This is a genomic window from Photorhabdus sp. S10-54 (assembly GCF_963878145.1).
In the GTDB taxonomy this organism is placed as follows: domain Bacteria; phylum Pseudomonadota; class Gammaproteobacteria; order Enterobacterales; family Enterobacteriaceae; genus Photorhabdus; species Photorhabdus kayaii.
Window position 1 is genome coordinate 1 of sequence record NZ_CAWNXG010000012.1, and the last position, 57671, is coordinate 57671.

A 57671-nucleotide genomic window follows, 5' to 3' on the forward strand; every position below is an offset into this window, starting at 1 on the left:
TAACCTGAGGTTTGCTTAAGAAGGGAACTAAGTGCCTGAGGCACGATCAAAGTTTTTGTCAAAGAAAACAAAATCGTGGAGATCCTCAGGCATGTTTAATTTAGAAGAACTTTACTGCTGCGTCGATGACTTTTGCCAAAAATTTATTCCTCTCTGGCATCAACAGTTAATTGAAAATGGTTTGCTCAAACGTCGCCGCGAAGCTTCCCTTTCTCTCAGTGAAGTCATGACGATACTCATTTTATTCCACATGAGCCATTATCGTGATTTTAAAACGTTTTATATTCAGCATGTTAAACACTATCTTCAGGCCGATTTTCCCCAGTTGGTCAGCTACACCCGGATGTTAACCTTGAAGCAAAGGGCGCTCATTCCTCTCAGTGCTTTTCTTTCGTCACGCAAGGCCCAAACCCAGGGGATCGCTTTTATTGATTCAACCAAAATTGCCGTTTGCCACAATCTCCGTATTCCCCGTCATCGCGTATTTCAGGGCGTCGCACAGCGAGGGAAAACCAGTACCGGCTGGTTTTATGGCTTTAAACTTCATCTGGTTATCAATGATTGTGGTGAACTTCTGGCAGTGAAGTTGACCTCAGGAAATAAGGATGATCGCCATCCCGTCAAAGCGCTGGTACAAGGGTTAACCGGATGTTTATATGGCGATAAAGGGTATTTGTCGCAGGCTTTGTGCGATGAACTGGAAGCAGAAGGAATAACGTTAATCACTCATGTCCGTCATAACATGAAGGCAAAAGAATTATCTCTCTGGGATAAGCTGATGTTAAGAAGGCGATTTTTGATAGAAAGTGTGCCGCAGGCATACAAACTAGCCGCATAGGGAATGCAGCCAGTATGTAGCATAAGCTCAGGAGGAGAGGGTGGTAGGCCCACCGAAGTCCGCTGTCGGAAGCTGGCTTCAAACCCCCTCAAGCGGCTGCCGTAAAGAGCGGAGGTCGTGAGCGTTGAGGTTAAAGCGCGAACAATAGTTCAGCAGGTAGGGTACAAAGAGACGAGTAAAACCGAACCTATGTGGACGCGTCGTAAAGAAGAGATTTGACATCAAAACCGGGGGCGTTTCTATCTTCCGGGATAAATCTGTGAGTGGATCCGAATGCTGCGCAGGTGGTGTCCGGCGTAGAGTGGGCGTGACTTTGTATCGGGCTCTTTCTGGGAACTGCGGGAACCTGTCATCACGATGTCAAGGGAGAAATGCAAGTCACTAAATTGACAAGTATGAGAGTACCGATGGGTGATACGGGGGCGGAGTGACTCGTAGTAGTGAGGAAATATTTGTAATGAATGTGGAGCGAAGGGGTCACGTCAGGCAGCCTTACCCGGTATCCAACTGTCAGGCAGGAGGAGATACAGAGGTTAAGGCAAAACCGTTTGTCATTGAGAAAAGGGAAGTGTACCGTGCCTGGTTATGGGTTAAAGCCAATCAAGGTGCGGCAGGCGTGGAGGGTCAAACCCTCGCGGATTTTGAATCCAATCTGAAAGACAATCTGTACAAACTCTGGAACCGCTTATCATCGGGCAGTTATTATCCGCCTCCGGTGAAAGGTGTCGCTATCCCTAAGAAGTCGGGAGGTGAACGTCTGCTGGGGATCCCCACGGTTGCGGATCGTGTGGCACAAATGGTGGTCAGGCTTCATTTCGAACCCCTTGTTGAACCTCATTTTTTGCCGGATTCTTATGGCTACCGACCGAATAAGTCGGCGATTGATGCCATCAGAGTCACAAGGCAGCGATGCTGGCAGCAAGATTGGGTATTGGAGTTCGATATCAAAGGGTTGTTTGACAATATTCCTCATGATTTACTCATGAAAGCCGTGAGGAAACACACAAATAGCCCGTGGCTCTGCCTGTACATCGAACGCTGGCTAACGGCCCCGATGAAATGCCATAGTGAGATGTTATTCCGGGAGAAAGGGACACCGCAAGGCGGTGTGATTAGCCCGATACTGGCCAATTTATTTCTGCACTACGTTTTCGACAAGTGGATGCAGAAATATCATCCCCGGATGAAATGGTGTCGCTATGCGGATGATGGACTGGTTCATTGCCAGAGTGAAGCTCAGGCCAGAGAAATCAGGCAAAGGTTGGAACACCGTTTCAGGGAATGTGGATTGGCACTGCATCCGGACAAAACCCGGATTGCTTACTGTAAAGATGTAGAACGAAAGGGAAAATATGAACATACCTGTTTTGATTTTCTTGGATATACGTTCAGACCAAGGTGGGTCAAGAACCGTAAAAGAAACAGTTTGTTTGTGAGTTTTACACCGGCAGTCAGCAAAGCGGCCCAAAAAGCCATGAGATTCAAAATCCGTAAGTTGAAGATCCGAATGCGGACAGAACTGAACCTGATACAACTGGCAAACTGGCTAAACCCCATAATCAATGGCTGGCTGAATTATTATGGGCAATTTTGCCGGTCGGAACTGTATAAGGTCTTCAGGCAACTCAACAAAGCGCTGGTGCGCTGGGCCAGGCGAAAGTTCAAGGCACTGAGCAGACACAAAACTCAAGCCTCAAAACTGCTTCAAAGGATCGCAAAGCAGCATAAGGGGCTGTTTGCCCATTGGCGGGCAGGAATGACAGGCGTGTTTGCCTGATGGGAGCGGTATGAGTCGAGAGGCTCACGTACCGTTCTGCGAGAGGCTGCGGGGGTAGTTCCCGTGGTCTACTCAACCGGTCATGGATCAGCTTAAAAATATTTCTCAGATAGAGCATTCAAGACACCGCAGTCAGCTCGGTTTTTTATTGGAAATCGTCGCTGGCCTAATTGCTTATACATTCCAACCTAAAAAACCGAGCTTGAATTTACGGGATTGTGATATCGCTATTTTTAAACGAAGCTGAGGTTATTTAAGTCATTAGTTAATGGAGGGAAATATGTCACGTCCTATTATTTTGGTCGGTGATTCGACTTCGCATGGCGGCAAGGTTTTAGCAGGTGATCAAGGCTTTGATGTGTTAGGGAAGAAAGCGGCTCGGGTTGGAGATGTTGTATCTTGTCCAAAATGTGGTGGTAATCAAACCATTGTTGAAGGAACTCCTAAAATAGTCAGCTCCAATGGACAAATGTACGCACTGGAGGGAATGAAAACCTCTTGTGGCGCAACATTGATTGCTTCGCAAAGCCTATTTCAAGCATAAGATGGCGATAAAAGGCCATATTCTGCCTGAAATAGGGCTAGTTGATTCAAGTACGGATGCTCAGTGCTTCATTATCTTTTTACAAACTACCCGGTTGACGTGGTGGATTACGGCCTGATCTATTTGTTGTCGTGCTGCGAATATCCCGACCAATAACATCAATACTCGCTTGAAATGGTGGGAATGGCAGAGTAATGCCGTGTTCGCGGAATCCTTGCAAAATAAGCTGATGGACTTCATGACGAACAGGCATGCGATGCCCCATTTCAGCGGCATAAATACGTAATTCAAATATCTGAATACCATGTTGAAGATCAACCAGATAGGCTTCCGGCGCCGGGTTATCAAGGATCAGAGCGCTGCGTTTAGCGGCGGTTAATAGGATTTGGGTGACTTCTTCACAACTAGCTTCTGCCGGCGCAGGAATTGTCAGTACAACACGAGTGATAGTGTCAGATAATGACCAGTTAATAAACTGCTCAGTAATAAATGCCTTGTTGGGAACAATTATCTCTTTTCTGTCCCAATCCGACAGGGTTGTTGCTCGTGTATTGATCTTGGTGATGCTACCGGTCAGATTGCGAATAGTCACGGTATCACCGATACGGATCGGTTTTTCGAACAAGATCATCAGGCCGGAAACGATGTTGGCGAAGATCTCCTGTAAGCCAAAACCTAATCCAACTCCCAATGCAGCAACAAGCCATTGCAATTTTGACCATTCGATACCAATCAGAGAGAAACCGACCAGACCACCAATCAAAGTAATGGTGTATTTGGTGAGTGTGGTGATGGCAAAGCCGGTACCTGGTGTGAGTTCCAAATGCTGTAGTAAGGCCAACTCAAGCAGCGCGGGCAGGTTACGCACCAGTTGAGTGGTGATAATAATCACCAAGATAGCAATCAAGACAGAACCTACGGTGATGGGTTGAACAGTTTCTACATTGTTTATTGTGGTGGTGACATCCCACAGTCGGATATTTTCTAGAAATGAGAAAGCGGAATGAAGTTCAGACCAGAGCCAAATGAGTGAAACCAAGGCAAGCAGAGTCAGAATTGAACGGATTAATCCCAGTGACTGGGCGCTGATTGCATCCAGATCAATAATGGGTTCCTCAACTTCAATGGCGCCTTCGATACTGCTTGAACCTGTTGAGTCGTCTTCTCCTTTGGCGCGTTGGGCCAGAATTTCTGCCCGTCGCTGTTTTGCCCGGTCAAAGGCGATCCGGCGTCGCTGAATCAGCATCCAACGACGGATAATATGGTAAATAACCAGTAGGAAGAACCAGATAGCAACGGAAGTCTCTAAACGCCCTAGCAATGCTTGTGATGTGCTGAAATACCCGAGTATGGAAGCTAGCGCTGCGACTATCGGCGCAGAGAGTAAAATCCACCAGAGAGCAATATTGATAACATTTTCGCCGTAGCCATTTTTATCCAGATAGAGCGGGACTTTTGCCCGTTTCAAGCTGTTAGTGATCAGGCTTAAGGAGACGCACAGGACGAGGAAGCAGAGCCTACCGAGTGTGGAAGAAAATTCTCGATCACTGTAATGTTCAAACGTTATCAATGCCATGACCAACGGCACAATAGCAAAGATAGATAGTTGGTAGAATCGTAAAGCCCGTTTAACACGTTCTTCCGGCCAACGAAAATGGGCAATGAATAACCCATTGGGATGGGCGAAAGTGGCACTTAGTATGAAGATCCATAATACGGGCGTCGTAGCACTGACACCATAACCAATAGCTGTCGCCATAGGATACTGCCAAGCGCTTTGCAGCCCATAGCCAATGGCGGACCAGAGCATAGGCAAAGGTAACGCGACCACAACCGACCAGAATACGGTACGTAAAGTGAGAGAAAAGTGATCATAGGTGACTTTGCCGATACGGTTACTCGCGCGTTCAAGGAATGCATGATAATGGCGGAGAGAACCGACGCTGAATATAACCAGGAATAGGGTTCCAAGCAGATACAGCAGCGTATCCTGAGTGGTCAGCATGACTATTAGAGCGCCGCTTAACTGAGAGAAGGTATCCAGTGATAATAGACGGGTCAGATCCTGCACAACACTGATTGGGTAATTGAGCGAAATGGGGTTAACATCCGCGACCCAGAATAGATAACGGTGTGTGGCCTCTTTAACTTCGGTTAGCGCATCATTTAGCTGACTGGTAGCGACTTTCAGTTTGGTCAATTCAAGGATTTCACTGTCGTAACCAGATAATAATGAATTAAGTAATTCTTTGCGGGTGCGGGTAAGAGAATCATAAATCCGCTCTTGTTCAGCAGTTAACGCAACGTTGCTTTTTTGTACGGGGTTTGTGTCTTTTTGTAACTGCTCCAGCATGTCTTCGTATTTCAGCCGATCGACTCTGAATTTGACAATATTCCGATCAAGTTGCTGGGGTTTAGACATGTCAGGCAAACGGGCAAGCTGAGTTTGGAGCGCTTCTCCGAGCGTTGTGGAGCCACCGAGCCATTGTGCCTGTTCACGAATAGTATTCAATGCTTGCCGGACCTGAATAATATCACTGGCGGCTTGGCGTTGCTTTGAGCCGATGACATTCATTCGTTGTGCTTGTTGATTTAATTCCTGAGATAAATTCCGGTTCAGTTGTAATTCATCAAGCAGAAATTTTGGTAGCTGATCACTTTGTTCCGCCAGCATCTCGGTATGTTCTAGGGCTAATTCTGCTTTTTGCTGGCGTTGTACATTAAGTTGGCTACGGAGTTGTTGCAGTTCAAGATCAAGTCGATGATATCGCTTTTTGAACAGTTCAACCCGCATACGGGAAATTTCCTGTCGATTATTCGCAGAAAGTTGAGCTATTTCGAGTTCATTGACTGTCGCTTTGTGGGCATTGACTTCGGCTTGAGCTAAGGCAAATTGAGCCTCTCCTAATGGGGTGGAGGGTGTTCCTAATGATTGTAGGCGAGAAGATGCTTCAGTTAGCAAGCGTCGTGCTTCTGATTGTTGTTGCGGTAATAGTACGAGAGAGTCACTGATTTCCCGTCCTTTGTCCTGTTCTTGCTGTAATTGCCCCCCTTGTTCTAGCAACCGACTGCTGATTTGAATGATCTGTTGCTCAATGCTTGCTATGGGTTGGTTAGCAGGAATTGGGCGGGGAGTATCACTTTCAGTAAGTAATTTTTGACGAAGTTCTTTCGTTATTTTAGGAAAATCATCAATGGCGGTCTGATACTTTTGTGTTCTGTCGTTAGCTGATTTAGTATCGGCAATCCAATTGAGAGCGCCTTGCAACGCCTGAGTAACTTCTGCATCCTGCGGGTTTTTGCTGGATTCGATTTGTTTCAGTTCTTGTTTGAGCTGGTTCTCATCAAGTGGAATCGCAGCAAGAACCGGATTAATAATGATCAGGCTAAACAGTAAGCTGATAATCAGGCGCACGATAAAGGGCTCTCCTTGGCAAGGGATTAGCTTATGTTGTCAGTGGGTTCGTCAGGCATGATAGCTTGGGCTAACAGTTCACCCATGCGGGTTGTTGAGCCACTGCTTAAATGCCCGGCTAACTGTATCTGATTTTGTGCAAACAGGTTAATGACGGTAGAACCCAATTTGAAACGCCCCATTTCTTCACCTTTCTTTAAAGAAATTGCGCCAGTTGCACCGGCTTCGGGGTAAGTCCAGCGTTTGATAATACCTTCCCGTGGTGGTGTAACCGTACCACACCAAGCCATTTCAATACTGCCGACGATAGTTGCACCAACCAGAATCTGTATCATGGGCCCAAATTGAGTCTCAAACAGACAGATGACTCTTTCATTACGAGCGAACAGATTTGGCACGTTGGCAGCAGTCAATGGATTGACAGAGAATAGATCGCCTAGGACATAGATCATCTCTTTCAGTAATCCATCGCAAGGCATATGTACACGGTGATAATCTTTAGGTGATAAGTAAGTCGTTACAAACTGCCCATCACAGAATATCTCTGCCAATTGGTGATTGCCGGCGAGTAGAGCTTCAAGTGTGTAGTGATGTCCTTTGGCTTGAAGGAGCTGGTATGTTCGGATATTGCCTAACTGACTGATAGTACCATCAGCAGGTAGCGCTAATTGGTGTTCATTGCTGACAACTGGGCGAATATCATCTTTTAATGGGCGGATAAAAAACTCATTGAATGTGGTGTATGCTGAAAACTCAGGCGCTTTCGCTTCATTCATATCCACTTTATAAACACGGGCAAACGCCTTGATTGCCAGTTGAGTTAACCAGCCAGCTTTTTTGTTGGCAAACCAGCCTGCTAGATGAGTTATTCCCTGTTTAGGCAGTAAATAGTGCAACCTGATTTTAATGTTATCCAGCACGTCAACCTCTTGGATTCTATTGGCAAAATTAGACAAAAGGGGGTTATTGTACCCGTCCTTTCATTTGATGTCAGTTAGAGCTATCGTTATCTGTAAAAGTCTTGCGTGGCTTAATTTGATCCATGCTATCGAGAATACGGTGATAATTCTCAAAACGTTCTTGAGTTATTTCATTGTCTTCCACTGCCTTGCGTAACGCACACGCTGGATCGTCCCGATGTTTACAATCACGGAATTTACAACTGCCCAGATAATCACGGAATTCGATAAAACCCTGAGTTATCTGCTCCGGTGTTAAATGCCACAGGCCAAACTCTCGAACACCAGGAGAATCAATAACATCACCGCCATGAGGAAAATGATAAAGACGGGATGCTGTTGTGGTGTGTTGACCTAAACCGGAAACATCTGAAACCTGATTGACCAAGATTTCTGCTTCACTTTCCGGCAAGAGTGTATTGAGTAAACTTGATTTACCCACACCAGATTGACCGGCAAAAATAGTGATTCGACCTGCGAGCATCTTCGTTAATTCTTCCATACCTTCACCCGTATGGCTTGAGAGTTTCAATACTCTGTAACCAATGTTGTGGTATGTGGACATGATTTCGTTGACCCATTTACGGCTTTCTTCGTCCAACAGATCAATTTTATTCAATACAATCAGCGGTTCAATGCCCAATGTTTCACAGGCAACAAGGTAGCGATCAATAATATTGAGTGACAGTTCAGGAAGAATGGCTGACACAATCACTATCTGGTCAATATTGGCGGCGATAGGTTTAATACCATCATAATAATCAGGCCGCGTGAGTACGGAAGTCCGTTCGTGAACGGCTTCAACAATACCATTCACTTTAACATCTACTTGGGTTTGCAGCGAAGGACGCCATACCACTCGATCGCCGGTTACCAATGAGCGGATAGTTCTGCGAATATTACAACGTTGTATAGAACCGTCTTCTGCCTCGACATCAGCATGTTGGCCGAAACGGCTGATAACTAGCCCTTCCTGAGGTTCACCTAACTGATTATCATCCATTTCAGGTTTATTATCCTGTTTTTTCAGCCTGCGCTGATGATTTTCCTGTACCCGCCGTTGCTGGCCTTTGGATAGTTTATGCTTAGCCACCGAACCTCACTTGTTTCACATTTATCGCTGTTATTGCTTAAAAGCGCTATGATACACCATTAATAATAACTCTCTCTCCAATCTAGGATATAACATGTCAAAAAGTGAGCACAATCTTATCTGGATAGATCTAGAAATGACGGGCTTAGATCCAGAGCGGGATCGCATTATTGAAATTGCGACAATTGTCACCGATGCAAATCTGAATATCCTGGCTGAAGGGCCTGTCATTGCGGTTCATCAGTCTGATGAACAACTTGCTCTGATGGATGAATGGAATGTGCGCACCCATACGGGCAGTGGGTTGGTTGAACGTGTTAAAGCCAGTAAAATTGATGATTGTGAGGCAGAGAAGGCGACGATTGAATTTTTGGAAAAATGGGTTCCGGCAGGTGCTTCTCCCATTTGTGGTAACAGTGTGAGTCAGGATCGGCGTTTCTTGTTCCGCTATATGCCAGAATTGGAAGCTTACTTTCATTACCGCTATCTGGATGTCAGTACACTTAAAGAATTAGCTCGTCGCTGGAAGCCGGAAATCCTTGCTGGGTTTAAGAAACAGAATACTCATCAGGCGCTGGATGATATCCGTGAATCAGTTGCTGAATTAGCCTATTATCGGGAACATTTTATTCAACTGTGAGTTAAAGAGTTTTATTTTCTGTTGGTATGGTAACGTAAGCTTGGTGTGACGATTAATTAACCTGCCTTGGTGTTTAAATCGTCATTTGACCGGAAAGTTTGTTTTTTTGCGTTGAAAAGCTTGCGGGCGCAACGATTTTTCGTATAATGCGCTCCCCATACCGATGAAGAATTTCATAAGGTATGGATGGCATACTAAAAGATATGCGGGAATAGCTCAGTTGGTAGAGCACGACCTTGCCAAGGTCGGGGTCGCGAGTTCGAGTCTCGTTTCCCGCTCCAAATTTAGATTTGGAATCAGTATGTTATTTTTGGTTATCATTAGCCAGTCAGTGACGCGGGAATAGCTCAGTTGGTAGAGCACAACCTTGCCAAGGTTGGGGTCGCGAGTTCGAGTCTCGTTTCCCGCTCCAAATTCAAACTTGAAATTGATATCTTAAGATTAATATATTGTTTCAGGTTACCACCAGCCAGCCAGTAATGCGGGAATAGCTCAGTTGGTAGAGCACGACCTTGCCAAGGTCGGGGTCGCGAGTTCGAGTCTCGTTTCCCGCTCCAAGTCTTCCTTAATCATGCCGATAACCTAAGAAGCTCCCCTTAATAAATCTATTTTCATCAATAACCTGTCGCTCGGTGTTTTAAACATCGTCTGGGCTGTTTAAACTCTTGTCTTTAACTTTATGAGTTCAATATGCACTGGTCGGTACCATGCGGATTGAATAAATTGTTTGATAATGTGATATATGCAGAGAAAATCTAACCACTCAGCAACCGGCGCATAAGCAGGGCTTGCATATCTCGCCGACCATCGGCAATCACAAAAATCACCACTTGTTGACCAATGAGCTGATAAATGAACCGGTAAGATTTAAAAAATGTTTGGCGAAAATCGCGGATCCCTAGCTCCTGCAACTCCTTGGGATAATTGCCTTTTTCAGGAAAGTTAGCCAAGTTGTTTGCTGTTTTCAGCAACTGATCCAATGCATAATCGGCTTTCCCTGAACTGTCATTTTCGACAATGTAATCGTAGATATCCTCTAAATCCGCCTCGGCATCTTTGGTCAGTACCACCTGATATGGCATTAGGAAAACTTTCTTTTATTCTTTAAACGTTGAACCACATCCTTTACCGGAGTGATTTCGCCTGCTTTAACCTGCTGTTGTCCTAAAGCCAAAATCTTTAACAACGCCATAGTTTCCTGAATCTGTTCATAAGAAGCAATATCTTGAATCACCGCTTTTGCCTCGCCATTTTGTGTAATAATCATCGGTGAGCGGGACTCAGTGAGTGTCGTCATCACCGTAGCTGCATTGGCTTTAAGGTAGCTAATGGGCTTAATCTGTTCTGAATAACGCATAGAATTCCTCATATCAAAAAGGACTAAATATAGACTATAAAAAGTCAATGGATTGATTGTAAAATGACCTTGCCAATTAAGCAAATGCCGATTTTGGAAAAGAGGCCACCAATATTAGGTAGCTTTTTTTATGTTTACATCTTGTAAACATAAAATGATGGCACTATATTGTTTACATGATGTAAACGGAGTGAGTGACATGCACGTTATTTCCAAGGATCCATTTGAGAAAGCTGCACACGATTTCCCAAATGATGAGGATGCGATTATTGCAACGTATAAACAGTTAAAAGAAAAAGATTTTGAGAACCCTGAAGAATTACGAAACCAGTTCCCCAGTCTCGATAATTTCAAGTATAGAAATAAGTGGTGGGTGATAGACATCGGCGGGCGAAACTTACGAATGATTGCCTATATAAATTTCGTTAATAAACGCTTATACGTCAAACATATAGCCACTCACGCAGAGTATGACAAATTAACTAAACAGTATCGGGAGACGAAAGAATGATTGCAGAACCTACCGAAGCACTTGAAGCCACAAAGCTACTGGTAGCTGCTGTTCCTTTCTTAGGGAGCAGCACTTCCGAGGATGCTTATAATGACGCTTTGGCAATGGTGGATTACCTCATCGAACACGATGATGAAAACCCGCTGATTGACTTTCTGTCTGCTAAAATTGCTGACTATGAAAACAGCAATGAGCGTTTTGCAGCATTTAATAAAGCTGTAGATGATATGCCTACCGGTGTTGCAGCGCTGCGCGTGTTGATGGATCAACACGGTCTTTCTTACTCAGATCTGAAAGAGGAGATCGGCTCTAAATCTCTTATCAGCCAGATTTTTTCTGGTACACGCTCATTGACGATTGCGCACATTAAAGCGCTTTCTAAGCGTTTCAACGTAAGGCCAGATCTGTTTCTCTAATGATTTAGAATAATTAATGTCATTGTGGCTGCATCATGAAAGTGATGCGGCTTTTTATCATTTTCATTCGTTATTATTTTTTTGCTTGTTAGAGATGGTTTGTGAGTTGAATTTCTCCGCTCCAATTTTTGATATACAAATATCTATTGAAGTTTCTTACATTCATGGTTTTTAGGTCTAAAAATCAGGCTTGCTATTAGGTTTCTGTAAGATCGACGCTTTTGTTCTGTACCAAAGCGTCGATAGGATGAAATTTCTGGCTTATCTCCTGTAATGCTTTGCTCTTACTATATGGTTGATCCCAGATTTAGGTTCTGGTGGAATACGTTTTTTACCGATAGATCTCTTGTTGCAGATCAGAATACCTCCGATTACGAGCGCACCGCCGATGAACATTGGGAATGTTAATCTCTCATCTAATAGTACTGCGCCAAGCAATACAGCGGTCAAAGGGTTAAGCGCGATGAATACGCCAGAGCGAGTGGAGCCAATTTTTTGGATTCCGTCGTAATACCAGATGTAGGCTACTGCTGAACCAACTGCGCCGAGATAAAGTAAGCTGTAGAGATCAGTTATGGGCAATGTATCTATTGCAGATAAACTCATTTGCCCGGTGGAAATGGCCGTTGCTGTCAGCATGATAGCGCCTGCCAGAATGGAGTATGTAACGGTGTGTAGCGGGCCGATTTGGTTCACAATGTTCTTGCAGAAAACGCTATAAGCAACCCAGCTTAAAATGCAGCCAAAGATCAGCGCATCACCCAACCAGTTACCCTCTTCTCCCACTGTCAGTTGCGGTGTTTTGCTAAAAATCACGATCATTGCACCAAGTAGACAAAAAATAATTCCCAGTATTTTCAATGGCGATTGTCTTTCCTTATAAAAGAGATATGAAAAAATCGCCATTACTGCTGGATTCAGTGCCACGATAAGTGAAGCTCTGGATGCGGTTGTGTGATGCAGACCATAAAAGAAGAACAGGTTGTAGGTGTATATTCCGCAGAGGCCAAGTCCAGTGATTTTCAATAACTGAGATAGGCTAATCTTGACGAACATCTTTCCTGATAAAATGAGGAAGATAATTAACGTCATGCCCGCAAGAATGAATCTGAGGCTTGCTGATAGCAAGGGCGGTGTCTCGACAGAAATGTATCGACCTGCAACAAATGTTCCTCCCCAGATGATAGCCACAAGAGACAGCTTGATATAGGTTGAGTAGTTGTTGACCGACTGCGTTGATGCGTGGTTGCTTTTCATATTTGTCAATATCGCAATTTATAGGGTGGAAGATGCTTTCAAGGCGGCGTATTCCATAGTCTGTTCCAATATTTCACGTTGAGCACGGCTACCTCCCAATAATGGCCATTTCTCATAGCTGAGACGGAGTTTGCTTAAGCACTCTTCGTAGTGTCTAGATGTGAATAGTAAGATTGCTTTAAGGACGTCTATCCCTGTGGAATGTGTGTCTGGTTCGATGCCAAATCCATCGCTTTCCGCAATCAGCTTTTCAATAAGAAAAGACTGATTTGTTGCAGAAAAAGCAAGTGCTGCATGTATCTTGTGGAAGTAAGAGGTGGATGAGCTGATGCTGCCTGTCCAAAGGACGGCAAGACGCTCCCATATTGGTTGGAACTTAGCGTCGGCAGATTTGAGCCTAAGCTGCCACAAGAATTCTACGGCGTCCAAATCTTGTTTAGCAAATGGATTGTCTTTTAGCGCATATAATTCATCAAAAGCTTGCAATGCCAGCGTGATTTCATCTGATCGTTCATACGCAATGGCGAGATGCCAGTATACATGCATTCCCATTCCGGCGTTGGTTATCCAATGTTCTTTGCAATTGGTCAGGAAGTGGCAAAGTTCTTTCCATCGACCTAGCTCATGCAAGGCATGTGCGACAGCATGAATGCCATAGATATTGTCCGGCATTAATTTAACAGACTTAAAACCAACCGCTAAGGCATCATCAAAACATTGAGCTTCACAAAGGACGAATGATTTTATGGAAAGATAATATGGATAGAGGTAGTGAGTGCTAGGAATGTGTTCGTCACAATAAAGTAGAAGAGACCTTAGGTTGGTTGTTTTGCCAGTGCAGAAATCAAGCATGTGAATGAAGAAGAGCGCGACAATATCCGATGGGTATGCTCGAATATGTTGGGTCAGAAGCGATCTCGCGTTTTCGTAATCAAATTTTACCCATGCGCTGAATGCCTTATGGATAAGACAAAGCTCAGGGAGAGAGAGGTCGTGCTCGTTCATTTGAGTTAATGTGATTTTGAATTTATAAAGCTCTTTCATCTCGCAAGAGGTGATGGCATCAAATCCCATCAGGAGTTTTTTGTAGGTTCGCTGAGTGTCATTCATGGGAATAAATTCGTCTGAAAATCCACGGAGGGATAAGAACATGCTGTTTATCTCCGGCCATATGGAAGATGAGCCATCTGAAGGCCATTGGTAACTCATAAAATCCCCTTTTTTAATTAATTATGGTTTGGAAACTCGGTTGAGCGCTCGGCGAGCATGCTTCGCCTATTGTTTTATATCCGCATTGCATATACTTATTCAGATGTATGATCATGCGGAAATGAGTGATTACTCAAGGGGGAGATAATGACTTTAACCCAGCTCGAAATTTTTGCTGTTGTTGCTGAACGGAAGGGCTTTACCTTAGCTGCGGCCCAGCTCAAGATCTCTCAGTCTGGGGTTTCCCATGCCATCAGACTCCTTGAACAGGAGCTTGGCGTAGAGCTATTGCATCGGCATCAAGGAGCTGTCGAACTGACAGATATAGGAGAAAGTCTGCTACAAAAAGCCCAGGCCATTCTTGGTCTGGCTGAGACTATGCGGCAAGAGGCCGCGGATGCTCGGGGAATGAAACGAGGTACGTTGCGAATTGGATCGTTTGGACCGACTTCATCCTTGTGGCTGTTGCCAACGGTACTGGCCGATTATCGCAGACTTTACCCCGGCATTGAGGTCCATATTGATGAGGGGCCAGATAGACAGGTAGTGCAATGGCTTATGGATAGGCGCGTGGATGTGGGATTTGTGACCTTGCCGGAAGATCAATTCGACACTTATCCGATTCTTGAAGACCAGATGGTGGCTTTGTTGCCGGTAGATCATCCTTTGGTATTGCAGGATACGGTGACGTTGAAAGATCTGTGTGTTGGACCATTCGCATTGACAGAAGCCGGATCGGCTGAATTGGTTTCCAGGCTTTTTTTATCGGCAAGATTGCAACCTAATATTCGCTATCGGACGTCTCAATTGTTAAGTACTTTGGCTACGGTTGAACGTGGGGATGCGGTGACGATTGTTGCCGAGTCATCTCTGCCGCCGGCTCGTGATGTTCACTATGTCAAGAAAGCGCTGAATCCAAAGGTGAAACGACATGTCGGGTTGGCTGTGCTTGATGAACGTCAATCGTCACCAGCCACTAAAGCATTTATCGCATTGGCGACTAAAAAATTTCGCATGGTGAGTTCGGCTGTCTCCCTGGCTTCCAGGGAACTCGTTAGTGAATGATCTCAGCTTTATAGCATGCTACGTCCTTCCATTAGCACATATTGTGCTTAAAACGTGAAAGAATTGTCTAAAGTAACTTTCCTATCAATGACCTGAGGCCATGAGGCTTCAGGTCGGATTGCTTAATACTGATAATCAACTTTGATCATATTGTAATGGGACGGGTAAACGGGGTAAGTACCTCCGTTGAGAATCCCGCTAATTCTAAAGGAACCTTTGGCATCATGGCCGCTAAAGGCATTTGTGGTGCTATTTAGGGCACCGGAGACATCCAGGCATTGCGATGGGCTGGATGAATATCGTGGGGTATAACAAACGCTGAAAGTCTGAGTTGTCGCACCATTGCTATATAAACCGATATTCCAAGATACTGTCGTAATAGTTGCCCTTGTCGGTACCGAAGAGGGCGTGGTAAAGAAATTTGAGTTGGTGTAACCGGCAGCATAAACATTTGGGGCACGGCTCGTTTGTGACCACATGCTGGTAGCGGCAAAGGAGAGCTGAGCCGTGGTTAACGCTAGAAAACCTACTGCAATTTTGGTAAATCTTTTCATTCTTTAATCCTCATTGCTAGTGAGTTATCTTACTGTTATCTGCATGCAATAGCTGTGCGATATCCAATATGGCTGGCGCACATGAAAATTGCTTGCTTATTGATTTGATTCCTATGGTTGTTCAAATCTTCCTTGATCGAATAAAAAGAATCTCACTGCAATAACAGTGGATCAAGTGAAGGCTTTGGCTGAATGTCTGAATCTGTGCGCTGGCTTGATCGATGTTGTGTGATGTTTATGCCTAAAGGGGTATTGTTTGGTTGTAGATTCTTTGTCTTTTTCGACATCGGTAGCCAGCTTTATATTCCGATTGTGCTCAGTTCAGCGGGTGGTATTTATAGGGGTGAAGAAAGTATTATCCTTATAATTGCAAAATATTTTTTCAACTTCTGCTTGCCAAACTTTTTGAGGTAGTACATAATGCACTCCTTTCGTCAATGAGGTATGGGTAAAATCTCTTTTGAATCAATGAATTAGCTGATATTCGAAGGATTTACTTCCCGCTCTAAGTTTCTTCCTCAATGGTTGTACTCACTTACTTTGATTTGATTTTTAGGTTATATCCTCGCAGTACAGATTTCTATTTTTTATCCACAGCCCGGAAGTTGGTTTCCCGGTAAATAAGTTCGATGCTTTAAAATTATCACACAGACTTATCCACAGGCTGTTGCATTTGAATTTTTCTGACTTTGAATGTTACAAAATGAGTATTTATTTTGTAACTTATTGATAATTTTTCGGAATGATCCTTTGTTAAGAAATATCACATTGATCACTTGCGCTTTTTTTGAGCATTGATCAACAAGGGGTTTTTATTTTATTCACAGGAAAATTATCTGAATCTTTTTATACGTCATAAAGATGGCTAATAATTAAGCATCTCTGGGCAAGCCCTTGGTTATCGCTGTGACGGCTCCCCGCCGTAAAAAACGGCAAGGCTTCCCACTTCTCAGGCCGCACCCGTCTTTATGACGGATTTACGCTGGCCTCCGTGGGCAGAAACGACGAGTCCCGCTGCCTGTAATGCTGTTGTGCCCTTGCGCTGGATGTTGATCGCCGCATTGATATCGCGGTCATGTTCGACATGACAAACTGGGCATTGCCAGATCCGCTTATTTAGCGGCAGTTCTGGCATTTTGTGACCGCAGCAATGACAGGTTTTCGAGCTGGCGAACCACTGATCCAGTTTGACCCCCGCCGCTGCGGCTTTGTATTCCAGTTTCATGAGGAAGCCATGCCAGCCCGCATCCCTGATAGCGCGGGCAAGGTGGCGATTCTTCATCATGTTGGCCGATTTCAGCGTCTCAACAATGACCGCCTGGTTTTCGTCAACCCTTGTTCGAGAGAGTTTGTGTTGAAAATCGGCGCGAGCATTGGCTACCCGCTCATGGACTGCCGCCAGACGTAATCGGGCCTTGCCGCGGTTAGCACTGCCCTTTTGTTTGTGGGACAGCGATTTCTGTTTGCGACGCAGGTTACGGGTGGCGTTGATAAGGTGACGCGGGTTATTGACCTTCTCCTCGGTCGACTCGATAAGATAGTGGGACAAACCCATATCACATCCTGTCACGCGGGTGATAACGCCCGGCTTTTCCGGTGCATCTTTGCCATCGTCGCACAGGATAGGTTTTTGCTAATAACTCTCAAAGTCCCTGGAAAAAGTTCATCCGGGCGAGCACGCATCATGCCATGGCGTTTCATCCATGCCATCTCCCCGTGATACTGTTTATCCAGTCATTCCTGAAGTTTTGGCTCTTCCACGGATAAATCGGTATCGCAAATGCCAACTTGTTGGAAACCAAGAGAAAGACCCCATTGTTTGATGTTGACGGCTAAAAGATTAAGATCGAGAGGCGTTGTCATGGTGGAAATCGGCTTATACTGCAAGGTGTTGCAGTGTAGCATAATTTGTTTCAGCCCAAAAATAGTGGGTTTGATAATGAAACTGAGCAGAAGATGTTAAATGTTGATAATAGAAGTGTGTTAGGGTTATCGTTTTAGCTGATGAATTAATAAAACAACAGATATTATTCGATGAAAGAACTTATTTTATCACTTAAAGATGAAGATGCGACAGTTTCTCTTGGAAGCGCGGTTGCTGCTGCCTGTAATAGTGGTAGTGTAATTTATTTATATGGTGATTTGGGTGCCGGTAAGACTACGTTTAGCCGTGGTTTTTTGCAGTCCCTGGGTCATAAAGGGCATGTAAAAAGCCCAACTTATACTTTGGTTGAGCCTTATGCTTTAACACCGAGGTCGGTTTACCATTTCGATCTTTACCGATTGGCAGATCCGGAAGAGCTGGAATTTATGGGAATACGTGATTATTTCCATCAAGATGCCATTTGTCTGGTGGAATGGCCTCAGCAAGGAGAAGGCGTATTACCGGATGCAGATATTGAATTACATTTGAGTTACCAGTCCGAAGGGAGACAGGCACATTTTATTGCTTTGTCTAAATATGGTGAGAGCTTGTTAGATAATTTGAAATATTTATAAGGGATCACCCGACCATGATGTGTCCTTTAGTCGCAAAAATGATAAAGAAATGGCAGATCAGTTTTATGATAATGTGCTGGTTGTTTATTATGATGAGCAGTTTAGTGGTAACAACCGCCACCGCGGCGACTTTATCCAATATTCACGTCAGTAACAGCATAAATGAATCTAAAGTGACGATGGTTTTTTCCGGTGGTCGCCCTAATTACAGTTTTTTTCCATTGCATTCGCCAGAGCGTTTAGTGGTAGATATCCATCAAACAGAAAAAATTGTTGGTTTACCTATGAATCTACCGGGGCAGGATTTAGTGAGGAAAATCCGTTCCAGCCAGGCACCTGATCGACAAAAAAAACGCATTGTATTTGAACTAAATAATAAAGTTAAAGTCAACTCTATAGTGCAGCAATCGGATAGTGAATATCGGGTGATTTTTACCCTGCGGGCCTCTGGGGTATCTACTGGCAAGTCTATTTTTAGAGAGAGTTCACAAGCTGCTACAGGTAAGCTATCACTTACTAACAGCAAATTGCAGACGACAAAACAGGCTGCTTTGCAAGCAACTTCTAAGGGCGGTCAGCGGGTAGTTGTCGCTATTGATGCAGGACATGGTGGTCAAGACCCCGGTGCGATTGGGCAACGTGGATTGAAAGAGAAAAATGTGACTATCAGTGTAGCGCGCAAACTTGAAGCATTGTTACGCAATGATCCTATGTTCAAACCCGTTTTGACCCGTAATGGAGACTATTTTATTTCTGTTGCTGGTCGTTCTGAGGTTGCACGTAAACATAGCGCAAATATGCTGATTTCTATTCATGCGGATGCCGCTCCTAATCGCAGTGCGCGTGGTGCTTCTGTCTGGGTGCTGTCAAACAAGCGTGCAAACAGTGAATTGGGTAATTGGCTTGAACAGCATGAGAAACAGTCTGAGTTACTGGGTGGTGCAGGTAATGCCTTGGCAAATGGTGCTGATCCTTATCTAAGCCAGGCGGTGCTGGATTTGCAATTCGGCCACTCCCAGCGGGTGGGCTATAATGTTGCAGTACAGGTTTTGAGTGAATTGCGCAAGGTCGGTTTATTACATAAACGTTCGCCAGAACATGCTAGCTTAGGTGTGTTACGTTCACCAGATATTCCTTCAATTTTGGTGGAAACAGGATTTATCAGTAACTCGGCTGAAGAAACATTACTGGGTTCCAATGATTTTCAGGATAAGCTAGCAAGTGCTATCCATCGGGGGTTGCGCAACTATTTTCTAGCAAATCCATTACAGGCTGTACCTGAAACAGCCAAGAAGTAAAGGTTAAATATGGCGATCAAGATCTTACCTCCTCAATTAGCAAACCAAATTGCGGCTGGCGAAGTCGTAGAACGCCCTGCATCAGTAGTAAAAGAGTTGGTGGAGAATAGCCTTGATGCTGGCGCTAGCCGTATTGATATTGAAATTGAGCGCGGTGGAGTAAAACTTATTCGTGTCCGTGATAATGGCTGTGGCATCAACCATCAGGATCTTGCGCTAGCGTTGGCTCGTCATGCTACCAGTAAGATTGCTACCCTTGATGATTTGGAAGCCATTATCAGTATGGGATTCCGTGGAGAGGCGCTGGCTAGTATCAGCTCAGTTTCGCGTCTGACATTAACTTCCCGTACTGAAGAACAGCATGAAGCCTGGCAAGCTTACGCGGAAGGGCGGGATATGGCAGTGACCGTAAAGCCGGCAGCACATCCAGTAGGCAGTACTGTTGAAGTATTGGATCTCTTTTATAACACCCCCGCGCGGCGCAAGTTTCTGCGAACAGAAAAAACGGAATTTGGTCATATTGATGAAGTCGTTAGACGCATTGCGTTGGCGCGTTTGGATGTATTAATCAATTTGCATCATAACGGTAAATTGGTGCGCCAATACCGGCCGGCAAAAGATGAATCGCAGTATGAGCGGCGGTTGGCCTCCATTTGTGGTACCGCTTTTATGCAACGGGCACTTTCTCTTTCCTGGCAGCACGACGATTTATCGATTAAAGGATGGGTTGTTGACCCGATGAATACTGAGGCGAGTGGCGATATTCAATATTGTTATGTAAACGGGCGTATGATGCGTGATCGCTTAATTAATCATGCTATCCGTCAGGCTTATCAAGATTTGCTTCGAGGAGAACAACAGCCTGCTTATGTTTTATATTTGGAGGTTGATCCACATCAAGTGGATGTGAATGTGCATCCTGCGAAGCATGAAGTTCGCTTCCATCAAGCCCGTTTGGTACATGATTTTATCTATCAGGGTGTAACAGCCGTATTGAAACAGCGCGGAAGCGGTGCCGAACTGGATATGGCTTGCTGTGAACCTGCGCCAGCCTGGGAGCCGGAAAACCGGCCATCAGCAGGGGGAAATCATTTTTCTCGGCAAAACAATGCGACATCTGTGGCAACATCATCACCAAAAGAGGTTTTGTCAAGTAAAGGGAATATGGGGGGCTCTCGCGGTGGTGAAAATCGCCAATATCATGGAGATCATTATCAGAAACGTCAGGGTGAGGTATATCAGAAACTGATGCAGTCTGAACCTGAAGAAAAAAGAGAGCTGTTTCCAGCAAGAACCGCTCCGGTTATGGCAGAAAAGGTCACTTCTGCTCTTGTTCAGGTTAAAAATAGCAATCATAGTTTTGGTAAGGTATTGAGCATATATTCACCATGTTATGCTCTGATTGAATCTCCATTGGGAATTGGGTTGTTATCTTTGCCGGTAGCTGAGCGCTGGTTAAGACAAGCACAGTTAACACCAACAGAGCAAGGGCTGAAATCACAGCCATTGTTGATACCGCTGAAACTATCTCTTAGTAAAGAGGAAGCTGATGCTTTAAATCGTTATAGTGACTTATTGGGCTCTTTTGGTATTGAAGCATCTGTATCTCATGGAAAAGCGATACTATGTGCGGTATCGTTACCATTACGTCAACAAAATCTGCCTAAATTAATTCCTGAGTTGCTAGGTTATTTAGCACAACAGCCATCAGCATCGGCAGAACAGGTTGTAACCTGGCTTGCTCGTCATATCGGCAGTGAGTATGGAACGTGGAACGTTGCTCAGGCGGTGCAATTATTAGCTGATGTTGAGCGTCTTTGCCCACAACTGGTAAAATCTCCACCAGATGGGTTATTACAATTAATTGATTTACAAGCAGTGGTGGTATCTCTTACTCATGAGTGATCAGAAAACTCAACATCTACCAACGGCAATTTTTGTTATGGGTCCGACGGCCTCAGGCAAAACAGCTTTATCTGTTGCTTTACGCCAGCATCTTCCTGTGGAGCTGATCAGCGTTGATTCTGCGCTAATTTATCGTGGAATGGATATTGGTACCGCCAAACCAACAACCGAAGAGCAAGCGTTGGCGCCTCATCGTTTAATCAATATTCTGGACCCCTCTCAACCTTATTCTGCTGCTGATTTTTGTCACGATGCATTGAAGGAGATGGCAGAAATTACTGCTTCTGGTCGTATTCCTCTGCTGGTGGGAGGAACGATGCTCTATTTCAAGGCGTTACTTGAAGGTTTGTCGCCTTTACCTTCTGCTAATCCGGTTATTCGGGCACAAATAGAACAACAGGCGGCAAAGCAAGGATGGGATGCATTGCATCAGCAACTACAGAAGATTGATCCTGTGGCGGCGTTAAGAATTCATCCTAATGATCCACAGAGACTTTCTCGGGCACTGGAAGTTTTTCTTATTTCAGGTAAAACTCTCACTGAACTGACTAAATTGTCAGGAGAATCGCTGCCTTATCGTGTTCATCAATTTGCTATTGCACCGGCAAAACGTGAACTCCTTCATCAACGCATTGAAGCGCGTTTTCATCAAATGCTTGAATCAGGGTTTGAAGAGGAAGTTAAAGCACTTTATGCTCGTCGTGATTTGCATGTGGATTTACCTTCTATTCGTTGTGTCGGTTATCGTCAGATGTGGTCTTATCTTTCCGGCGAAATTGACTACGATGAAATGATTTATCGCGGTATTTGTGCGACGCGCCAGTTGGCAAAGCGTCAGGTAACTTGGCTCAGAGGTTGGAAGTCGGTTCATTGGTTGGATAGTTCTCAACCAGAGCAAGCTTTAAGCACAGTTATGCAGGTTGTTAGTGCATAGGTTTATTGATTGTGTACAATTGATGAGTACCAAAGCGCAATTTTTGAGTAGTTCATTTTTTCGAACCTTTAGGTTCTTAGTTAAAAACAACAAAATAAGGAAAATATAGAATGGCTAAGGGGCAATCTTTGCAAGATCCGTTCCTGAACGCATTGCGGCGTGAAAGGGTCCCGGTTTCTATTTATTTGGTCAACGGCATCAAATTGCAGGGTCAGATTGAATCTTTTGACCAGTTTGTCATTTTACTGAAAAATACGGTTAGCCAGATGGTTTATAAACATGCCATCTCTACTGTTGTACCTTCCCGCCCAGTTTCTCATCACAGTAGCAATACGAGTGTAGGGGCGAGCGTAGGTAATTATCATTCTGGTGGTGTTTCTGCTCCGGCAGCGCAACAGGAAAGTGATGGCACTGAATAAGTTTGAGAGCAGTAATAGAATGAAGAAAAACATAGGGAGGGGGTTTTACCTATGTTTTTTCCTGTAGTTTTTTACTCAGCCTGAGAGGTCGCACCTTTGTTTGAACGTTATGAAGGCGGCGAACAAGCCGTTGTGGTGCATGTTTTTTTCTCGCAGGATAAAGACACAGATAATCTCAGTGAGTTTGAATCACTGGTAACTTCTGCTGGTGTAGTTCCTGTGCAAATTGTCACGGGGAGCAGGAAAGCCCCTCATCCGAAATATTTTGTTGGAGAAGGTAAGGCGGAAGAGATTGCTGAGGCGGTACAGGCTAGTGGTGCTGATGTTGTGTTGTTTAATCATGCACTCAGTCCTGCACAGGAACGCAATCTTGAGCGGCTCTGTCAGTGTCGAGTTATCGACCGCACCGGCGTGATTCTGGATATTTTTGCCCAACGGGCGCGGACTCACGAAGGGAAGTTACAGGTAGAGTTGGCGCAGCTACGTCATCTTTCTACCCGTCTTGTCCGGGGATGGACTCACCTTGAACGTCAGAAAGGTGGGATTGGTTTGAGAGGGCCGGGGGAAACGCAGCTTGAGACGGACCGGCGTTTATTGCGGGATAAAATCCGTCAGATCCTGAGTCGTCTGAGCCGGGTTGAGAAACAGCGTGAACAGGGGCGTCAAGCGCGAAATAAAGCGGATATACCGACGGTTTCACTGGTGGGATATACCAACGCCGGTAAATCGAGTTTGTTTAACCGTATGACGGCTGCTGAGGTTTATGCAGCTGATCAATTGTTTGCTACGCTGGATCCAACGTTGCGACGGATTGAAGTTAATGATGTTGGTACGGTGGTATTGGCTGATACGGTTGGCTTTATCCGTCATTTGCCTCATGATCTGGTGGCGGCATTTAAAGCAACATTGCAGGAAACCCGGCAAGCAACATTGTTGCTGCATATTGTTGATGCTGCGGATAGCCGCATCGACGAAAATATTGCCGCTGTCGACAGCGTACTGGAAGAAATTGAAGCGCATGAAATTCCGGTACTGTTGGTGATGAATAAGATTGATATGCTGGACAGCTTCATGCCACGTATTGATCGCAACGAAGATAACTTACCGGTTAGAGTTTGGCTGTCTGCGCAAACCGGTAAAGGTATCCCGTTATTGTTACAAGCGTTAACGGAGCGTCTTTCGGGTGAAATTGCACACTACGAATTGCGTTTGCCTCCGGAAGCAGGTCGTTTACGCAGCCGCTTCTATCAACTGCAAGCAATAGAGAAAGAGTGGATAGAAGAGGACGGTAAAGTTGGTATCGAAGTGAGAATGCCGATTGTTGACTGGCGCCGTCTATGCAAACAAGAACAGGATTTGTTTGATTATGTTGTCTGATGTGCCTGTCAGGTGAATATCAGAAAACTTATGTGATTGAGAGTCGGCTTGTTTATAAGAGGCTCTTGGCCTGAAAAACCAATCATAAAAGAATGGAGCTAAAACATGGCGTGGAATCAGCCCGGGAACAACGGACAAGACCGCGACCCGTGGGGAAGCAGCAATAAAAGCGGCAATTCCGGCGGGAACAAAAGTAGTCGAAACCGTGGGGCATCTGATCTCGACGATCTGTTCCGTAAGCTGAGCAGTAAACTCGGGGGTTTTGGTGGGAACAAGGGCGGTAATGGTTCTGACCAAGGGGCAAAATTTGGCGGGCGTATTGTTAGCCTTGTCGCTGCTGTTGTCGTCGTGATCTGGGCCGCTAGCGGTTTTTATACGATTAAAGAGACAGAACGTGGTGTTGTTACCCGTTTGGGTAAACTTAGCCATATTGTGCAGCCAGGTCTGAACTGGAAACCCACATTCATTGATGAAGTTGTTCCAGTTAACGTGGAATCTGTTCGTGAATTGGCAACCTCTGGCGTGATGCTGACATCGGATGAAAGCGTTGTTCGCGTGGAGATGAACGTGCAATATCGTGTGACTGATCCTGCTGCTTATCTTTATAGCGTGACAAGTCCTGATAACAGCCTGCGTCAGGCGACAGATAGCGCGGTACGTGGTGTTGTTGGTAAATATACGATGGATAAAATCTTAACGGCAAATCGTATGATTGTCCGTGATGATACTCAGCGTGAGTTGGAAAGGACGATTCTTCCGTACCGCATGGGAATAACTTTGTTGGATGTTAACTTCCAGGCTGCTCGTCCGCCAGAAGAAGTCAAGGCTGCTTTTGACGATGTTATTGCTGCACGTGAGAATGAACAGCAGTCTATTCGTGAAGCGGAGGCTTATTCGAACGAAGTCTTGCCACGTGCGAAAGGTGATGCGCAACGTATCATTGAAGAGGCGAAAGCTTATAAGGCTCGTGTAGTCTTGGAAGCACAGGGGGAAGTGGCGGGCTTTGCCAAAATGCTGCCTAGGTATAAAGAGGCGCCTGAGATTACCCGTGAACGTCTGTACATTGAAACGATGGAGAAAGTATTGAGCCGTACTCGCAAAATTATTGTTAATGATCACAATAACAATTTGTTGGTATTGCCATTAGAACAAATGTTACGTGGTGATGTTTCTGGTGTTAAAAAAGAGGGAACAGTGCAATCAGATAATACGGTAGCTTCCGACCTGCGGGGTACCCGTCCAACGGTGCCTTCAAATTCAGGCCGGGGAGCGAATTATAACCGAACAGATAATCTGCGTAATGACATTATCAGGGTAGGGAGATAATAATCATGCGTAAATCATTAGTCGTTGTTATTGTCGCGGTATTAGTTGCACTCTATGCCTCTCTATTTATCGTGCAGGAAGGACAGCGTGGTATTGTACTGCGTTTTGGTAAGGTTCTGCGCGATGCAGGAAATAAACCGATTGTTTATGAGCCGGGGTTACATTTCAAAATACCTTTTGTTGAAACGGTGAAAACCCTGGATGCTCGTATCCAGACTATGGATATTCAAGCCGACCGTTTCTTGACCAGTGAAAATAAGGACCTGATAGTTGATTCTTACCTGAAATGGCGGATTAATGATTTCAGCCGTTATTATCTGGCGACCGGCAATGGTGATATTTCTCAAGCAGAAGTATTGTTAAAGCGTAAATTCAGTGACCGCCTGCGTTCTGAGATTGGCCGTAAGGATGTTCGTGGTATCGTAACGGATTCCCGTGGTCAATTGACCACCGATGTTCGTGATGCGCTGAACAAAGGTACAACGGATAAAGAAACAGCGAGTACAACTGAAGCGGATGATGCTATTGCATCAGCGGCGGCGCGTGTAGAGCGAGAAACGGCAGATAAACAGCTTGCTATCAATCCGAACAGTATGGCGGCATTGGGTATTGAAGTTGTTGATGTGCGTATCAAACAAATCAATTTACCACTGGAAGTTTCAGAAGCGATTTACCAGCGTATGCGCGCTGAGCGTGAAGCGGTAGCTCGTCGTCATCGTTCACAAGGTTTGGAAGAAGCAGAAAAGCTGCGTGCAGCAGCAGATAAGCAAGTTATTGAAATCCGTGCAAAAGCGGAGCGTGAAGCGCTTACATTGCGTGGTGCTGGTGATGCGGAAACCGCTAAACTGTTTGCTGATGCATTCAGTCAAGCGCCAGATTTCTATACCTTTATCCGTAGCTTACGTGCTTACGAGAAAAGCTTTAGTGAAGACGGGAAAGATGTTCTGGTATTAAGCCCAGAAGCTGATTTCTTCCGCTATATGAAAGCACCTGAAAAGCGTGCAGTTCAGCACTAATGAGTTTTGAATCACTCAGTAAGGCCCGCATCAGGCGGGCCTTGTCATGTCTGGTGGCTAACAAAAATAACGGATGTGATAAAAATTACTGAAAGGTGTGGGATGAGATGTTAGAATCCATTTTTAAGCAACCGAGTGAATTTTGAAATGGGTAAGAACGTTGTCGTATTGGGCACCCAATGGGGTGACGAGGGCAAGGGCAAGATCGTCGACTTGCTGACTGAACGAGCTAAGTATGTTGTTCGTTATCAAGGGGGCCATAATGCTGGTCATACACTGGTTATCAACGGTGAAAAAACCGTTCTCCACTTAATCCCATCAGGGATCCTGCGTGAAAATGTTATCAGTATTATTGCAAATGGCGTCGTATTAGCGCCTGATGCGCTGATGAAAGAGATGAACGCATTAGAATCCCGTGGTATTCCTGTTCGCGAGCGCCTGCTCATTTCAGAAGCCTGTCCACTTATTCTTCCATACCATGTTGCATTAGATAATGCCCGCGAGAAAGCGCGTGGTGCAAAAGCAATTGGTACAACCGGTCGTGGTATTGGCCCTGCGTATGAAGATAAAGTTGCTCGTCGTGGTCTGCGTGTTGGTGATTTGTTTGATAAGGAAGCATTCGCAGTTAAGCTGAAAGAAATTATCGAATATCACAATTTCCAACTGGTTAACTACTACAAAGAACCGGCGGTTGATTACCAGAAAACCCTAGATGAAATCATGGCTGTTGCCGATATTTTGACGGATATGGTCGTCGACGTTTCTGATTTGTTGTATAAAGCAACTCAGAAAGGTGAATTGGTTATGTTCGAAGGTGCACAGGGCACATTGTTGGATATTGACCACGGTACTTACCCATATGTGACCTCTTCCAACACTACCGCGGGTGGTGTTGCAACAGGTTCCGGTTTAGGTCCGTGCTATGTTGATTATGTTTTGGGGATCATCAAAGCATACTCTACTCGTGTCGGTGCTGGTCCATTCCCAACTGAACTGTTTGATGAAACTGGCAGTTACTTGCGCGAAAAAGGCCAAGAGTTTGGCGCGACTACGGGGCGTAGCCGCCGTACTGGTTGGTTGGATATCATTGCCATCCGTCGTGCAGTACAGATCAACTCACTGTCAGGTTTCTGTATGACCAAACTGGACGTGCTGGATGGCTTGAAAGAAGTAAAAATCTGCACTGGTTACCGTATGCCTGATGGCAGTGTAATTGAAACTACACCTCTGGCAGCGGATGACTGGGAAGGTATTGAGCCTATTTATGAGACCATGCCTGGTTGGAATGAAAGCACTTTCGGTGTGAAAGAGCATAGAAGATTGCCTCAGGCGGCATTGAACTATATCAAACGTGTAGAAGAGCTGACCGGCGTTCCGGTTGATATTATTTCTACAGGCCCGGATCGTTCAGAAACTATCATTCTGCGTGATCCGTTTGATGCCTGATGGTACCTATAATCAGGTGAAGCCGGGCTTTTCAGCCCGGTTTTTTGCTATTTATTGTGGCCTTTTTTGTTTAACGATGAGGAGATCAACATGATTTTGGTAGATTCATGGTATATAAGTTGAACAAATACTTATTTTTTCAGTTTGTTCTCGGATATATTAGTTTATATCTTATTATCCAGAGGTTGATGTGCAGTTAACGAGTTTTACAGATTATGGCTTGCGCGCGCTAATTTATATGGCTTCTTTACCGCAAAGCCGGATGACCAGTATTTCTGAAGTTGCTGATATTTATGGTGTTTCTCGTAACCACATGGTAAAAATCATTAACCAATTGAGTCATTTAGGATTAGTAGATGCTGTTCGTGGTAAAAACGGCGGTATCCGTTTAGGTAAACCAGCGAAGGATATCAGAATTGGCGATGTCGTTCGCGCTCTTGAGCCATTATCATTGGTTAACTGTAGTCAGGAATCTTGCCATATCACTTCTGCGTGTCGTCTGAAGGTCGTATTAAATCAGGCAATAGAAAAGTTTTTAGAAGAACTGGATAAGCATACTTTAGCTGATATGATTGAAGATAATATCCCCCTTTACAAGCTGCTTCTGACCGAATGAAGAAATGGCGCAAACAGCCTGCTGATGACAACGGAGGAACAGCTATGTCACAAGATCCTTTTTTGGGGCGCGAAGCAGAAAAATACGAATCACCTATTCCAAGCCGTGAGTACATCTTAGACATTATTGCTAAACATACTGTACCGGTAAGTCGCCAGGAACTGGCACAAGAGCTGAATCTGATTAACGATGAGGATATTGAAGCGTTACGTCGTCGTTTACGGGCTATGGAACGTGATGGTCAATTAGTTTTCACTCGTCGCCAATGTTATGCCTTGCCGGAAAGATTGGATTTACTGAAAGGTACTGTAATTGGGCATAGAGATGGTTATGGTTTCCTACGAGTAGAAGGTCACAAAGACGATTTTTATCTCTCTGCCGAGCAGTTAAAAATGGCTATTCATGGTGATGTTGTGCTGGCACAACCATTGTCCCTGAATCGCAAAGGGCGTAATGAAGCGCGTATCGTTCGTGTATTGGTGCCTAAGACCAGTCAGATTGTTGGCCGTTATTTTCTTGATTCTGGTATGGGATTTGTTGTGCCGGATGATAGCCGTTTAAGCTTTGATATCTTGATCCCGAAAGATGAAAGCGGTGGTGCTCGCATGGGGAATGTGGTGGTAGTCGAGTTAATTACACGCCCGGCGCGCCGCACAAAAGCTATCGGTAAGATTGTTCAAGTGTTGGGTGAAAAGATGGGAACGAACATGGCAGTGGAAATTGCCCTACGTACTCATGAAATTCCCCACAGTTGGCCGCCACAGGTGGAAAACCAGGTTGCTTCCTTGGATGAGCAGGTACCAGAATCGGCGAAAAAAGGCCGTGTTGATCTGCGTACTCTGCCGTTGGTGACAATCGATGGTGAAGATGCCCGTGATTTTGATGATGCCGTTTATTGTGAAAGAAAGCAAAGCGGTGGTTGGCGTTTATGGGTTGCCATTGCTGATGTCAGTTACTATGTGCGCCCACAAACGGCGTTAGATACCGAAGCACGTAGCCGGAGTAACTCGGTTTACTTCCCATCTCAGGTTGTCCCCATGTTGCCGGAGGTGCTTTCTAATGGCCTCTGTTCTCTGAACCCGCAGGTTGATCGCCTTTGTATGGTGTGTGAGATGACGATTTCAGCACAGGGGAGATTATCATCCTATAAATTTTACGAAGCCGTCATGAATTCTCACGCCCGTCTGACATATACCAAAGTATGGCGTATGTTGCAGGGTGATGAAGAGCTGTGTGAGCACTACAAGCCACTGGTTCAGCATATTGAGCATTTACATGAATTGTACCAGGCATTAGAAAATGCCCGTGAGCAACGTGGTGCAATCTCGTTTGAGTCAGAAGAGGCGAAGTTTATCTTTAATGCTGAACGTCGTATCGAGCGAATTGAACCGATTGTTCGCAATGATGCTCATAAGTTGATTGAAGAGTGCATGATTCTGGCGAATATTGCTGCGGCGCGCTTCGTGGAAAAAAATGGGGAGCCGGTGCTTTACCGTATTCATGATCGGCCAAAAGAAGAGAGCATTGTTAACCTGCGTTCGGTTTTTGGCGAATTGGGATTGACGCTGCCCGGTGGCATGCAACCAACACCAAAGGATTATGCGCAACTGATGCATCAAGTGGCTGAACGCCCGGATCATGAGCTACTGCAAACCCTATTACTGCGTTCAATGAAACAGGCAATTTATGATCCGGAAAACCGGGGTCACTTCGGTCTGTCATTAAATTCTTATGCGCATTTTACCTCCCCTATCCGCCGTTACCCGGATCTGGTGTTGCATCGGGCGATTAAATATCTGTTAGCGAAACAGGAAAGCATTGTTGAGCAATGTGGAACACCGACTGGGGGATGGCACAGTGATATGGAACAGATGTTGCAACTGGGCCAACACTGCTCCATGACAGAGCGCCGCGCAGATGAAGCGACGAGAGACGTCGCCGATTGGCTTAAGTGTGATTTTATGCAGGATCAGGTGGGCAATACTTTTACTGGGATCATCACGAGTGTGACAGGTTTTGGTTTCTTTGTTCGCTTGAATGAGCTGTTTATTGACGGCCTAGTGCATGTTTCCACATTGAGTAATGATTATTATCATTTCGATAATATCGGTCAGCGTTTAGTTGGTGAATACTCGGGTAAAACTTTCCGGTTAGGGGATGAAGTTGAAATTCGTGTGGAAGCGGTTCATATGGATGAACGTAATATTGACTTTAAGCTGCTTTCTACCACCCGCAAAGCCCGGAATGTAGGTAAAACAGCGCACGATAGAGAGAGAAAAGTAGAACTTGGCCGCGAAAGCAGTAAGAAAAATGGGCGTGGTTATCGCAAAGAAGCTCATTTTGAGCCTGATGGTGCTGTTTGTAAAGAGCGATCTGCGGATAAGCCTAAAGGGGATAAGAAAAAGGGTAAGACGTTTTCTACCAAAACTCAGAAAATTGTCGCTAAATTCAAAGCCAAACGGGCTAAGAAAAGCGCAGATAAATAATCAAAGGGCTATCCTGTTGCAGGATAGCCTGAATATTTTAATCTCCCCCTGAGTACGTAAAGCCTATCGAATGAGGCTCACAGTATTCGTCAGTGCTGTATATGTATAACAGTGAAAATAAGAAGATTATGAGTGAAATTATCTACGGTATTCATGCCGTTAAAGCTTTATTGGAGCGCGATCCTCAGCGTTTTATCGAAGTTTATACCCTGAAAGGGCGTGAAGATCGCCGCCTGACACCATTGATTCATGCGCTGGAAAGTATCGGGATGACTATCCAACTGGCAAATCGTCAGTGGCTGGATAATCAAACGGAAGGTGCGGTGCATCAGGGGATTATTGCCAAAGTGAAGCCAGGGCGTCAGTATCAAGAAAACGACCTACCAGATTTACTGGCACAAGCAGAAACCCCTTTCTTGTTGGTGCTTGATGGTGTGACAGATCCCCATAATCTGGGCGCTTGTTTGCGTAGTGCTGATGCAGCAGGTGTACATGCTGTTATTATTCCACGTGATCGTTCTGCTCAGCTTAATGCCACGGCGAAGAAAGTGGCATGTGGTGCTGCGGAAAGCGTACCACTTATTCGTGTCACCAACCTTGCTCGTACCTTGCGTTTATTGCAAGAGTACAATATCTGGGTGGTGGGGACAGCAGGAGAAGCTGACCATACGCTGTATCAGAGTAAACTAACCGTTCCTATGGCACTGGTGATGGGAGCGGAAGGGGAAGGTATGCGTCGTCTGACTCGTGAACACTGTGATGAATTGATTAGTATCCCAATGGTGGGTTCTGTCTCGTCGTTGAATGTGTCTGTTGCCACGGGAGTTTGCCTGTTTGAGGCGGTGCGTCAGCGCGGTTCGTTATAACTCATCTATTCCACATATGAACAAAAGTGTTTTTGCATTGTTCATTCCTTGAGTTTTTTATGTAGGGTAGGTATAGTTACGCGTCAATTTTTCAGCCGCACTTAAACAAGTTCCTTGCCTCCACGGGCCGCGGTTGACCCTGACAGGAGGCTGAATAATCCGTAAGGAGCAATTCTAATGCGTCATTACGAAATCGTTTTTATGGTCCATCCTGACCAAAGCGAACAGGTTCCGGGCATGATTGAGCGTTACAGTGCGACTATCACTAACGCGCAAGGTCAGATTCACCGTCTGGAAGACTGGGGCCGCCGTCAACTGGCTTACCCAATCAACAAACTGCACAAAGCTCACTATGTTCTGATGAACGTTGAAGCACCGCAGGAAGTGATTGATGAGCTGGAAACTAACTTCCGCTTCAACGATGCCGTTATCCGCAGCATGATTATGCGCGTTAAGCACGCGGTAACTGAAGCATCTCCAATGGTTAAAGCCAAAGATGAACGTCGCAGCCGTGACTACTCTCTGGAAGACGCCAATATGGATGCTGAAGAAGCTGGGGATTCTGAAGAGTAATAACTGTGACAACTAATCGTTTGGTGCTTTCTGGCACAGTGTGCAAGGCCCCCATTCGAAAAGTCAGTCCTGCCGGCATTCCTCATTGTCAGTTTGTGCTTGAGCACCGTTCACAGCAACAGGAAGCCGGTCTGAGCAGGCAAGCATGGTGCAGAATGCCCGTTATTGCCAGCGGACAATTGTTACAAGTTTTAACTCACAGTATAACGGTCGGCAGTCGATTAACCGTTTCAGGATTCATTAGTTGCCATCAAGGTCGCAATGGTCTTAACAAACTGGTTCTTCATGCCGAGCAGATTGAATTGATAGATTCTGGAGACTAGCCAAATGGCACGTTATTTCCGTCGTCGCAAGTTCTGCCGTTTCACCGCGGAAGGCGTTCAAGAGATTGATTATAAAGACATCGCTACGCTGAAAAACTACATCACCGAGAGCGGTAAAATTGTACCAAGCCGTATCACTGGCACCCGTGCAAAATACCAGCGTCAGCTCGCTCGTGCTATCAAGCGCGCGCGCTACCTGTCTTTGTTGCCTTACACTGATCGTCATCAGTAATCGGCACAGTCCATTAACGACTCTGAGAGGATAAGGTAATGCAAATTATTCTGCTTGATAAAGTAGCAAACCTGGGTAGCTTGGGTGATCAAGTTAACGTTAAACCGGGTTATGCCCGTAACTACTTAGTACCGCAGGGCAAAGCTGTTCCTGCAACTAAGAAAAACATCGAATTCTTCGAAGCTCGCCGTGCTGAACTGGAAGCTAACTTGGCTAACGTTCTGGCAATAGCAGAAGCTCGTGCTGAGAAAATCAATGCATTGGGTTCCGTTACTATCGCTTCTAAAGCAGGTGACGAAGGTAAACTGTTCGGTTCTGTCGGTACTCGTGATATCGCTGATGCAGTTACCGCCGCGGGCGTTGAAGTCTCTAAGAGCGAAGTGCGTCTGCCTAATGGTGTTCTGCGTACTATTGGTGAACACGAAGTTAACTTCCAGGTACACAGCGATGTATTCGCTAAATTGAACGTTAACGTTGTTGCTGAAGCTTAATCGCTGATTAACTGATGCTAATAAGTAAAAAACGCTGGCAATGCCGGCGTTTTTTATTGCCTCAACTTACCATTCTCTTGGTAAGTCTATACCCTATGGATTTCAAGGTGCTTTGCGACGGCAAGGGAGAGAATCCCCGGGAGCATAGATAACGATGTGACCGGGGTGGGTGAGTGCAGCCAACAAAGAGGCAACTTGAAAGATAACGGGTATATAAGGTTTTTGCCGATAATGCCCAGCAACTGAGCATTAATCTGATTTATTTTACATTTACTACCTTATTTGTCGTTTATAGAATTATGGTTTCTCTTATCTATTCTTCTGTAATGTTGTCTTTTAGCCGGTTTTTATTATTATTGATTTTGCGTTTTTATATTGGAAATATTATTCATTATTAGATTAATATCTATAAATAATTGAATTCGTATTTTTTATTATTAGATAATATCGGTATTGTTAATTCTATTGTGATATGTGGATTTTTTATAGAATATTTTAATATATCTACATCTAAATCTAGTTAATTACACGCATGATTATTTCATAATAATATAAAAATATATTTTTATATAATTTCGGTTATTTGTCTTTATAATGATAATTTATTTTATATGATTTCACATAAGAATATTTAATGATATCAATATATATCCTTATTATTAAATAATAATATCAAAAATTTATACGGGATTTTATTGATATAACTGTCAGAGTTGACAGTAGACTTTTAAGCGTAATTTTATAATTATAATTTTTGTTAATTAACCCTTGTGTGAGAACACAAATGAATGCGCTTATTGTTAATAGGTATGAGTTTATTCTCCATAGTTATTGATAAATTGAATTGTTTCATCAATAAATTAATAGGTATATTAAATGTTGAATTGATTTATTTATGTGTTGATAAAAATACCTTGTCATCATTATATGTTCTTCATATTAACCCAGACATAAGGGATAAAACTGGTATGAATCTTGGTAAAAGCATATTACAAACTATAGGTAATACTCCAGTAGTTATGTTGAATGGTAGATATACTAAAGGTATTAATGTCTTTCTCAAAATGGAGAATATTAACCCCGGTGGGAGTATCAAAGATCGTATTGCAGTTGCTATGTTGGAAAGGGCTGAGGCTCAGGGAGAATTAAGACCGGGAATGGTGGTGATTGAGCCATCATCGGGTAATACGGCAATTGGCCTGGCAATGGCGTGTGCCGTTAAAGGTTATCGATTTATTGCGGTTTTGGATCGCATGGTGCCGGCAGCGAAACGCGATAACATAAAAGCGTTTGGTGCGGAAATCATTTTCCTGCCAGAATTTGAAGCGGGAACGGATACTGTCAAATATCGCATTGATTTAACTAAAGAGATTATAAAAGCTTATCCGAATGCGTTTAGCCCTATGCAATTTGAAAATCAGGTTAATCCTGATGAGCATTATCGTTCCACGGGGCGTGAGTTGTATGAAACCTTTGGCAATAATTTGACGGCTTGTTTTGCGACGGCAGGAAGTTGTGGAACACTTACTGGAATTTCCCGTTATTTGAAAGAGAAAAATCCACAGATACAAATTTATGGTGTTGAACCAGAGGGGTCAATTATTTTCGGTGGTGAATCAGGAAAATATTTGGTACAAGGTGCAGGACTAACGTTTATACCTTCTATTCTGGATCGTACCAATATCGATATTACCTTGAAAGTTACAGATATTGATGCATTCCGAGTAGCAAGAAAGTTAGCCAGAAATGAAGGTATTTTAATTGGTGGAACGGGAGGTTGCGCGGTAAGCGCAGCATTAAATCGCCTGGATGATTTTAAACCTGGAGATAATATTGTTGTCATTATTCCTGATAGTGGAGAACGTTATATCGACACAATTTATAATGATACTTGGTTATTTGAAAATAATTTCTCAGAATTAGTTGAGGAAAGTAAAACAGAACCTCAATTAGAAGAAATTATTACAAACATGGGGTGCGTATTAAATGAGTTCTGATCGTGTTTTGGTGATTTACTATAATCGCCTCTATAATCCTCTTATCATAAGAAGTCTTAAATCTGAATATAGAGAGGTAATTGCTCTTTATATTGATGAAGGGCAGGTAAGAGACATTGACGATATTGAATTGGAATGCATGGTTGCAGGTGCTGATAAATTTATCTATAAAGATTATCGAGCACAATATGCTGAACACTTCCTTACAAAAGCGATAAAAGCGAATGCTATTTATCAACATGGTTATTTTCTCAGTGCGGCACTTTCCCGTCCTGCGATTGCTGAGGCGGCAGTTGAAGTAGCCAATGAGCTCAATATTGATTATATTGCCCATCAATTCAGAGGTAATGATCAAGTCAGAATGGATATGAATATAGAAATTCTGAATAAAATACCTATTGCTTCGTTGAGAGATTTTAAATACGACGAAAATATCGTAAATAGTTATGCTATGAAGTATGGTATTCCTCAAGAATTTGGTTGTAATAACCCTTATTCTACTAGTGAAAATATATGGGGATTAAGTGTCGAATGTGGTCCGTTGGCAGAACCGGAAACATTAATTCCTGAAGATGCCAGAGAGAAATTATTTGAGCATGCACTATCAGCCACTGAGCCAATATTTTTGTCATTAGGTTTTGAGAATGGTATACCGATATCGATTGACGGCGAAAAGAAATCATTATATGAAATTATTGAAATATTAAATAAGATTGGTAAAAAACTATCAATTGGTATTTTTGATATTGTCGAAGATGGTATTGTCGGTTTGAAAACACGAGCAATTTATCAATCACCTGCCGCACATATCTTAATTACCGCACATCGTGATTTAGAATGTTATTGTAGTAATCGTCACGAAAATTGGTTTAAAGAGATAATTGATAAAAAATGGGTTGAATTAGTTTATTCTGGGCTTTGGTATGATCCCTTATTAACTCATTTAAACCACTTTATTGATAGCATGAATCAACATGTCAATGGTGAGATTAAGCTTGAATTAGGCTATAAATATGCCAACGTTTGTTCCCGTACTTCAAAGACGACTATCTATGATGATAATTTAGCAATATATAATTGTGGGCATTTATATAGTCAAAACGATGCAGAGGGATTTGCAAAAATATTTAATATCCATACTAAGCAAAGTGCTAAATCTAAGATGAGGCAAAAGTTATGATTAAAGAATTATTAATGTGTAAACCGGATTTTTATGATATTGAATACGTTATTAATGACTGGATGGACCCTAATAATAGAGTCAATAAAGAATTGGCACAGCAACAATGGGATTTTCTTTATGAACGGTTGACTGAACGTGGTATCACTATTCGCACTATCGATCCTGTTAATGGTTTGCCTGATATGACTTTCTCAGGTGATTGTGGCATGGTGCATAATAATAAATTCCTTGCTAGTAATTTCCGGCACGCTGAACGCCAAGGGGAAAGCCAGTACTATATCGATTATCTGGAAGATCTAGGTTATGAGATACATCGTGTTGATGAAGATATTTATTTTGAAGGGCTTGGAGATGTTATCTATTGGGATAATGACATCATATTTGGTTATGGTCCTCGCTCAGATAAAGAAGCAATAAATACAATTCAGAAAGTCTATCCAGAACTTAAAGTTAAAGGTGAACTACATATTCAGGATAAGACTTTCTTTCATGTGGCTTTGGCATTCTCGTTTATTGACAAAGATACGGTTATTTACTATCCAGAAGCATTTACTAAAGAGAGCCAGAATTATATTGCTGAAACATTTGAACGCCGGATCTCAATATCAGAACATGACGCTAAGGAATTATTTGTTTGTAATAATATCCCAATAGGTAAAGATATTCTCATGCATGATTGTTCTATAGAGGTTGAACGTCAATTAAATAATTATGGTTATAATGTCATTAAATGCGATATGAGTGAATTCTTAAAGAGTGGTGGTAGTCTGCGCTGCTTAGTATTAAAAGTTAAATAATTATAATGGGAGGATAATAAGTCATGTATATTTTAGGTATAAATTCAGTTTACCATGAATCAGCAGTTTGCTTATTAAAGGATGGAGAGACAATTTTTGCTATTGAAGAAGAGCGTCTAAATAGAAGGAAACACGGAAAACCAGCAAATATTGATAATCCTGATGAACTGCCATTGGCTTCCATTGAAGTTGCATTAGACTTTGCGGGTATTCGCTTGGAAGATGTGAGTCATATCGGGTTTTCCATTGATCCGATAGAACGAAGAAAATCAGTCTTTATTGATGAAGTCACCAATGAGGGAAGTTGGGGAAGTGTATCGGGTGAGTCCATTTTTTATCGCAAAACCACTTCAGTACCAGAAATTTTGCAATCAATGGGATTCCGTGGCCAATTTCATTGGGTTCCTCATCACACAGCTCATGCTGCATCTGCTTATTTTGTTTCGCCATTTGATAAAGCGTTAACCTTATCACTTGATGGTGTGGGAGAGGATAATACCGCAGGGGTATATCTGGGCGATGGCAATAGTCTGAAAAAAATTAAAACCATTGAATACCCCCATTCAATCGGTTTTATGTGGGAAAAATTGGCAGAATTCTTGGGCTTCTCTGTATACGATGCCTGTAAGGTGATGGGAATGTCTGCTTATGGTAAGCCTGAAGGTTTTATGTCGGCGTTCCAACAATTCGTCAAAATTTATGAGAAAGGTGAGTTTACTATTGATAACACCGTTCTCAATTTCCGTAGCCAAGACTTTTCTAAATTAGAATCTTTGTTTGGTATTGTGAAAAGAGTCCCTGGTGGAGAGGTGACACAGGAATATTATGATATTGCTGCTTCTCTCCAGCAAATAACTGATGAAATAGTGTTAAATATGGCTCATCATTATTTACAGGAAACAGCAACGAATAAACTCTGCCTTGCGGGTGGCGTCGCATTAAATTGTATAACGAATAAACGATTATATGAAGAGTTGGATATCGAAGATATTTTTGTTCAGCCTGCTGCACATGATGCCGGGACTGCCACAGGTGCCGCACTATTTATTTGGCATCATATTCTTGAAAATAATCAGCGCTATCCTCTGACGCATACCTATTGGGGTCTGGAATATAGTGAAGATGATTACCAGCGTAGTTTGAAGGCCCACGGTTTGGACTGGACATATGAAGAGAATATTCATGAAGTTGTCGCAGGCTTGCTGGCTGAAAATAATGTCGTTGGCTGGTTCCAGGGGAGGATGGAATTTGGGCCGCGGGCATTAGGTAATCGTAGTTTGTTGGCTGATCCAAGAAATAAAGATATTCGCGATTTAATGAATCGTAAAGTTAAACATCGTGAAATGTTTAGGCCATTTGCGCCTAGTGTATTGCGTCAACATGTTGCTGATTGGTTCCATGTTCGGAAGGAATTACCGGAAGCTGCAAAATATATGTTGTTAGCGATGGATGCTAAAGTAGATAAAGCATCGAAAATTCCGGCAGTGGTTCACGAAGATGGTACTGCCAGAGTTCAGGTGGTAGATAGTGCATCAAATCCAGATTATGCCCAGTTGATTGAGGCATTTTATCGGAAAACCGGTGTACCTTTGTTGCTGAACACCTCTTATAACGATAGTGAACCGATTGTTTGTTCTCCTGATGATGCCATTAAAACTTTCATGAAAACAAATATTGATTATTTAGTTTTGGGGAATTATTTGATTAAATCTGTTCATTAATTATTGCATAGTAAAAATCTATCCCAGTAGGCGTAGTTGATGGAATCAGTTTGAGCCTTGCTCATCGCCAAATTGATAAATAAAATAGCCTAATGGGGTAGATAATAAGGTTGAGGTAATATTAATGATACATAGGATCATACTGGCTCGCTTTTTTTCTGTTTTTTCAGAGGCATTTGTTATGTTCGCTGTGCCTGTATTAGTATATACCTCAACTAATAGCGCTTCACTTTCATCTTTTGCTTTTGGGCTTGAACGGCTATTCAGGGTGATTTCACTCCCCATTTCTGGCTGGATGGGCGACAGGATGCATACTCTGGTTATGTTATTCCTGAGTGATATTTTTCGATCATTAGTTTGTTTATTTCTTTTTATCCTTTCATTTATATATTCTGATAATAGCATCGTATATATCATTATTCCTCTCTCATGTGTTTTATCCTTTTTTAGTGGGGCGGGATATGTCAACCTTGAAGGTTTTGTCTCTAAAAATATGAGTGCAATAGAATTACCTTCTGTTAACTCTCGTTTACAATTTGTTGAACAGTTTACCTATATTGCAGCCCCGGCAGTTGTCGGCGTGCTGGTTTATAAATTCAGTGTTTATGCGGTATTTGCATTTGCATTTTTTCCTTTCCTGATTAGTAGCTTGATATGGTTTCAGCTACAAAGGAAAAACCGGATTGAAGAACACGCTAATAGAGAAGGGTATAATCTGCCGGCCATTTTTAAGTTCTTGATGGAAAACCCCCCCTTGTTACGCGTCATTAGTCTGACGTTCCTGATGAATGTGATGCAAGGTGCTATTTTGTCAACGGCAGTTTATGTTATTACCAGTGTTTTTTCACAGCCGAAAGGGAGTTATGCTCAGCTTTTGGCTTATGCGGGGCTGGTGAATTGTTGTGTTTTTTTTATTGCGCCAAAATTGTGCCGGATTTTTGATGTGCGTATCGTTGGTGTAACGGCTTTTCTGATTGCGTTATGTGGTCTGACACTATTTGCTACTGGGCCGTTATTTGTGGTTTACACATTAGGTTTCTTACTGGTTATTGGTTCGGAAGGTTGTTTTAATCTTTTTTCACGCTCTTATCGAGCAAGTCTTATTCCGAAGCAGCGTTTTTCTCAGTATCTTGGTGTGGTGCTGGTTTTGAATCAATTAGCGACACCTTTAACCAGTTTTATTTGTGCTAATTTACTGAACTATTTTTCCTACAATAGTATTTATCTGATATTCTCTGCATTTGTTTTATTGATGTTTATCATTATTAATCCTTATCGTTCGCTTAAATTTAATCTGCATAATAGTCAATAATGGAGGAAATATGAGTTCGAAAAAATATTTGTTAGTGCTTGATTATCTTCCGGCAAGGCTGAATGAAATCGTCAATATTCGTGACTATATTCGATATAATTACTCCCTTGAGTTGGTGATTATTAGCGATATGTTGTCCGGTGAGGAAAAAAATGTCACACCATTTGTCTATCATATTCCTGTACGAACAGAAAATTATGTTGATAGTGTGATGACAGTTCTTGCTGAACTTAATATGACATGTGCTGGTATTCTTCCTTTTATGGATGCGGTATCTGGGTATGCTGCTGTTATCGCGAAGAAATTAAACGTTTATGGTGATGATCCCGAATTAAGCTTCGCAGGTATTGAGAAATATCAATTTCGCCAACAAGAAACTCGAATATTACCGTTGCTTGCGGCACAACATATTAAGACGCCTCGATATACTTTCATTAATGAGATTAAAGAACTAGAAGAGTTTTATGATTCTGTTCCGTATGGTGTGATTATTAAGCCTAATTGTGGTCGGGCAAATGTAGGCGTGGTAGCGGTTAAAGATAGAAGTAAAATCCCAACGGCTTTTGCTCAATCTGTTGAGCAATCTGGTGGTAATCAAACTCTTGCAGAAGAACTTATTATTTTCGATACAGAATATTCGTACGATGGTATTGGTTGTATGGCATTTTTAACGCAAAAAGTTTCCCAGAAAGGGGAATTTCCTGTTGAAATAGGGCAAATAGTTCCGGCGCAATGTGATGGCAGAAATACGATTGCATTACATAAAGCAGGGCAGGCAATGAATCTGATTTCAGGGCAGACTCTTGGCGCATTCCATAATGAGATTAAGCAAGATAGTAAAACGGGAGAAACTTTTCTGGTTGAAACTAATCGTAGACCAGCGGGTATGCGTATTTGGGATATGGCTAACCGGGTATATGGTATAAGCTTGCAGGAAATTTGGGTTGACCATTTAGTCAAAGGATTTAGTGATCGAATGATATTGCCTGAAGCAAAGGGAAGGGCATTTTTGATTAATTTGCTGGCAGGTAAAGATGGCAAGATTAATGGTAAATTCGATCAAACAGAAGTTAATGAACTATTATTAGCATCTGTTGATAATATTTTGAGTAGATTATGTTACGAAATTATTGCAATAAAAATTAATTTAGATAAGAATTCACCGGTTTATGAAACACCAAAAAGCAATAATGATTTCTGTGGTTACGTTTGTGTACATATTAATGATGAGCACGTCAAATGTGAATCCCTGATGAATGAAATTAATGATGCATGGAGGGATATATTGTCTAATTATATTTTATAATTTCGTATGGTTAGAGCCTTATTTGGGCTCTAATTATTATATGATTAGATTATATGCTATTGCTTTAGCAACTGCTGCAACTTTATTGGGAACCACTAATTTCTCCATGACATTGTTAATGTGGAAATTAACTGTTCTTGTTGAAATATCCAGTATATCGGCTATTTCAGCAGAAGTTTTTCCCTCACAAGTCCATCTTATGACTTCAACTTCTCTGGTAGAGAGCGTTGGAACAATGATTTTATCCTTTTTATTTTTTAGGTTATTAAATGTTTTTATGCATTCATTTGCCAATATGCCTAATACTCCTGCTTTATTAAGTATTTCATTGTGGGAAATAGAGCCTTCTTTTCTGGCAACTGAAAAAATTGACCTTTCTCCATGATAACCTTTAATTTTTATTGAAAGACTATTTTTAACTTCATTTTTATTTGAATTTGATTTTTTAATCATAAAGTCAGCGGCTTTTGATATTTTATCATTACAAACTGACGGAATAGAGAAAGTGTAATCACCATTCATTAATTGGTCGCTGTCGTGATTATTATCTTGATTATAATTGCTTGCAGTTTCTATATTTAGGTTGGTTATTAGAACATATTTTTTTGTCGTGAATGGATATTTTTCTTCCTGATAAATTGAGTAGAATTCAAAACCCAGATAGTTTATCGCGTTTAACAACCTCTTTTCTAATTCAGGCATGGTTTTGGACTTTTTAATTTCTGATAAAATCTCATTAAATGGTTTATTCATAAGATTTTCCTCATTATATAATATTTGCAATAAAATTAATTTTATATAAAAAATATTTTATTCATATAATCAATTATAAGTAAAAATTTTTAAAAATTGAATTTTTATATTGTAACCTTTAAGAAATAAATATGCTACTTAGAATTATATCTATTATTAGCTCTTATATATTTGGGCGACATGTATTTTCCTGGTGACATCTTCGGTTTACCCTGCTGCATAGCGCTGTTATGCTTGCAGGTCTAATTTAATTTGATCACAGGTATTTTCATGGCAAAACTTTCTTTTGACTCTATCGAAGCACAAGCTAGTTATGGGGTTGGCTTGCAGGTTGGTCAGCAATTACTGGAGTCTGGCCTGCAAGGTCTGGAACCTGAAGCGTTGTTAGCGGGGTTATGTGATGCGCTGGAAAATCATTCTCCAGCGGTGCCGGTCGATATATTGCATCGAGCCTTACGTGAAATGCATGAACGTGCAGATGGTGTGCGTCGTGAACGTCAGCAAGCTATGGCAGAAGAGGGTCAGAAGTTTCTGGCAGAAAACGCTCAGCGTGACGGTATAAGCACGACAGAATCTGGTTTACAGTTCTCTGTACTAAAACAGGGTGATGGTGCAATTCCTGCCCATACTGACCACGTGAGTGTTCATTATACGGGTCGTCTGATTGATGGCACCGTGTTTGACAGCTCAGTACAGCGTGGTGAACCGGCTGAATTTCCTGTAAATGGGGTGATTGCTGGATGGATTGAAGCATTGACGTTGATGCCTGTCGGTTCTAAATGGGAACTTTATATCCCTTATAATTTGGCTTATGGCGAGCGTGGTGCTGGTGCATCGATTCCCCCATATAGCACTCTGATTTTCGAGGTGGAATTGTTGGATATTCTGTAAGTTTTATCTAGAAGTAGGATTAAAAAATAGCCGGTATATCCGTCTCAGACTACTGACAAACCCATTTAAAAAGTGGGGGATATTTTCAAGCCATCGAAAATTTCAGCTAGGATGTTGCCGATGAACTGGCTTTCCCTCAATTTCCTAATTATTTCTTTAAATAGAGTCTTTGGCCCGCTAGCTTTTGCCATTTATCTGAAAAATAGACAGGAATGCTATTAGGAGTAGTAATAAAATTCTTACCGTTCCAATAAAAAGATCAATTGGTAATATAGTCTAAAATGATAACAGATGACTAACCGCAGAGGTGTGTGATGCTAGAACAAATCTGCCAACTGGCTCAGGAAGCTGGTGCGGCTATTATGACAATTTATCAGGATGAACATCCCCTGAAAGTTGATCATAAGCAAGATGATTCACCGGTGACTATGGCTGATATTGTGGCTCATAAAATAATTAAAGCCGGATTATCCCGTATCGCTCCGGAAATTCCACTGTTGTCGGAAGAAGAGCTTCCTAATTGGGAAGAGAGGCGTGATTGGAAGCGCTATTGGTTAGTTGATCCTCTGGATGGTACCAAGGAATTTATTAATCGTAATGGTGAATTTACGGTTAATATCGCCTTGATTGATGAGGGCGTTCCTGTGATGGGAGTGATATATGCTCCTGTGCAGGATACGCTTTATTCCGGGCAAGGGCGGCAGGCATGGAAAAAAGTCTGTGGAGGTCAATGTTTGCCGATTAAGATTCGTGATGCTAATCCACCAATGGTCGTCGTTAGCCGCTCTCATATGGATACAGAATTAGAAGATTATCTCAATCAGCTAGGTGAACATCAGACGGTTTCTGTGGGGTCTTCACTGAAGTTCTGTTTGGTGGCTGAAGGAAAAGCGCAACTTTATCCTCGCTTTGGACCCACTCATATCTGGGATACTGCGGCGGGTCATGCTATAGCCATTGCTGCTGGTGCTCACGTGACCAACTGGAAAGGCCAGACGCTAGATTATACGCCTCGTGAATCATTCCTGAATCCGGGATTTAGAGTAACGATTTTTTAATCGTGGTTGTTTTCTAGTAGATTTGTTTTTCAGCGGAATTGTGGTGATAAGGGCAAACGAAAACATACCTGTAAGTCGTTATCACCACGGGTATTTTTACTGTAGTTCCTTACGGACTAATTCAATGACCTGTTTGATTTCACTATCGTTTAACGCACCTTCTTTGGTAAACTTCGCTACGCCATTTTTGTCCAGGACAATAATGGCAGAACTTTTAGCTTCCAACTGCCAAGCTTTTTTGACCACACCGTTGCTGTCAGCGATAAACTGAGACCACGGAAACTCTCTTTTGCTATCTTCAATACTGCTGCGGACAAATGGTCCAGTGCCGAATATTGCATCATTGATATTGATGATGGTGGTTGTTTGGTATTTTTCTTTTGAAAAATCAGCGCGTTTTATTTCTTCTATCAGTGGAGCATTCATCTCTTTAGCTGCACTACGACCTGCAATATGTTGTATGACTCTCACTTTACCAATCAGTTTTCCACTATCCCAATTTTGGTAGCTAAACTTGTTATTGTTGAGTAACAACTCACCTTTATCAGAAACACTGATCGCAGGAACCTGTTGTTCCAGAGTGATGTTGTGGGCGAATGCTAAAGCAGGAGAACAAAGTAGCGCAGCATATAGCATAAAGTTCTTTATCATAATTTTTCCTTTGTAGGTTAATGTGACAATGCATGGATCTCTAGCATAGCGGGTATTAACTGATTTATCTCTTTAAAGAAGATCAAATTTTTAACATTAAGTAAGAGATAAAGTTACATAGTTATGTATATCTAAATATCTGTCATTTTATGTAAATTCAGTGCATAAAACTAAAAATGGAGGGAACAAAATCGGATAAATTCAGTCTATTATTCTACATAACGGTATGGTGTATGGAGTTGGTTCACCAAACGTAACCGTAAAAAGTATTTAGGAGGAAAAAAGCAGAGATGAAAATTTTTCACCGATATAACCCACTGAAAATTGCTCTCTACGTTAAAACTTTATTCCGTGGACGTTTATACATTAAAGATATGGGGGCTTTTGAATTCGACTGCGGCAAAATTTTACCGCCGAAGGTGAGAGATAAGCGCCATTTTAGTGTAATGAGCGAAGTCAATCAGCAAGTGCTACGTTTGCAGGCCGAAATAGGATAGATAACGAAAAAGAATCGGGTGCATACTGGTGTAATCTGCGCCACAAAATAACAATAAGTGGCGCTTAACATGAGAATACTAAACGGCCTTAGCTCAAGAATAGGCCGTTTTTATTTATCATCACTGATAGGCAGGTTTTGCGTTGGTGTCGTGGTGAGAGTATCAGTGATTTTTGTGACTAATAGCTGATCGATTTTGTAGTTATCAATATCGACAACTTCAAATTTGTAACCAGCAAACTTAACTGAATCAGTACGCTTTGGAATTTTACGCAACCGAAACATCATGAAACCTGCAATGGTTTCATAGTTACTTGAATCAGGAAAATTATCAATATCCAGTACACGCTGTACATCATCAATAGGTGTTCCTCCTTCTACTAACCATGAATTTTCGTCACGGATGATGATTTGCTCTTCTTGTCCTTGGTCGACTAAATCACCCATTAGTGTGGTCATAACATCATTAAGGGTAATCACACCCATTACCAACGCATATTCATTCAGGATAATAGCGAAATCTTCACCCGCTGCTTTAAAACTTTCCAGTACATCTGAAAGTGTCAAGGTATCTGGAATGATCAGCGCGTTGCGGATCTGGACACCTTTATTGAAGCTTAGGCTTTGACCACTTAGGACACGGTTAAGCAGATCTTTGGAATCCACATAACCGATAACGTGATCAATATCTCTATCACATATTAGGTACTTGGAATGTGGCTGGCTAGAAACCCATTGTTTGATACTTTCCTCACTTTCATTCTTATCGAAGTAAATGATATTTTCCCTTGAGGTCATGGCAGAAGGCACTGTGCGGGATTCGAGCTCGAACACGTTTTCAATCAGTTCATGCTCTTGTTTACGCAACACACCAGCAACAGCCCCTGCTTCCACAATCGCAAAAATATCATCGGATGTGATATCTTCATTACGCGCTGTCGGAATTTTAAAGAGCTTAAAGATAAGATCAGACAGGCCATTAAATAGCCAAACTAGTGGACGACAAACTGTCAGACAGAAACGCATTGGGTTAACGATTTTCACGGCGACTGCTTCAGGCTTAATCATGCCGATACGTTTTGGTGTCAAGTCAGCGAGCAAAATGAATATACTGGTCACAATGGTAAATGAGCAGATAAAGCCCAACTGGTCTGCCCATTCGGGGCGCATAAATTTCATGAAAAACGTTTTCAATGAAGGAGAGAATGCGGATTCACCGACAATACCTGCCAAAATTGCCACTGCATTTAGGCCGATTTGCACCACGGTAAAAAACATTCCCGGCGCTTCTTGTAATTTGAGGACATGGGCTGCGTTGACATTACCTTCATCTGCCATCAGTTTTAGTTTGATTCGCCTGGAGGCAGCAAGAGAGATTTCAGATAACGAAAAAAAGGCGCTTATCGCGCACAATAGAAATACTATTAAGAGACTATTTAGCATAAGGAATCCATGTTCTACCTCCGGTGGTAGGATAGGTTGTCATTAGAAAAGCACCGGAGGAAACAATAAAAATCATATAAAATAAAAAGTGACAACAAAAACTTAGAAAGCTATTGATTAGCTTAGTAATTATAACATTAATTAAATGTGGCGGCTAGTTTTTGTTCATTTTGGGTAGGCAAACACCAATACCGCCTAGCCCGCAATACCCCTCAGGATTCTTAAATAGATACTGTTGGTGATAGTCTTCAGCGAAATAGAATGGCCCCGCTTCTGTGATCTCCGTTGTAATAGGACGGTTATCGCCTTGTTGTTGCATTGCTTTTTGGAAACGTTCACGGCTGGCTAATGCCAATTCATGTTGCTGAGGTGACACGGTATAAATCGCGGAGCGATACTGAGAGCCAATATCCCCGCCCTGGCGCATCCCTTGAGCTGGATCGTGGTTTTCCCAGAAAAGTTTTAATAAGTTTTCGTAGTTGTTTTTTGCTGGATCGTAAACAATTCTAACAACCTCAGCATGTCCGGTCAGGCCGTTACAAACTTCTTCGTAAGTTGGATTCGGTGTTGTACCACCGCTATAACCTGCGGAGGTGGTGTAAATATCAGGTTGTTGCCAGAATAGGCGTTCTACGCCCCAGAAGCATCCCATACCAAAGTAGGCAACTTCCATATTTTCTGGAACAGGTTCTATCGTATGATCGGTAACAGCATGGTTAGGTGAAACCTTAAGTAGCTCAGTTCTGCCTGGTAATGCACTATGAGGATCAATAGATAGGCTTTTATTAGCTGAAGTTGGCACAATTCACTCCCGTAATTATTAAGTTTTCAGATATTGATAGATTGTATATATTGTAAACTTTACTCAAGATAAATTGATTATAGTTAAATTATTCCGATCAGGTTAGGAGTTCGCGTGTCGAGATACCCCGTTTTATGCTTTCTTTGTGTGTCTATCGTAACTCCCATTGCTCATAGTGCTAATCTTCGTCTGAAAATAGAAGGATTAACAGGTAAGTTGGAAAAAAATGCCCGAATTCATCTCTCCACTATCAGTACTGACGAAGTTGCGCCAGATGGCCGTTTTCGATCTCGTGTAGATAAAGCGATTCGTGAAGGCTTGCGCCCACTTGGTTATTATGAACCTATTATCGAATTTACCTATCAGGAAAATAAACCGCCAACTCGCTCGGTATTAACGGCAAAAGTTACTGCGGGCGAACCTGTGAGAATTGCCGATGTTAATGTTGTTTTAGAAGGTGGGGCTAAGACAGATGGAGATTATGCCAAACTTGTTAAAAGCAAAAGCCCAAAGAAAGGAACGATTCTAAATCATGATGAATATGAAAACCTTAAAGGTTCTCTGACCGGGCTCGCTATTAGGAAAGGTTATTTTGACGCGGTTATGAAAAAGAGCCAATTGGGTGTTGCCAAAGAACGGCATGAGGCATTCTGGGACTTTGTTTTTAATAGCGGTGAGCGTTATCACTTTGGTCAGGTGCGTTATCGTGGTTCACAGATCCGCGAAGACTATTTGAATCATCTAGTTCCATTCGAAGAAGGGGATTTTTATACCTCTGAACAATTGGCCGAATTGAATCGGCGGTTAGCAGAAACTGGCTGGTTTAATTCAGCAGTAGTCTCACCGGATTTTAATACCGCTAGAAAAAATGGTGACGGAATGCTTCCTCTTGAAGCGGTATTAACTCCACGTTCCAAAAACTATGTTGAACTGGGTGGGGGTTATGGATCTGATGTAGGGCCACGGGTAAAGGCGAAATGGACAAAACCGTGGCTTAATTCCCGTGGACACAGCCTTAGCACCAGCATCAACCTTTCTGCACCTGAACAGGTTATTGATGCTACCTATAAAATGCCGCTGAAGATGAATCCGTTAGAGCAATATTACGCATTGCAGACGGGGTATAAGCGTAAAGATATCAACGATACCGTATCAGATACCGCGACAGTAAATCTTTCCCGTAATTGGGATCTTTCAACGGGTTGGCAGTATGGGATCAATATGCGTTGGAGTCTCAGCCACTTTACTCAGGCTAATGTCACCAATACGGCAATGTTATTGTACCCAGGAGCGAATGTTAGCCGTATTCGCCAGCGTGGAGGAACGATGCCTTATTGGGGCGATAGCCAGCGCTATTCTATTGATATCTCTGATACTTTTTGGGGTTCTGATGTTGATTTCTTGGTGTTACAGGCGCAAAACGTTTGGATCAGAACTTATTGGGATAATCACCGTTTTGTTGCTCGGGGTAATTTGGGTTGGATAGAAACCAATGCATTCGAGAAGGTTCCACCCGACTTACGCTTTTTCGCTGGTGGTGATCACAGTGTTCGTGGTTACAGATATCAGAAAATTTCCCCTAAAGACGATAAAGGAAAATTGACCGGTGCGTCCTCACTAGTTGTGGGTTCACTTGAGTACCAATATAACGTAACGGGTAATTGGTGGAGTGCTGTTTTTGTTGATACCGGTGAAGCCATTAATGACATTAGAAAGAGCAATTTTAAAACCGGCGTGGGTGTTGGTGTGCGTTGGGCTTCTCCGGTCGGACCCATTAAATTTGACCTTGCCAGACCAATAGGGGATTCAGAATCCCGTAATATCCAGTTTTACATCGGGTTAGGATCTGAATTATGAGATGGATTAAAAAGGTCAGTATTACTTTTCTGCTGATGGTGACTTTGTTGGTTATTGTTGTTGCCGGGTTGGTAGGAACGCAATCTGGCCTGCATTTTATGATTAATAGTGCTGCTCGTTGGGTACCGGGACTAGATATAGCCAGCGTCAGTGGCGGTTGGCGTGATTTGACCCTGAAAGGCGTTAAGTATCAAATGCCTGGTGTTGATGTCAATGTGAATCAACTCCACCTTTCGCTTCGTCTTTCCTGCTTTAAAAACAGTCAGTTATGTATTAATGCATTAACGACAGAAGGCGTAATAGTTGCAATTAATACCAAACGATTGCCACCTGCGGGAGAATCGTCGCCAAAGTCAGCACCTTTAACTGAACTGAGGACACCATATCCGATTTCACTTGATTTGTTGTCCGTTAAAAATGCCACTGTCACTGTAAATGGCGTGGTATTTGCCCTTGATGAATTTAGAACCGCAGCTCAGTGGCAGCAAAAGGCATTAACGCTTAAGCCAACGAAAATTAATGGGTTGCTGGTGGGACTGCCAAAAACTCCCCCTGAACGGCTGAAAATAGCGGAAGCAGAGGAGAAAGCGAAACGAGGGACTGAACTGGAAAAATCGTTGGGAGAAATTTTGAAAAAATTATTCTCTCAACCGCTATTGGCAACATTACCAGAAGTGCCTATTCCACTGGATATGACTGTTGCAGGGATAAGTGGTAAGCAATTACGGCTGACGGGTGATACCAATATCACAATCAATGAGTTTTTACTGCAACTTAGCAATCAGGGGCAGCAGATTCAGCTCAATAAATTGAATGTTAAAATGCCGCAAGGTTCTCTTGCCATTAATGGTTCCGCGACTCTGGCACAGCAATGGCCGATAAAACTGGTAATAAAAGGTGAGCTAAGTCGACAAGAGATCCAAGGGCAAAAGGTTAATGTAAAGCTTAATGGCGCTTTACTGGAGCAACTCAGCTTAGGGCTGAATTTGTCTGGTCCTGTCAGTGCTAAACTTGATGCTCAAGCGGAACTGGCTAAGGTAGGTTTGCCAGTGAGGGTGACGCTTGAAAGCCAGCAACTGAGTTGGCCTTTAACGGGGAAGCCAGAATATCAGCTTGATAGCGTAAAAATGCGCCTCAATGGTAAGGCCAGTGGTTATGATTTGTCATTGCGTTCCGGTATTAACGGTAGTGAAATCCCGCCAGCATTACTTGTATTAGATGCCAAAGGTAATGAAGAACAGTTTAAGTTGACCCGTTTACGCCTGTCTGCTTTGCAGGGAAAGAGTGAGCTGGTAGGTGTGGCAGATTGGAGTAAGGCGGTAAGTTGGAATGCGGTGCTGACACTCTCCGGGATCAATACCGCTAAACAGTGGCCGGAATGGCCAGCCAAAATCGATGGGAAAATAGTTACCCGGGGTAGTTTACACGGTGGTAGTTGGCAGCTTCATATCCCGGAAATTACGCTGGACGGTAACGTAAAACAGAACGTAATAAAAGCCAAAGGTAAGATTTCTGGTAACGCGGCTGGTCAGTGGAATATTCCTCAATTCGAGCTGGCTTTAGGGCGCAATAAAATGAATCTCCAGGGACAATTGTTCAAACAGTGGAAACTGGATGGCGATATCCGTGCACCGAAGTTGGATGGTATATTTCCGGGGCTTGGCGGTGTCGTGAATGGAACGTTGAAATTACGTGGTAATATACAAGCACCTCAGCTTTTGGTTGATCTCAATGCTAACGGGTTGAAATGGCAGGATTTGCGCATTGATCGAGTGAATGTGAAAGGGGATGTACGTTCTGCTGAACAGATCCAAGGGAATCTTGCTGTTAAAGTCAGTGAGTTGAAACAAGCTGATTTGATTGTCCGTAATTTTACGTTGGATGTTAAGGGCAATGAGAAACAGCACAACTTGCAATTGAAGATTGACGGCAAACCGATTGCTGGTCAACTTGCATTGAATGGTAGTTTTGATCGTAAGCAACAGCGATGGAAAGGTAGCATTAACAATACCCGTTTTGACACCCCGGTTGGAGAATGGCGTTTAACTAAAGCGATAACTCTTGATTATCTTAATCAGCAGCAGAAAGTCACTGTGGGCCCTCACTGTTGGCTGAATCCACATGCGCAGCTCTGCGTACCTGAATCCATTGAAGCTGGCGCCAGCGGTAGTGCATCCATTGTTCTTGAACGTTTGGATCTTGCTATGATTCAGCCATTACTGGGGCCTGAAACATATTTGAAAGGTGTATTCAGTGGCAATGCCGACGTTAAATGGAACGCGGAAAGCGGATTGCCTCAGGCCAACGTTAATTTGCGTGGTGATGGGGTGCATGTTAGGCAGATGGTTGATGGCACTACATTACCGGTAGATTTCCAGACCCTGACACTCAATGTAGGCTTGAAGAATGGCACAGCAGAGTTGAATTGGTTATTTAAGATTATGGGAAATGGCCGATTCAACGGTGGCGTACAGGTTGCTGATCTTGCTGGGAGCCGTAAGCTGTCGGGAAATGTAGATATTCAGGATATTTCACTGGCGTTAATCAAGCCGATTCTTGGAAAAGGTGATAAAGCTGAAGGTCATTTGAATGCTCACCTGCTTCTGGGAGGCAATGTCAGAAATCCATTATTGTTTGGCCGGTTAGACTTGAGTGCACTGCAAGCTTCGGGCCATTGGATCCCATTTGATATTACTCAAGGGCAAATTGGTGTGAATTTTGATGGAATACGTTCCGTTCTTGATGGTGTTATTAAAACGCCGAAGGGTCAGCTTAACCTAAATGGTGATGCAGACTGGCGTAATGTGGATGCATGGCATGCACGAGTAACGGCTAACGGCGACAAGTTAAGAGTAGTTTTTCCACCAATGGTGAAAATTGATGTTAGCCCTGCTCTGGTGTTTGAGGCTTCTCCTCAGTTGCTGAAATTGGATGGTAGCGTTGGTATTCCTTGGGCGCGTATTACCGTGAAGGAGCTGCCAGAATCGACAGTTGAGGTTTCATCGGATGAAGTTATATTGAATGAGAATCTTCAGCCATTACAACAGAAAAAAGCGTCTATCCCGATTCAAAGTAACTTGACGATTCATATAGGAGATGATGTTCGTCTTAGTGCCTTCGGCCTTAAAGCACAACTTAAAGGCGATCTGATGGTTGTTCAAGATAAACAAGGCCTGGGTTTGAATGGTCAAGTTGATATTCTTGATGGTCGTTTCCATACTTATGGACAGGATCTGATCGTTCGTAAAGGGCTGATTATGTTCTCAGGCCCACCTGATCAGCCATTACTTAACATTGAGGCTATTCGTAACCCAGATTCTACCGATGGGCGGGTTATTGCAGGGGTAAGGGTGAGCGGTTTAGCGGATCAGCCAAAAGTAGAAATTTTTTCAGAGCCTGTTAGATCACAATTGGAAGCACTTTCTTATCTGTTGCGTGGTGAAGGGTTAGAGAATAGTAACTCGGACAACTCACAGATGACGGCAATATTAATAGGTTTGGGGGTTGCACAGAGTGGTCAGTTGGTGGGTAAGATCGGTGAAATATTTGGTGTTTCCGACTTAGCACTGGATACTCAGGGGGTTGGCGATAAATCACAGGTAGTTGTTAGCGGAAAGATTACAAAAGATCTGCAAGTTAAGTATGGTGTTGGTATATTTGATTCACTAGCAACATTAACCTTACGCTATAGGTTAATGCCTAGGTTGTATCTGGAAGCGGTGTCTGGTATTGATCAGACATTGGATTTGCTCTATCAGTTTGAGTTTTAAAAATGCGAATTATTGTTTATGGCAGCTTACGGCGCAAACAGGGCAATCATCATTGGATGACCGATGCTCAATGGTTAGGTGATCATCGGCTGGAAGGCTATGAGCTATATGACCTTGGGCATTATCCTGCCGTTATCCGTGGTGACGGAAGTATTGAATGTGAGGTATATCGAATCAATTCTACTATACTGACAGAATTAGATGATTTGAAAGATAATTCGCGGGAGTATGTAAGGGAATTGATTCAGACACCGTATGGCAATGCATGGATATATCTTTATCAGTTTCCAATAACCGGTTTACGGCGGATAAAAAGTGGTGACTGGTTGAAGCGCCATGTGGAAGAGTAAATAAAAATCCTTTTTTGTCATAAAAAGGGAGTATGGTATTAAAAAACCTCTGCCGGTGATGTTCCCCAGAGGTTTTTTAATTATTTAAACAGAGAAAAGTTATTTCTTAGCGGCCCGTTCGAAAGAGGAGATAATTTCTGCTTTAGCAGCTTCGACATTATCCCAACCATCAACTTTAACCCATTTACCTTTTTCCAGATCTTTATAGCGCTCAAAGAAGTGAGTGATCTGAGCGCGCAGTAGTTCTGGTAAATCAGTCACATCTTTAATGTGATCATACTCTTTGGTTAGTTTGCTATGTGGAACTGCAACCAGTTTCGCGTCTTCACCTGATTCATCAGTCATTTTCAGAACGCCAACCGGACGGCAACGGATCACAGAACCTGGTTGTAGTGGGTATGGTGTGGGAACCAGAACATCAACCGGGTCACCATCCAGAGATAAAGTGTTGTTGATGTAACCATAGTTGCATGGATAGAACATCGTGGTAGACATAAAACGGTCTACAAACAGCGCACCAGATTCTTTATCAATTTCATATTTAATCGGATCTGCATTTGCAGGGATCTCAATAATGACATAGATATCTTCAGGCAGTTTTTTTCCTGCTGGTACTAAGTTCAGGCTCATGAAAGTTTCCTTTATTTCAAACCAGAATAGAGTGGGGAGTATTATAGCCAAAACATTTTTTAAAGTACTCTCCATTTTTCTGACAAGTAAGCAGGGGTATTTTAACCTCATTAGTTAAAATTAAAAAAGCGACGAAAAATCCCGCCGCTTATCCGTCATTAACCGATGAAATTACTCATCTGGGAACTCAGCCATAAAACTCTCGGCTTTCTCTACCATCGATTTACTGCCCACAAAGAAAGGGACGCGTTGATGCAGTTTGGATGGGATGATATCCAGAATGCGATTAGCTCCATCACTGGCTTTACCGCCAGCTTGTTCAGCCAGGAATGCCATTGGATTACACTCATACAGCAGGCGTAATTTTCCTGATGGATGGCTGGCGGTACTTGGGTAAATGTAGATGCCGCCTTTCAGTAAATTGCGGTGGAAATCAGCAACCAGCGAACCAATATAACGGGTGGTATAAGGGCGCTGAGTTGCTTCATCTTGTTCCTGGCAATATTTGATGTATTTCTTCACCCCCATAGGGAATTTGATGTAATTCCCTTCGTTGATGGAATACATATTGCCATTGGGTGGGAACTGAACTTTCTCATGGGAAAGACAAAATACTCCCAAAGAAGGATCGTAAGTAAAGGCGTGTACCCCACAGCCGGTGGTGTAGACCAGCATAGTTGAAGAACCGTAAACAACATACCCGGCGGCGACTTGACGATGACCTGGTTGCAGGAAATCTTTTTCAGTCACTGGCTGGCCGATGGGGGTAATACGGCGGTAGATAGAGAAGATAGTACCGACGGAAACGTTTACATCAATATTTGAAGAACCATCTAATGGGTCCATCAAAACAACATATTTTGCGTTTTCAGCGCGGTCTCCTTCGAAAATAACAATATCATCTTCTTCCTCTGAAGCGATCCCCGCAACTTCACCGCGTGCTTTCAGTGCTGCTTTGAGTTTTTCATTAGCATACAGGTCCAGTTTCATCTGCACCTCGCCTTGGATATTGGACACACCGCTGGTTCCTAAAATATCCACTAAACCGGCTTTGTTGATATCACGGTGAATGATTTTTGCTCCGAGCTTAATAGCGGAAAGCAATGCAGTGAGTTCACCTGTAGCGTGAGAAAAATCGTGCTGCTTTTCGACGATGAATTCGCCTAATGTTTTCATGACGAAAGTCCTGAATGTGATTTGATAGTGGTTTTAGAGTGTCCATTGCACTCTTACGCGGGCAGTTTAGCCAAAGAAAGGGATGATTCATAGGCTATTCCATTTCTTATCTTGCTTTTGATGGTTAGAATAGTGGCTAACTTCATGCTATGGAATAGGAAATCAATGCGTATTCATATTCTTGGTATCTGCGGCACTTTTATGGGGGGACTGGCAATTTTGGCTCGTTCTCTTGGTCATGAAGTGACTGGTTCTGATGCCAATGTTTATCCACCAATGAGTACCTTACTGGAAAAACATGGGATTAATCTGATTCAGGGATATGACCCGGCACAGTTGGATTCTGTGCCAGATATGGTCATCATCGGTAACATTATGAGCCGTGGGAATCCTTGTGTAGAAGCTGTGCTGGAGCGTGGGCTCCCTTATACTTCTGGCCCACAATGGCTGCATGATTATGTTTTGTCAGAACGTTGGGTGCTGGCGGTTGCAGGGACGCATGGCAAGACAACAACTGCGGGTATGTTAGCTTGGATTTTGGAAGCTTGTGGTTATAAACCAGGTTTCTTAATCGGTGGTGTTCCGGGGAATTTTGAAACATCAGCTCAGATCGGGGAAAGCTCGTTTTTCGTAATAGAAGCTGATGAATATGACAGCGCTTTTTTTGATAAACGATCTAAGTTTGTGCATTACAGCCCACGTACGCTGATCATGAACAATCTGGAATTCGATCATGGCGATATTTTTGGCGATCTGGCTGCTATTCAGAGGCAGTTCCACCATCTTGTCAGGATCGTTCCGGGTAGTGGTAAGATTCTTGTCCCGGATAACGATATTAACCTGAAACAGGTTTTGTCTATGGGCTGTTGGAGTGAGTTGGAACTAGTGGGTGAAACCGGTAACTGGCAGGCAAAAAAGATCAGTACAGACAGCCGTCATTATCAGGTGTTTTATGGTGGCAAAGTTGTCGGAGAAGTGAACGGGTCGCTGGTGGGTGAACATAATATGCGCAATGGGTTGATTGCAATTGCTGCTGCACATCATGTTGGTGTCCAGCCCGCAGATGCCTGTTGTGCTTTAAGTGAATTTATTAATGCCCGTCGTCGCCTTGAACTACGTGGTGAGGAAAACGGTGTTGCTGTTTATGATGATTTTGCTCATCACCCGACAGCAATTCTGGCAACACTCGAAGCCCTGCGTAGTAAGGTTGGAGGAACAGCCCGTATTATTACCGTACTGGAACCGCGTTCAAATACGATGAAAATGGGTGTGAGTAAGAATGAGATCGCACCAGCATTAGGGCGTGCTGATAAAGTATTTTTATTCCAGCCAGCTAACATTAAATGGCACGTATCAGAAATTGCAGATCACTGTGTTCAGCCAGCGTATTGGAGTGCTGATATAGATTCACTGGTGCATATGATTGTTGATAAGGCGCAGCAGGGGGATCATATTCTGGTTATGAGTAATGGAGGGTTTGGTGATATTCATGAAAAATTACTCTCTAAGCTGAATAAAAAAGCTTATCAATCCTGAGAATAGCAGTGGGAAAATGAATCGCGCCATGTTGGCGCGTTCATTTAAAGCTCTTGTTCGAACAACCCAAGGATGGCTCCACGCAGCTGTTCTGTTGTGGAATCTCTGGTGAGTGTAACGAAGATGGTGTCATCACCTGCAATACTGCCGAGTATACCTTCTGATTTACCAAGAGAATCTAGCAGACGAGCAATAAGTTGAGCAGCACCAGGGCTTGTGCGAATCACAACTATAGGATGGTTGTAATCAACGTCTAATACTAGATTTTTTAGTGGGCTAGTGGCAGTAGGAACACCAAGCTCAGCAGGCAGGCAGTAAACCATCTCCATTTTAGCATTACGGGTGCGAACAGCACCAAATTTAGTCAGCATTCTAGAGACTTTGGATTGGTTAATGTTCTCAAAACCTTCTTCCAGTAAAGCAGTGACAATTTCACCTTGAGAGCTAAATTTTTCTTCTTTCAATAACGCCTTGAAAGCTTTTACTAAGTCTTCCTGTTT

Annotated in this window: 50 protein-coding genes, 3 tRNA genes and 4 pseudogenes (1 of these 57 running past the window's edge); 40 read left to right on the forward strand and 17 right to left on the reverse strand. The window is 43.0% G+C overall.

Annotated features, from left to right (window positions below; genetic code table 11):
- Positions 1 to 91 precede the first annotated feature (91 nt).
- The 4 genes and pseudogenes from AACQ83_RS08770 to AACQ83_RS08785 form a co-directional block, all read left to right on the forward strand.
- Positions 92 to 826, forward strand: a pseudogene (locus AACQ83_RS08770) (IS982 family transposase); the annotation flags it as partial.
- A gap of 469 nt (positions 827 to 1295) precedes the next feature.
- Positions 1296 to 2615 carry a group II intron reverse transcriptase/maturase gene (gene ltrA / locus AACQ83_RS08775; protein WP_112877139.1) on the forward strand — a complete coding sequence of 440 codons (1320 nt, stop codon included), beginning with the start codon at positions 1296 to 1298 and terminating at the stop codon, positions 2613 to 2615.
- Between the two features lie 73 nt (positions 2616 to 2688).
- Positions 2689 to 2862 (forward strand): annotated as a pseudogene (locus AACQ83_RS08780) (IS982 family transposase); the annotation flags it as partial.
- 33 nt (positions 2863 to 2895) lie between these two features.
- A complete protein-coding gene (locus tag AACQ83_RS08785; RefSeq protein WP_112877140.1) occupies positions 2896 to 3159 on the forward strand; it encodes a PAAR domain-containing protein in 264 nt (87 codons plus the stop codon).
- A gap of 79 nt (positions 3160 to 3238) precedes the next feature.
- On the opposite strand, the gene mscM is transcribed toward AACQ83_RS08785, so the two are convergent.
- The 3 genes from mscM to rsgA form a co-directional block, all read right to left on the reverse strand.
- Complete coding sequence (gene mscM / locus AACQ83_RS08790; RefSeq protein ID WP_112877141.1) at positions 3239 to 6574, reverse strand: miniconductance mechanosensitive channel MscM; 3336 nt, start codon at positions 6572 to 6574, stop codon at positions 3239 to 3241.
- A 26-nt stretch (positions 6575 to 6600) separates the two neighbouring features.
- A complete protein-coding gene (asd, locus tag AACQ83_RS08795) occupies positions 6601 to 7494 on the reverse strand; it encodes an archaetidylserine decarboxylase (RefSeq protein ID WP_112877142.1) in 894 nt (297 codons plus the stop codon).
- A 70-nt stretch (positions 7495 to 7564) separates the two neighbouring features.
- Entirely contained in the window at positions 7565 to 8626 is a 1062-nt protein-coding gene (rsgA, locus tag AACQ83_RS08800) for a small ribosomal subunit biogenesis GTPase RsgA (protein ID WP_112877143.1), read from the reverse strand.
- 94 nt (positions 8627 to 8720) lie between these two features.
- Here rsgA and orn point away from each other — a divergent pair, with 94 nt between their 5' ends.
- The 4 genes from orn (at position 8721) to AACQ83_RS08820 (ending at position 9823) form a co-directional block, all read left to right on the forward strand.
- Positions 8721 to 9266 (forward strand): oligoribonuclease, encoded by a 546-nt coding sequence (gene orn, locus AACQ83_RS08805; protein ID WP_112877144.1) that lies wholly within the window; start codon positions 8721 to 8723, stop codon positions 9264 to 9266.
- A gap of 205 nt (positions 9267 to 9471) precedes the next feature.
- Positions 9472 to 9547 (forward strand) — tRNA-Gly (locus AACQ83_RS08810).
- 55 nt (positions 9548 to 9602) lie between these two features.
- Positions 9603 to 9678: transfer RNA gene (locus tag AACQ83_RS08815), tRNA-Gly, on the forward strand.
- A gap of 69 nt (positions 9679 to 9747) precedes the next feature.
- Positions 9748 to 9823, forward strand: a tRNA-Gly gene (locus AACQ83_RS08820).
- A 198-nt stretch (positions 9824 to 10021) separates the two neighbouring features.
- Here the strand turns inward: AACQ83_RS08820 and AACQ83_RS08825 are convergent.
- Both AACQ83_RS08825 and AACQ83_RS08830 read right to left on the reverse strand, forming a co-directional pair.
- Positions 10022 to 10348 carry a type II toxin-antitoxin system RelE/ParE family toxin gene (locus AACQ83_RS08825; RefSeq protein ID WP_112877145.1) on the reverse strand — a complete coding sequence of 109 codons (327 nt, stop codon included), beginning with the start codon at positions 10346 to 10348 and terminating at the stop codon, positions 10022 to 10024.
- Positions 10348 to 10623, reverse strand: a complete 276-nt coding sequence (locus AACQ83_RS08830) for a type II toxin-antitoxin system Phd/YefM family antitoxin (RefSeq protein WP_112877146.1) — start codon at positions 10621 to 10623, stop codon at positions 10348 to 10350. The genes AACQ83_RS08825 and AACQ83_RS08830 overlap by 1 nt, the downstream gene beginning before the upstream one ends.
- Positions 10624 to 10822: 199 nt before the next feature.
- Here AACQ83_RS08830 and AACQ83_RS08835 point away from each other — a divergent pair, with 199 nt between their 5' ends.
- Together AACQ83_RS08835 and AACQ83_RS08840 are read left to right on the forward strand one after the other, a co-directional pair.
- Entirely contained in the window at positions 10823 to 11134 is a 312-nt protein-coding gene (locus AACQ83_RS08835; RefSeq protein WP_112877147.1) for a type II toxin-antitoxin system HigB family toxin, read from the forward strand.
- Positions 11131 to 11550, forward strand: coding sequence for a helix-turn-helix domain-containing protein (locus tag AACQ83_RS08840; RefSeq protein ID WP_112877148.1), 420 nt, complete (start codon positions 11131 to 11133; stop codon positions 11548 to 11550). Before AACQ83_RS08835 ends, AACQ83_RS08840 begins: the two co-directional genes overlap by 4 nt.
- 261 nt (positions 11551 to 11811) lie before the next feature.
- Here the strand turns inward: AACQ83_RS08840 and AACQ83_RS08845 are convergent, their stop codons facing one another.
- A complete protein-coding gene (locus AACQ83_RS08845) occupies positions 11812 to 12807 on the reverse strand; it encodes a DMT family transporter (RefSeq protein ID WP_112877149.1) in 996 nt (331 codons plus the stop codon).
- An 18-nt stretch (positions 12808 to 12825) separates the two neighbouring features.
- On the reverse strand, positions 12826 to 14016 hold the full coding sequence (locus tag AACQ83_RS08850) for a tetratricopeptide repeat protein (RefSeq protein WP_112877150.1): 1191 nt from the start codon (positions 14014 to 14016) through the stop codon (positions 12826 to 12828).
- Between the two features lie 147 nt (positions 14017 to 14163).
- Between AACQ83_RS08850 and AACQ83_RS08855 the strand changes: the two genes are divergently transcribed.
- Positions 14164 to 15081, forward strand: coding sequence for a LysR family transcriptional regulator (locus AACQ83_RS08855; protein WP_112877151.1), 918 nt, complete (start codon positions 14164 to 14166; stop codon positions 15079 to 15081).
- Positions 15082 to 15203: 122 nt separating this feature from the next.
- Here the strand turns inward: AACQ83_RS08855 and AACQ83_RS08860 are convergent, their stop codons facing one another.
- From AACQ83_RS08860 to AACQ83_RS08870, 3 genes and pseudogenes are all read right to left on the reverse strand, one after another.
- A complete protein-coding gene (locus AACQ83_RS08860; protein ID WP_112877152.1) occupies positions 15204 to 15635 on the reverse strand; it encodes a flagellar protein FlhE in 432 nt (143 codons plus the stop codon).
- 949 nt (positions 15636 to 16584) lie between these two features.
- Positions 16585 to 17259, reverse strand: a pseudogene (locus tag AACQ83_RS08865) (RNA-guided endonuclease InsQ/TnpB family protein); the annotation flags it as partial.
- A pseudogene (locus tag AACQ83_RS08870) lies at positions 17256 to 17498 on the reverse strand (tRNA epoxyqueuosine(34) reductase QueG); the annotation flags it as partial. The pseudogenes AACQ83_RS08865 and AACQ83_RS08870, both read right to left, overlap by 4 nt.
- Positions 17499 to 17669: 171 nt before the next feature.
- Here AACQ83_RS08870 and tsaE point away from each other — a divergent pair.
- The 22 genes from tsaE (at position 17670) to AACQ83_RS08980 (ending at position 41758) form a co-directional block, all read left to right on the forward strand.
- Positions 17670 to 18134: a tRNA (adenosine(37)-N6)-threonylcarbamoyltransferase complex ATPase subunit type 1 TsaE gene (tsaE, locus tag AACQ83_RS08875; protein WP_112877153.1), complete on the forward strand. Its 465-nt coding sequence runs from the start codon at positions 17670 to 17672 to the stop codon at positions 18132 to 18134.
- A 14-nt stretch (positions 18135 to 18148) separates the two neighbouring features.
- Positions 18149 to 19432: an N-acetylmuramoyl-L-alanine amidase gene (locus tag AACQ83_RS08880; protein WP_112877154.1), complete on the forward strand. Its 1284-nt coding sequence runs from the start codon at positions 18149 to 18151 to the stop codon at positions 19430 to 19432.
- A gap of 9 nt (positions 19433 to 19441) precedes the next feature.
- Positions 19442 to 21337: a DNA mismatch repair endonuclease MutL gene (mutL, locus tag AACQ83_RS08885; protein ID WP_112877155.1), complete on the forward strand. Its 1896-nt coding sequence runs from the start codon at positions 19442 to 19444 to the stop codon at positions 21335 to 21337.
- On the forward strand, positions 21330 to 22271 hold the full coding sequence (gene miaA / locus AACQ83_RS08890; protein WP_112877156.1) for a tRNA (adenosine(37)-N6)-dimethylallyltransferase MiaA: 942 nt from the start codon (positions 21330 to 21332) through the stop codon (positions 22269 to 22271). Before mutL ends, miaA begins: the two co-directional genes overlap by 8 nt.
- A gap of 110 nt (positions 22272 to 22381) precedes the next feature.
- Positions 22382 to 22690, forward strand: coding sequence for an RNA chaperone Hfq (gene hfq, locus AACQ83_RS08895; RefSeq protein WP_011148654.1), 309 nt, complete (start codon positions 22382 to 22384; stop codon positions 22688 to 22690).
- A 96-nt stretch (positions 22691 to 22786) separates the two neighbouring features.
- Entirely contained in the window at positions 22787 to 24067 is a 1281-nt protein-coding gene (gene hflX / locus AACQ83_RS08900) for a ribosome rescue GTPase HflX (protein ID WP_112877157.1), read from the forward strand.
- Positions 24068 to 24172: 105 nt separating this feature from the next.
- Positions 24173 to 25393, forward strand: a complete 1221-nt coding sequence (hflK, locus tag AACQ83_RS08905) for an FtsH protease activity modulator HflK (RefSeq protein ID WP_112877158.1) — start codon at positions 24173 to 24175, stop codon at positions 25391 to 25393.
- 5 nt (positions 25394 to 25398) lie between these two features.
- Entirely contained in the window at positions 25399 to 26409 is a 1011-nt protein-coding gene (gene hflC / locus AACQ83_RS08910; protein ID WP_112877159.1) for a protease modulator HflC, read from the forward strand.
- A gap of 147 nt (positions 26410 to 26556) precedes the next feature.
- Positions 26557 to 27855 (forward strand): adenylosuccinate synthase, encoded by a 1299-nt coding sequence (locus AACQ83_RS08915; protein ID WP_112877160.1) that lies wholly within the window; start codon positions 26557 to 26559, stop codon positions 27853 to 27855.
- A gap of 190 nt (positions 27856 to 28045) precedes the next feature.
- Positions 28046 to 28471 (forward strand): nitric oxide-sensing transcriptional repressor NsrR, encoded by a 426-nt coding sequence (nsrR, locus tag AACQ83_RS08920; protein ID WP_112877161.1) that lies wholly within the window; start codon positions 28046 to 28048, stop codon positions 28469 to 28471.
- Positions 28472 to 28515: 44 nt separating this feature from the next.
- Positions 28516 to 30957 carry a ribonuclease R gene (rnr, locus tag AACQ83_RS08925; RefSeq protein ID WP_112877231.1) on the forward strand — a complete coding sequence of 814 codons (2442 nt, stop codon included), beginning with the start codon at positions 28516 to 28518 and terminating at the stop codon, positions 30955 to 30957.
- A 128-nt stretch (positions 30958 to 31085) separates the two neighbouring features.
- Entirely contained in the window at positions 31086 to 31823 is a 738-nt protein-coding gene (gene rlmB, locus AACQ83_RS08930) for a 23S rRNA (guanosine(2251)-2'-O)-methyltransferase RlmB (protein WP_112877232.1), read from the forward strand.
- Positions 31824 to 32000: 177 nt separating this feature from the next.
- The gene (rpsF, locus tag AACQ83_RS08935; RefSeq protein WP_011148646.1) at positions 32001 to 32396 is read left to right on the forward strand and encodes a 30S ribosomal protein S6; all 396 of its coding nucleotides are present in this window, start codon (positions 32001 to 32003) and stop codon (positions 32394 to 32396) included.
- A 5-nt stretch (positions 32397 to 32401) separates the two neighbouring features.
- Positions 32402 to 32719: a primosomal replication protein N gene (gene priB / locus AACQ83_RS08940; RefSeq protein WP_021322928.1), complete on the forward strand. Its 318-nt coding sequence runs from the start codon at positions 32402 to 32404 to the stop codon at positions 32717 to 32719.
- Between the two features lie 4 nt (positions 32720 to 32723).
- Entirely contained in the window at positions 32724 to 32951 is a 228-nt protein-coding gene (gene rpsR / locus AACQ83_RS08945; RefSeq protein WP_000135199.1) for a 30S ribosomal protein S18, read from the forward strand.
- A 38-nt stretch (positions 32952 to 32989) separates the two neighbouring features.
- On the forward strand, positions 32990 to 33442 hold the full coding sequence (gene rplI, locus AACQ83_RS08950; protein ID WP_112877162.1) for a 50S ribosomal protein L9: 453 nt from the start codon (positions 32990 to 32992) through the stop codon (positions 33440 to 33442).
- A gap of 797 nt (positions 33443 to 34239) precedes the next feature.
- A complete protein-coding gene (locus tag AACQ83_RS08955) occupies positions 34240 to 35439 on the forward strand; it encodes a PLP-dependent cysteine synthase family protein (RefSeq protein WP_240000756.1) in 1200 nt (399 codons plus the stop codon).
- Positions 35429 to 36619 (forward strand): argininosuccinate synthase, encoded by a 1191-nt coding sequence (gene argG / locus AACQ83_RS08960; RefSeq protein ID WP_112877163.1) that lies wholly within the window; start codon positions 35429 to 35431, stop codon positions 36617 to 36619. The genes AACQ83_RS08955 and argG overlap by 11 nt, the downstream gene beginning before the upstream one ends.
- The gene (locus tag AACQ83_RS08965; protein ID WP_112877164.1) at positions 36616 to 37419 is read left to right on the forward strand and encodes a dimethylarginine dimethylaminohydrolase family protein; all 804 of its coding nucleotides are present in this window, start codon (positions 36616 to 36618) and stop codon (positions 37417 to 37419) included. Before argG ends, AACQ83_RS08965 begins: the two co-directional genes overlap by 4 nt.
- Positions 37420 to 37442: 23 nt before the next feature.
- Complete coding sequence (locus AACQ83_RS08970) at positions 37443 to 39140, forward strand: carbamoyltransferase family protein (RefSeq protein WP_112877165.1); 1698 nt, start codon at positions 37443 to 37445, stop codon at positions 39138 to 39140.
- A 181-nt stretch (positions 39141 to 39321) separates the two neighbouring features.
- A complete protein-coding gene (locus AACQ83_RS08975; RefSeq protein ID WP_240000758.1) occupies positions 39322 to 40452 on the forward strand; it encodes an MFS transporter in 1131 nt (376 codons plus the stop codon).
- A 10-nt stretch (positions 40453 to 40462) separates the two neighbouring features.
- Complete coding sequence (locus tag AACQ83_RS08980; protein WP_112877167.1) at positions 40463 to 41758, forward strand: ATP-grasp domain-containing protein; 1296 nt, start codon at positions 40463 to 40465, stop codon at positions 41756 to 41758.
- A 36-nt stretch (positions 41759 to 41794) separates the two neighbouring features.
- Here AACQ83_RS08980 and AACQ83_RS08985 read toward each other — a convergent pair whose 3' ends face one another.
- Complete coding sequence (locus AACQ83_RS08985; RefSeq protein ID WP_112877168.1) at positions 41795 to 42511, reverse strand: helix-turn-helix transcriptional regulator; 717 nt, start codon at positions 42509 to 42511, stop codon at positions 41795 to 41797.
- Positions 42512 to 42781: 270 nt separating this feature from the next.
- Here AACQ83_RS08985 and AACQ83_RS08990 point away from each other — a divergent pair, with 270 nt between their 5' ends.
- Together AACQ83_RS08990 and cysQ are read left to right on the forward strand one after the other, a co-directional pair.
- Entirely contained in the window at positions 42782 to 43402 is a 621-nt protein-coding gene (locus AACQ83_RS08990) for a peptidylprolyl isomerase (protein ID WP_112877169.1), read from the forward strand.
- A 314-nt stretch (positions 43403 to 43716) separates the two neighbouring features.
- Positions 43717 to 44460: a 3'(2'),5'-bisphosphate nucleotidase CysQ gene (gene cysQ, locus AACQ83_RS08995; RefSeq protein ID WP_112877170.1), complete on the forward strand. Its 744-nt coding sequence runs from the start codon at positions 43717 to 43719 to the stop codon at positions 44458 to 44460.
- 96 nt (positions 44461 to 44556) lie between these two features.
- Here the strand turns inward: cysQ and AACQ83_RS09000 are convergent, their stop codons facing one another.
- Positions 44557 to 45111, reverse strand: a complete 555-nt coding sequence (locus tag AACQ83_RS09000) for a YtfJ family protein (RefSeq protein ID WP_112877171.1) — start codon at positions 45109 to 45111, stop codon at positions 44557 to 44559.
- A gap of 290 nt (positions 45112 to 45401) precedes the next feature.
- On the opposite strand from AACQ83_RS09000, the gene AACQ83_RS09005 reads away from it, so the two are divergent.
- Positions 45402 to 45608 carry a DUF1107 domain-containing protein gene (locus tag AACQ83_RS09005; protein ID WP_011148633.1) on the forward strand — a complete coding sequence of 69 codons (207 nt, stop codon included), beginning with the start codon at positions 45402 to 45404 and terminating at the stop codon, positions 45606 to 45608.
- Positions 45609 to 45718: 110 nt separating this feature from the next.
- Here the strand turns inward: AACQ83_RS09005 and AACQ83_RS09010 are convergent, their stop codons facing one another.
- Positions 45719 to 47050, reverse strand: a complete 1332-nt coding sequence (locus AACQ83_RS09010) for a hemolysin family protein (protein ID WP_112877172.1) — start codon at positions 47048 to 47050, stop codon at positions 45719 to 45721.
- A gap of 154 nt (positions 47051 to 47204) precedes the next feature.
- A complete protein-coding gene (msrA, locus tag AACQ83_RS09015) occupies positions 47205 to 47852 on the reverse strand; it encodes a peptide-methionine (S)-S-oxide reductase MsrA (RefSeq protein WP_112877173.1) in 648 nt (215 codons plus the stop codon).
- Positions 47853 to 47966: 114 nt separating this feature from the next.
- Between msrA and tamA the strand changes: the two genes are divergently transcribed.
- From tamA to AACQ83_RS09030, 3 genes are read left to right on the forward strand one after another with little or no spacing between them, the layout of a single operon-like run.
- Positions 47967 to 49709 carry an autotransporter assembly complex protein TamA gene (gene tamA, locus AACQ83_RS09020; protein ID WP_112877174.1) on the forward strand — a complete coding sequence of 581 codons (1743 nt, stop codon included), beginning with the start codon at positions 47967 to 47969 and terminating at the stop codon, positions 49707 to 49709.
- Positions 49706 to 53479, forward strand: a complete 3774-nt coding sequence (tamB, locus tag AACQ83_RS09025; protein ID WP_112877175.1) for an autotransporter assembly complex protein TamB — start codon at positions 49706 to 49708, stop codon at positions 53477 to 53479. The genes tamA and tamB overlap by 4 nt, the downstream gene beginning before the upstream one ends.
- A 2-nt stretch (positions 53480 to 53481) precedes the next feature.
- On the forward strand, positions 53482 to 53829 hold the full coding sequence (locus AACQ83_RS09030; protein WP_011148628.1) for a gamma-glutamylcyclotransferase family protein: 348 nt from the start codon (positions 53482 to 53484) through the stop codon (positions 53827 to 53829).
- A 99-nt stretch (positions 53830 to 53928) separates the two neighbouring features.
- Here AACQ83_RS09030 and ppa read toward each other — a convergent pair whose 3' ends face one another.
- Together ppa and fbp are read right to left on the reverse strand one after the other, a co-directional pair.
- Entirely contained in the window at positions 53929 to 54459 is a 531-nt protein-coding gene (gene ppa / locus AACQ83_RS09035) for an inorganic diphosphatase (RefSeq protein WP_112877176.1), read from the reverse strand.
- 171 nt (positions 54460 to 54630) lie between these two features.
- Positions 54631 to 55635, reverse strand: a complete 1005-nt coding sequence (fbp, locus tag AACQ83_RS09040; protein WP_112877177.1) for a class 1 fructose-bisphosphatase — start codon at positions 55633 to 55635, stop codon at positions 54631 to 54633.
- 165 nt (positions 55636 to 55800) lie between these two features.
- Here fbp and mpl point away from each other — a divergent pair, with 165 nt between their 5' ends.
- On the forward strand, positions 55801 to 57171 hold the full coding sequence (gene mpl, locus AACQ83_RS09045; protein WP_112877178.1) for a UDP-N-acetylmuramate:L-alanyl-gamma-D-glutamyl-meso-diaminopimelate ligase: 1371 nt from the start codon (positions 55801 to 55803) through the stop codon (positions 57169 to 57171).
- A 44-nt stretch (positions 57172 to 57215) separates the two neighbouring features.
- Here the strand turns inward: mpl and argR are convergent, their stop codons facing one another.
- A protein-coding gene (gene argR / locus AACQ83_RS09050) for a transcriptional regulator ArgR (RefSeq protein ID WP_011148624.1) crosses the window boundary here: on the reverse strand, positions 57216 to 57671 show its 3' portion. 15 nt of this gene lie beyond the right edge of the window; only the last 456 of its 471 coding nucleotides appear in the window; its start codon lies off the right edge, out of view; the stop codon is at positions 57216 to 57218.

What these genes read in the sequence shown, in the direction of transcription:
- ltrA (WP_112877139.1), top strand. Translation starts at nt 1,296, where the DNA reads ATGAATGTGGAGCGAAGGGGTCACGTCAGGCAGCCTTACCCGGTATCC.
- AACQ83_RS08785 (WP_112877140.1), top strand. Translation starts at nt 2,896, where the DNA reads ATGTCACGTCCTATTATTTTGGTCGGTGATTCGACTTCGCATGGCGGC.
- orn (WP_112877144.1), top strand. Translation starts at nt 8,721, where the DNA reads ATGTCAAAAAGTGAGCACAATCTTATCTGGATAGATCTAGAAATGACG.
- AACQ83_RS08825 (WP_112877145.1), bottom strand. Translation starts at nt 10,348, where the DNA reads ATGCCATATCAGGTGGTACTGACCAAAGATGCCGAGGCGGATTTAGAG.
- AACQ83_RS08830 (WP_112877146.1), bottom strand. Translation starts at nt 10,623, where the DNA reads ATGCGTTATTCAGAACAGATTAAGCCCATTAGCTACCTTAAAGCCAAT.
- AACQ83_RS08835 (WP_112877147.1), top strand. Translation starts at nt 10,823, where the DNA reads ATGCACGTTATTTCCAAGGATCCATTTGAGAAAGCTGCACACGATTTC.
- AACQ83_RS08840 (WP_112877148.1), top strand. Translation starts at nt 11,131, where the DNA reads ATGATTGCAGAACCTACCGAAGCACTTGAAGCCACAAAGCTACTGGTA.
- AACQ83_RS08845 (WP_112877149.1), bottom strand. Translation starts at nt 12,807, where the DNA reads ATGAAAAGCAACCACGCATCAACGCAGTCGGTCAACAACTACTCAACC.
- AACQ83_RS08850 (WP_112877150.1), bottom strand. Translation starts at nt 14,016, where the DNA reads ATGAGTTACCAATGGCCTTCAGATGGCTCATCTTCCATATGGCCGGAG.
- AACQ83_RS08855 (WP_112877151.1), top strand. Translation starts at nt 14,164, where the DNA reads ATGACTTTAACCCAGCTCGAAATTTTTGCTGTTGTTGCTGAACGGAAG.
- AACQ83_RS08860 (WP_112877152.1), bottom strand. Translation starts at nt 15,635, where the DNA reads ATGAAAAGATTTACCAAAATTGCAGTAGGTTTTCTAGCGTTAACCACG.
- tsaE (WP_112877153.1), top strand. Translation starts at nt 17,670, where the DNA reads ATGAAAGAACTTATTTTATCACTTAAAGATGAAGATGCGACAGTTTCT.
- AACQ83_RS08880 (WP_112877154.1), top strand. Translation starts at nt 18,149, where the DNA reads ATGATGTGTCCTTTAGTCGCAAAAATGATAAAGAAATGGCAGATCAGT.
- mutL (WP_112877155.1), top strand. Translation starts at nt 19,442, where the DNA reads ATGGCGATCAAGATCTTACCTCCTCAATTAGCAAACCAAATTGCGGCT.
- miaA (WP_112877156.1), top strand. Translation starts at nt 21,330, where the DNA reads ATGAGTGATCAGAAAACTCAACATCTACCAACGGCAATTTTTGTTATG.
- hfq (WP_011148654.1), top strand. Translation starts at nt 22,382, where the DNA reads ATGGCTAAGGGGCAATCTTTGCAAGATCCGTTCCTGAACGCATTGCGG.
- hflK (WP_112877158.1), top strand. Translation starts at nt 24,173, where the DNA reads ATGGCGTGGAATCAGCCCGGGAACAACGGACAAGACCGCGACCCGTGG.
- hflC (WP_112877159.1), top strand. Translation starts at nt 25,399, where the DNA reads ATGCGTAAATCATTAGTCGTTGTTATTGTCGCGGTATTAGTTGCACTC.
- AACQ83_RS08915 (WP_112877160.1), top strand. Translation starts at nt 26,557, where the DNA reads ATGGGTAAGAACGTTGTCGTATTGGGCACCCAATGGGGTGACGAGGGC.
- rnr (WP_112877231.1), top strand. Translation starts at nt 28,516, where the DNA reads ATGTCACAAGATCCTTTTTTGGGGCGCGAAGCAGAAAAATACGAATCA.
- rlmB (WP_112877232.1), top strand. Translation starts at nt 31,086, where the DNA reads ATGAGTGAAATTATCTACGGTATTCATGCCGTTAAAGCTTTATTGGAG.
- rpsF (WP_011148646.1), top strand. Translation starts at nt 32,001, where the DNA reads ATGCGTCATTACGAAATCGTTTTTATGGTCCATCCTGACCAAAGCGAA.
- rpsR (WP_000135199.1), top strand. Translation starts at nt 32,724, where the DNA reads ATGGCACGTTATTTCCGTCGTCGCAAGTTCTGCCGTTTCACCGCGGAA.
- rplI (WP_112877162.1), top strand. Translation starts at nt 32,990, where the DNA reads ATGCAAATTATTCTGCTTGATAAAGTAGCAAACCTGGGTAGCTTGGGT.
- argG (WP_112877163.1), top strand. Translation starts at nt 35,429, where the DNA reads ATGAGTTCTGATCGTGTTTTGGTGATTTACTATAATCGCCTCTATAAT.
- AACQ83_RS08965 (WP_112877164.1), top strand. Translation starts at nt 36,616, where the DNA reads ATGATTAAAGAATTATTAATGTGTAAACCGGATTTTTATGATATTGAA.
- AACQ83_RS08970 (WP_112877165.1), top strand. Translation starts at nt 37,443, where the DNA reads ATGTATATTTTAGGTATAAATTCAGTTTACCATGAATCAGCAGTTTGC.
- AACQ83_RS08975 (WP_240000758.1), top strand. Translation starts at nt 39,322, where the DNA reads ATGTTCGCTGTGCCTGTATTAGTATATACCTCAACTAATAGCGCTTCA.
- AACQ83_RS08980 (WP_112877167.1), top strand. Translation starts at nt 40,463, where the DNA reads ATGAGTTCGAAAAAATATTTGTTAGTGCTTGATTATCTTCCGGCAAGG.
- AACQ83_RS08985 (WP_112877168.1), bottom strand. Translation starts at nt 42,511, where the DNA reads ATGAATAAACCATTTAATGAGATTTTATCAGAAATTAAAAAGTCCAAA.
- AACQ83_RS08990 (WP_112877169.1), top strand. Translation starts at nt 42,782, where the DNA reads ATGGCAAAACTTTCTTTTGACTCTATCGAAGCACAAGCTAGTTATGGG.
- cysQ (WP_112877170.1), top strand. Translation starts at nt 43,717, where the DNA reads ATGCTAGAACAAATCTGCCAACTGGCTCAGGAAGCTGGTGCGGCTATT.
- AACQ83_RS09000 (WP_112877171.1), bottom strand. Translation starts at nt 45,111, where the DNA reads ATGATAAAGAACTTTATGCTATATGCTGCGCTACTTTGTTCTCCTGCT.
- AACQ83_RS09005 (WP_011148633.1), top strand. Translation starts at nt 45,402, where the DNA reads ATGAAAATTTTTCACCGATATAACCCACTGAAAATTGCTCTCTACGTT.
- AACQ83_RS09010 (WP_112877172.1), bottom strand. Translation starts at nt 47,050, where the DNA reads ATGCTAAATAGTCTCTTAATAGTATTTCTATTGTGCGCGATAAGCGCC.
- tamB (WP_112877175.1), top strand. Translation starts at nt 49,706, where the DNA reads ATGAGATGGATTAAAAAGGTCAGTATTACTTTTCTGCTGATGGTGACT.
- AACQ83_RS09030 (WP_011148628.1), top strand. Translation starts at nt 53,482, where the DNA reads ATGCGAATTATTGTTTATGGCAGCTTACGGCGCAAACAGGGCAATCAT.
- ppa (WP_112877176.1), bottom strand. Translation starts at nt 54,459, where the DNA reads ATGAGCCTGAACTTAGTACCAGCAGGAAAAAAACTGCCTGAAGATATC.
- fbp (WP_112877177.1), bottom strand. Translation starts at nt 55,635, where the DNA reads ATGAAAACATTAGGCGAATTCATCGTCGAAAAGCAGCACGATTTTTCT.
- mpl (WP_112877178.1), top strand. Translation starts at nt 55,801, where the DNA reads ATGCGTATTCATATTCTTGGTATCTGCGGCACTTTTATGGGGGGACTG.